This is a genomic window from Nocardia amamiensis NBRC 102102 (assembly GCF_001612745.1).
Taxonomy (GTDB): domain Bacteria; phylum Actinomycetota; class Actinomycetes; order Mycobacteriales; family Mycobacteriaceae; genus Nocardia; species Nocardia amamiensis.
Genome location: NZ_BDBA01000008.1, coordinates 1 through 57,671 on the forward strand (window position 1 = coordinate 1; position 57,671 = coordinate 57,671).

At 67.0% G+C, this 57,671-nt stretch carries 41 protein-coding genes and 2 pseudogenes (1 of these 43 running past the window's edge); 21 read left to right on the forward strand and 22 right to left on the reverse strand.

From position 1 onward, the window contains the following. From NA4_RS02565 to NA4_RS02575, 3 genes and pseudogenes are all read right to left on the reverse strand, one after another. Window positions 1–281, reverse strand: a pseudogene (locus tag NA4_RS02565) (alpha/beta hydrolase); the annotation flags it as partial. Window positions 282–569: 288 nt separating this feature from the next. Continuing rightward, window positions 570–1,121, reverse strand: coding sequence for a dihydrofolate reductase family protein (locus NA4_RS02570; RefSeq protein WP_067463235.1), 552 nt, complete (start codon window positions 1,119–1,121; stop codon window positions 570–572). A 72-nt stretch (window positions 1,122–1,193) separates the two neighbouring features. Further along, the gene (locus NA4_RS02575; RefSeq protein ID WP_157128757.1) at window positions 1,194–2,123 is read right to left on the reverse strand and encodes a hypothetical protein; all 930 of its coding nucleotides are present in this window, start codon (window positions 2,121–2,123) and stop codon (window positions 1,194–1,196) included. 343 nt (window positions 2,124–2,466) lie between these two features. On the opposite strand from NA4_RS02575, the gene NA4_RS02580 reads away from it, so the two are divergent. Further along, window positions 2,467–2,952 (forward strand): hypothetical protein, encoded by a 486-nt coding sequence (locus NA4_RS02580; protein ID WP_245671052.1) that lies wholly within the window; start codon window positions 2,467–2,469, stop codon window positions 2,950–2,952. A gap of 51 nt (window positions 2,953–3,003) precedes the next feature. Here the strand turns inward: NA4_RS02580 and NA4_RS02585 are convergent, their stop codons facing one another. Further along, window positions 3,004–3,636, reverse strand: coding sequence for a TetR/AcrR family transcriptional regulator (locus NA4_RS02585; protein WP_067463242.1), 633 nt, complete (start codon window positions 3,634–3,636; stop codon window positions 3,004–3,006). Between the two features lie 84 nt (window positions 3,637–3,720). On the opposite strand from NA4_RS02585, the gene NA4_RS02590 reads away from it, so the two are divergent. The 6 genes from NA4_RS02590 (at window position 3,721) to NA4_RS02615 (ending at window position 10,302) form a co-directional block, all read left to right on the forward strand. Then, window positions 3,721–4,683, forward strand: a complete 963-nt coding sequence (locus tag NA4_RS02590) for an NAD-dependent epimerase/dehydratase family protein (RefSeq protein ID WP_084496738.1) — start codon at window positions 3,721–3,723, stop codon at window positions 4,681–4,683. A gap of 898 nt (window positions 4,684–5,581) precedes the next feature. Next, complete coding sequence (locus tag NA4_RS02595; RefSeq protein ID WP_067463246.1) at window positions 5,582–6,322, forward strand: ABC transporter ATP-binding protein; 741 nt, start codon at window positions 5,582–5,584, stop codon at window positions 6,320–6,322. A 76-nt stretch (window positions 6,323–6,398) separates the two neighbouring features. Continuing rightward, window positions 6,399–7,121: an ABC transporter ATP-binding protein gene (locus NA4_RS02600; protein ID WP_067463251.1), complete on the forward strand. Its 723-nt coding sequence runs from the start codon at window positions 6,399–6,401 to the stop codon at window positions 7,119–7,121. A gap of 3 nt (window positions 7,122–7,124) precedes the next feature. Next, window positions 7,125–8,006, forward strand: coding sequence for a branched-chain amino acid ABC transporter permease (locus NA4_RS02605; RefSeq protein WP_067463254.1), 882 nt, complete (start codon window positions 7,125–7,127; stop codon window positions 8,004–8,006). A gap of 83 nt (window positions 8,007–8,089) precedes the next feature. Then, entirely contained in the window at window positions 8,090–9,055 is a 966-nt protein-coding gene (locus NA4_RS02610; protein WP_067463256.1) for a branched-chain amino acid ABC transporter permease, read from the forward strand. Further along, entirely contained in the window at window positions 9,052–10,302 is a 1,251-nt protein-coding gene (locus NA4_RS02615; protein ID WP_245671054.1) for an ABC transporter substrate-binding protein, read from the forward strand. The genes NA4_RS02610 and NA4_RS02615 overlap by 4 nt, the downstream gene beginning before the upstream one ends. An 86-nt stretch (window positions 10,303–10,388) precedes the next feature. On the opposite strand, the gene NA4_RS41870 is transcribed toward NA4_RS02615, so the two are convergent. Beyond that, entirely contained in the window at window positions 10,389–10,841 is a 453-nt protein-coding gene (locus NA4_RS41870; RefSeq protein WP_067463265.1) for a three-helix bundle dimerization domain-containing protein, read from the reverse strand. 191 nt (window positions 10,842–11,032) lie between these two features. Next, window positions 11,033–11,812, reverse strand: a complete 780-nt coding sequence (locus tag NA4_RS02625; protein WP_067463269.1) for a GntR family transcriptional regulator — start codon at window positions 11,810–11,812, stop codon at window positions 11,033–11,035. Between the two features lie 97 nt (window positions 11,813–11,909). Here NA4_RS02625 and NA4_RS02630 point away from each other — a divergent pair, with 97 nt between their 5' ends. The 3 genes and pseudogenes from NA4_RS02630 (at window position 11,910) to NA4_RS42040 (ending at window position 13,938) form a co-directional block, all read left to right on the forward strand. Next, entirely contained in the window at window positions 11,910–13,037 is a 1,128-nt protein-coding gene (locus tag NA4_RS02630) for a TIGR03364 family FAD-dependent oxidoreductase (RefSeq protein WP_067463272.1), read from the forward strand. A 9-nt stretch (window positions 13,038–13,046) separates the two neighbouring features. Further along, a pseudogene (locus NA4_RS02635) lies at window positions 13,047–13,463 on the forward strand (HAD family hydrolase); the annotation flags it as partial. 205 nt (window positions 13,464–13,668) lie between these two features. Continuing rightward, window positions 13,669–13,938: a hypothetical protein gene (locus NA4_RS42040; RefSeq protein ID WP_218022235.1), complete on the forward strand. Its 270-nt coding sequence runs from the start codon at window positions 13,669–13,671 to the stop codon at window positions 13,936–13,938. Window positions 13,939–14,204: 266 nt separating this feature from the next. Here the strand turns inward: NA4_RS42040 and NA4_RS02645 are convergent, their stop codons facing one another. Genes NA4_RS02645 through dpgA form a run of 7 tightly spaced genes read right to left on the reverse strand, consistent with a single transcriptional unit; the run spans window position 14,205 to window position 24,952 of the window. Beyond that, a complete protein-coding gene (locus tag NA4_RS02645) occupies window positions 14,205–18,044 on the reverse strand; it encodes a type I polyketide synthase (RefSeq protein WP_067463279.1) in 3,840 nt (1,279 codons plus the stop codon). Between the two features lie 17 nt (window positions 18,045–18,061). Then, window positions 18,062–19,108: a ketoacyl-ACP synthase III family protein gene (locus NA4_RS02650; RefSeq protein WP_067463282.1), complete on the reverse strand. Its 1,047-nt coding sequence runs from the start codon at window positions 19,106–19,108 to the stop codon at window positions 18,062–18,064. A 22-nt stretch (window positions 19,109–19,130) separates the two neighbouring features. Next, on the reverse strand, window positions 19,131–20,942 hold the full coding sequence (locus NA4_RS02655) for a thiamine pyrophosphate-binding protein (RefSeq protein WP_067463283.1): 1,812 nt from the start codon (window positions 20,940–20,942) through the stop codon (window positions 19,131–19,133). A 7-nt stretch (window positions 20,943–20,949) separates the two neighbouring features. Next, window positions 20,950–21,759, reverse strand: a complete 810-nt coding sequence (dpgD, locus tag NA4_RS02660; RefSeq protein WP_084496740.1) for an enoyl-CoA-hydratase DpgD — start codon at window positions 21,757–21,759, stop codon at window positions 20,950–20,952. Then, a complete protein-coding gene (gene dpgC / locus NA4_RS02665) occupies window positions 21,756–23,072 on the reverse strand; it encodes a (3,5-dihydroxyphenyl)acetyl-CoA 1,2-dioxygenase DpgC (protein ID WP_067463290.1) in 1,317 nt (438 codons plus the stop codon). Before dpgC ends, dpgD begins: the two co-directional genes overlap by 4 nt. Further along, window positions 23,069–23,770 (reverse strand): enoyl-CoA-hydratase DpgB, encoded by a 702-nt coding sequence (gene dpgB, locus NA4_RS02670; RefSeq protein ID WP_084496741.1) that lies wholly within the window; start codon window positions 23,768–23,770, stop codon window positions 23,069–23,071. The genes dpgC and dpgB overlap by 4 nt, the downstream gene beginning before the upstream one ends. A gap of 39 nt (window positions 23,771–23,809) precedes the next feature. Next, window positions 23,810–24,952, reverse strand: coding sequence for a 3,5-dihydroxyphenylacetyl-CoA synthase DpgA (gene dpgA / locus NA4_RS02675; protein WP_084496742.1), 1,143 nt, complete (start codon window positions 24,950–24,952; stop codon window positions 23,810–23,812). A 558-nt stretch (window positions 24,953–25,510) separates the two neighbouring features. Between dpgA and NA4_RS02680 the strand changes: the two genes are divergently transcribed. From NA4_RS02680 to NA4_RS02690, 3 genes are read left to right on the forward strand one after another with little or no spacing between them, the layout of a single operon-like run. Beyond that, a complete protein-coding gene (locus NA4_RS02680) occupies window positions 25,511–26,503 on the forward strand; it encodes a hypothetical protein (RefSeq protein WP_067463294.1) in 993 nt (330 codons plus the stop codon). Further along, a complete protein-coding gene (locus tag NA4_RS02685; protein ID WP_084496743.1) occupies window positions 26,500–27,645 on the forward strand; it encodes a sensor histidine kinase in 1,146 nt (381 codons plus the stop codon). The genes NA4_RS02680 and NA4_RS02685 overlap by 4 nt, the downstream gene beginning before the upstream one ends. Continuing rightward, on the forward strand, window positions 27,642–28,247 hold the full coding sequence (locus NA4_RS02690) for a response regulator transcription factor (RefSeq protein WP_067463298.1): 606 nt from the start codon (window positions 27,642–27,644) through the stop codon (window positions 28,245–28,247). The genes NA4_RS02685 and NA4_RS02690 overlap by 4 nt, the downstream gene beginning before the upstream one ends. Window positions 28,248–28,362: 115 nt before the next feature. Here NA4_RS02690 and NA4_RS02695 read toward each other — a convergent pair whose 3' ends face one another. After that, window positions 28,363–29,226: an alpha/beta hydrolase gene (locus NA4_RS02695; RefSeq protein ID WP_245671056.1), complete on the reverse strand. Its 864-nt coding sequence runs from the start codon at window positions 29,224–29,226 to the stop codon at window positions 28,363–28,365. A gap of 220 nt (window positions 29,227–29,446) precedes the next feature. After that, window positions 29,447–30,169 (reverse strand): TetR/AcrR family transcriptional regulator, encoded by a 723-nt coding sequence (locus NA4_RS02700; protein ID WP_067463302.1) that lies wholly within the window; start codon window positions 30,167–30,169, stop codon window positions 29,447–29,449. A 92-nt stretch (window positions 30,170–30,261) separates the two neighbouring features. Here NA4_RS02700 and NA4_RS02705 point away from each other — a divergent pair, with 92 nt between their 5' ends. Together NA4_RS02705 and hsaB are read left to right on the forward strand one after the other, a co-directional pair. Beyond that, a complete protein-coding gene (locus NA4_RS02705) occupies window positions 30,262–31,707 on the forward strand; it encodes an MFS transporter (protein WP_245671058.1) in 1,446 nt (481 codons plus the stop codon). Between the two features lie 103 nt (window positions 31,708–31,810). Continuing rightward, on the forward strand, window positions 31,811–32,401 hold the full coding sequence (gene hsaB / locus NA4_RS02710; protein WP_067463307.1) for a 3-hydroxy-9,10-secoandrosta-1,3,5(10)-triene-9,17-dione monooxygenase reductase subunit: 591 nt from the start codon (window positions 31,811–31,813) through the stop codon (window positions 32,399–32,401). 39 nt (window positions 32,402–32,440) lie between these two features. Here the strand turns inward: hsaB and NA4_RS02715 are convergent, their stop codons facing one another. The 7 genes from NA4_RS02715 to NA4_RS02745 all read right to left on the reverse strand — a co-directional run bounded on the left by NA4_RS02715 (window position 32,441) and on the right by NA4_RS02745 (window position 42,195). Next, window positions 32,441–32,896: a Fur family transcriptional regulator gene (locus NA4_RS02715; RefSeq protein WP_067463310.1), complete on the reverse strand. Its 456-nt coding sequence runs from the start codon at window positions 32,894–32,896 to the stop codon at window positions 32,441–32,443. A gap of 18 nt (window positions 32,897–32,914) precedes the next feature. Next, entirely contained in the window at window positions 32,915–34,534 is a 1,620-nt protein-coding gene (locus tag NA4_RS02720) for a (2,3-dihydroxybenzoyl)adenylate synthase (protein ID WP_067463313.1), read from the reverse strand. A gap of 94 nt (window positions 34,535–34,628) precedes the next feature. Continuing rightward, window positions 34,629–35,984: a salicylate synthase gene (locus NA4_RS02725; RefSeq protein WP_084496744.1), complete on the reverse strand. Its 1,356-nt coding sequence runs from the start codon at window positions 35,982–35,984 to the stop codon at window positions 34,629–34,631. Next, window positions 35,981–37,117: an alpha/beta hydrolase gene (locus NA4_RS02730; protein ID WP_157128758.1), complete on the reverse strand. Its 1,137-nt coding sequence runs from the start codon at window positions 37,115–37,117 to the stop codon at window positions 35,981–35,983. Before NA4_RS02730 ends, NA4_RS02725 begins: the two co-directional genes overlap by 4 nt. Continuing rightward, complete coding sequence (locus NA4_RS02735; RefSeq protein WP_067463318.1) at window positions 37,114–38,700, reverse strand: NAD(P)/FAD-dependent oxidoreductase; 1,587 nt, start codon at window positions 38,698–38,700, stop codon at window positions 37,114–37,116. Before NA4_RS02735 ends, NA4_RS02730 begins: the two co-directional genes overlap by 4 nt. A 13-nt stretch (window positions 38,701–38,713) precedes the next feature. Beyond that, window positions 38,714–40,492, reverse strand: coding sequence for an ABC transporter ATP-binding protein (locus tag NA4_RS02740; RefSeq protein WP_245671060.1), 1,779 nt, complete (start codon window positions 40,490–40,492; stop codon window positions 38,714–38,716). Continuing rightward, window positions 40,489–42,195, reverse strand: a complete 1,707-nt coding sequence (locus NA4_RS02745) for an ABC transporter ATP-binding protein (RefSeq protein WP_067463319.1) — start codon at window positions 42,193–42,195, stop codon at window positions 40,489–40,491. Before NA4_RS02745 ends, NA4_RS02740 begins: the two co-directional genes overlap by 4 nt. 146 nt (window positions 42,196–42,341) lie before the next feature. On the opposite strand from NA4_RS02745, the gene NA4_RS02750 reads away from it, so the two are divergent. The 6 genes in view from NA4_RS02750 to NA4_RS02775 are tightly spaced (each overlapping or abutting the next) and all read left to right on the forward strand, a layout consistent with a single transcriptional unit that may run on beyond the window. Continuing rightward, window positions 42,342–49,436: a non-ribosomal peptide synthetase gene (locus NA4_RS02750; protein ID WP_067463321.1), complete on the forward strand. Its 7,095-nt coding sequence runs from the start codon at window positions 42,342–42,344 to the stop codon at window positions 49,434–49,436. Further along, window positions 49,433–54,430, forward strand: coding sequence for a non-ribosomal peptide synthetase (locus NA4_RS40025; RefSeq protein ID WP_067463324.1), 4,998 nt, complete (start codon window positions 49,433–49,435; stop codon window positions 54,428–54,430). The genes NA4_RS02750 and NA4_RS40025 overlap by 4 nt, the downstream gene beginning before the upstream one ends. Continuing rightward, entirely contained in the window at window positions 54,427–55,287 is an 861-nt protein-coding gene (locus NA4_RS02760; protein ID WP_067463326.1) for a saccharopine dehydrogenase family protein, read from the forward strand. The genes NA4_RS40025 and NA4_RS02760 overlap by 4 nt, the downstream gene beginning before the upstream one ends. Next, window positions 55,284–56,339, forward strand: coding sequence for a Gfo/Idh/MocA family oxidoreductase (locus NA4_RS02765; protein ID WP_067463328.1), 1,056 nt, complete (start codon window positions 55,284–55,286; stop codon window positions 56,337–56,339). Before NA4_RS02760 ends, NA4_RS02765 begins: the two co-directional genes overlap by 4 nt. Further along, window positions 56,336–57,388, forward strand: coding sequence for a cytochrome P450 (locus NA4_RS02770; RefSeq protein WP_067463330.1), 1,053 nt, complete (start codon window positions 56,336–56,338; stop codon window positions 57,386–57,388). The genes NA4_RS02765 and NA4_RS02770 overlap by 4 nt, the downstream gene beginning before the upstream one ends. After that, window positions 57,388–57,671: the 5' end (the start) of a methyltransferase gene (locus NA4_RS02775; RefSeq protein ID WP_067463332.1), read on the forward strand. It continues 679 nt past the right edge of the window; only the first 284 of its 963 coding nucleotides appear in the window; its start codon is at window positions 57,388–57,390; its stop codon lies off the right edge, out of view. Before NA4_RS02770 ends, NA4_RS02775 begins: the two co-directional genes overlap by 1 nt.

Here is a 57,671-nt window from a genome sequence, read left to right on the forward strand (position 1 = left end):
CGCAGGTCGGCGCGGGCCTGTTCGGCGGCGGCCGAACGGGGACGGTCACCGCTCCAGGGGAGCTCGATCGTGGCCGCGGCGAAGCCCTCCGCCACGGAGTGCCGGGCCCGGGCCACCAGTCGGGGGTACATCTGGCGCAGTCCGCCTGGGTGGCCGATCAGGATCAGCGGCGCCGGTGCGGATGCGGATCCAGGCGTCCACAGGATGCCGGGGATCTCGCCGAGGGTGAATTCGCGCTCGAGGATGTCGTCGTCGAGGCGCTGTTCGGTAATGAATTGCACGGTCGTGCCTTTCGGGAGTGCTGTTGAACGGCGCTCCCGGACGACCTATCGCCCGACCGTGACCCCAGAGGGGAGCACCCATGTCGATACTGCGTTCACGGGTACCACCTCCTCGTTCTCTGGCACGGCTTGCGGAAGGCTAGCAGTGGTCGCTGTTCTCCGCCAACGGGTTTTGCGGTGGCTCCGGGTCGATGCCACGGAGCCACTCGCTTACTCGTCCTGACAAAACGATCAACGCCGTGGCGTCGAGCGTGGATGGTAGCGGGGGCTGCTGCGTTTGCACGCACCTCAGTCGGCGATATAGCGCAGCATCACGGCGGTGTTGAAGTGCCTGGTCTCGGCCAATCGGAGTTGGATGCGCTTGTCCAGCGATGGGAACATCGATGTGCCGCCGCCGAGCACCACGGGCAAGCAGAACAGCTGGTACTCGTCGATGAGCCCGTGTGGCATCAGCGACGCCGCGAGGCTCGCGCCTCCGACCTCGATGACGCCATCGCCGCCAGCCTTGAGCCTGCGGACCTCCTCGACCGCGTTCTCGCTGACCAGCGTGCTGTTCCAGTGGACCTCGGTGAGTGTCCGGGAGAAGACGACCTTCGGCTTCTCCGTCCAGAGCCTGCCGAACTCACGCTGGATGCGCGGCGCGTCCTCGGGCACGTGCGGCCAGTACTCGGCCATCAGCTCGTACAGGCGACGGCCGTGCAGCGAGACCTCGATCTCGCGGTAGCGGTCGTTGTGGAACTGGTGCAGTTCCTCGTCCGGGTTGGTCCAGTCGATGCTGCCGTCGCGGTCGTTGATGTAGCCGTCCAGGGACACGCTGAACCCGTAGATCAGTTTCCTCATAACCAGATAGACCTCCTACGCGCTCGAAACTCATCGGCGCTCATCGAGAGGCAGGCTCCCTGGAGAAGTAGGTCATGGGAGGTCGGCGAGCACGGCGCGGGCATCGGGGGTGTCGGCGATGAGGGCGTCGAGTTTGCCGTGGGTGCGGGCGAGCGTGGCGATGCGGGCGAGCGCCGGTGCGTCGTCGGCCCACAGCCACCAGCAGGTGGCGCCGACGATCCAGATCGCAGCGTCCTGGTCGACGAATTGCTCGAGGGTCGAGTCATCGTAGGGCCGGACCTCGTGTTCGGGGAACGTAGCGGCGAGGGCGGCGCGGGCGTCGTCGGAGAGTTGGCCGCGGGCGCGAAGCCACAGGCCGGACTTGAACAGCTGGAGCGGCGCGCTGTCGGCGGAGCGCGCGAGGTCGGCTTCCGGGCCCCAGAACGAGCACGGGGCCCAGTCGTGGGAGACGTAGGCGTCGGCGAACAGGGTGAACAGCCAGGCGGAGAATGGGCGCGGCGGAGTGGCCCAGCCGGACGAGGTGAAGTGTTCGTGGACCGGGGGATCGTCGCTGCCGTCGAGCTCGACGTAGGCGCGACCGTCGCGGGTCTCGTTGGTGAACAGCAGCCGCAGCGATCCGCGCAGCGGCGTGGGGGGAAGCGAAGTGGTCGGCTCGGCAGCGACGTCGATGGCCGCAGCCAGGTCTGCCGCGCCGTCGGTGCGCGCGGCCGGCTCGACGAACGTGGCGAGTGAGGCGACGTCGGCGGCCCAGTAGTCGGCGAGGAGGGCTGGCAGGCCGACGATCCAGTAGTCATCGGTCACCTCGCCGATCAGGGGATGGGCGCTGCGGCCCTCGTTCCACACAGTGCGCGGGAAGCCGTCCTGGCCGAGCGGGATCTCGCCCACGATCGAGAAGAACTCGGCGAGGCTGCGGGGGAGGGTGGCGGTAGCGTCGCGGAGCGGTTCGGGACGCTCGGGATCCATCAGGAGCAAGAACAGCGTGTCTTGGAGGAGTGACGGCACAACCATGAGGGTACGAGCTGGCGGGTTCAGGTAGTCGGACGCCACCACACCTGCGCAGCCGATTCAGCGGATCAGCCCACGTGTCAGATGCCCTCCGCGGCAGCCGATCTATGCCGCAACAGCCGACTCCTTGCGATGTGAGTTCGCCCAGCGACGGGATCTCGGCGGGCTGGAACAGTTGCCGTTGCCGCCGGATCAGCCTTGTAGCTGAGATCTTCAGAGCTGTAACGGCTTTCGGTCCTGGTCGGTGAGATCATCACAACATCTATTCCGGACATTACAGTGATTTCACTAACGCAACTACTGTGGTAACAACGGCTTCTGGCTACTCGACAAACCGGGCATGACTCTCAATCGCAAGCAGCTGCAACAGTTTTCGGCACGCGCCGGTGTCATCGCAGCGGTGACCGCCGCCGGGGTGGTCGGGCTCGCAGCGCCATCTACCGCCATTCCGCATGACCCAGGCTTTCCGTTCTCGCCGACACTGACGCGCCTGGTTCCGACCAGCTGCTCCGCGATCATCGACGCGGTCACCGTGCGGCAGGAGAAGCCTGGCACGTTCGGTGTGCGGGTGAAGGTCACCCAGACCGGGGACAGCTGCTCGGACTGGAAGGTCGCTGTGCGCTTCAAGAACCTGAATACCGGGTACGCGGACGGACAGCAGCACCGCGTCGTGAACGGTGTCGTCCAAGACACGGTGGACGGCGTGATCGTCGGTTTCGGCACGGCGCCGGGCGTCGGCCGGGTGGAGGCCCGGGTCGTCGCGCTGGACTCGAACGACAGGGAGATGGAGCAGATCTCGGGTACGGCGACGTTCACACTGAGCTGAGCACGGGTGCCGTGTCCAGTGATCGCTGGACACGGCACATTCGGCGGTCGGTCACCGTGCAGGATCAGCATCTTCGGTCGCCCTGGACGCTTGGATCGCAGTGGAATCAGTGGCTGCGATCGCGAGAGCGACCAGGTCGTGGCGGATGTCGTCCAGCGGGACGGTGGAGCATTCGGCACGAGCGATGATCATGGCACCCTCGACCGCTGACAGTATGAGTGCCGCGAGACGTTCCGCGCGCGCCGCCGGGATGCCGTACTGCACCAGCGCCTGGGTCAACGCGGTGCGCCATTGCCGATAGGCATCACGGCACGCGACGGTGAGTGCGGTGGAACGGGGAGCGGAATCGAGGGTGACCGTGCTGACCGGGCACCCGCCCAGATAGCCCGATTCGACGAGTCCTCGGCTCAAGTGCAGGGCGAATCGTTCGCAGAACGAGCGCACGTCCGGTGCGTTGGCGGCAGTTTCCCGGATCAACCGGGTGAACTCGTCTGCGGATTCCCCGATCGCTGCGACCGCCAACTCTTGCTTCCCGCCCGGGAACAGGTAGTACAGCGAGCCACGGGGGGCGCCGCTGGCGGCGACGATCTCACTGAGCCCCGTGGCCTGATAGCCCTGGCGTTGCAGTAACTCGCGGGCGGCCGCTACCAGGCGCGGCCGGGAATCGGATGGGGAGCGAGGCATGCCCCCAGAATACTATGCCGGTCGGTCAAGCTACGATGTTACTATGATGACTGGTCAAGTTACTTTCGAGAAGGGTCGACGGGGATGAATGTGCTGCTTACGGGTGCTACCGGGTTTTTGGGGCGACGCGTGGTGCATCGGCTCGTGGCCGACGGACACGATGTATCGGCGCTGGTCCGGGGTGCGGGCAGGCGCATTCCGCATGCGACCGTCGTGCCGGGCAGCCTCGAGGACGTGGAGGCGTGGGAAGATCGGCTGGCCGGTATCGACGTCGTCGTTCATGCGGCGGGGCTGGTGTCGACGTGGGCTCCTCAGCGCGAGTTCGACGAGGCGATCGTGGCGGGCACGCGCGAGGTGCTGGCTGCGGCCGTGCGGCACGGTGTGCGCCGATTCGTCTATATCAGCAGTGAATCGGTGCTGCAGGACGGTCGGCCGCTGCTCGACATCACCGAATCCCAGCCCACCCCGGCCCCGCCCAGCTCGCGCTACGGGCAGGCGAAACTCGCCGCCGAACACCTGATCCACGCCCACGCGGGGGCGATCGAGACGATCGTGCTGCGGCCGACGTTCATCTGGGGTTCGGATTCGGCGCAGCTGGCCGACCTGGCCACGCGCGCCCGCGCCGGCAGGCTGCCCCTGATCGACCAGGGCATGGCGAGTTTCGAACATGTCCACGTCGACAACGTTGCCGCCGCCGTCGCCGCCGCGCTGAGTGAGGGTGCGCCCGGCGGCACGTATCTCATCACCAACGCCGAGCCGATGCCGGTCCGCGAGTTCCTGGCAGGCGTGCTCGCCGCCCAGGGTGCGCCGATGCCGACACGGTCGGTCCCGTCCAGGCCGCTATTCGCCCTCGCCCGTGCCTGCGAGTGGCTCTGGTCCACCCTGGCGCTGCCCGGGCGTCCGCCGCTGACCCGATTCGAGGTCGAATTCCTGGCCCTGCCAAGGCGATACGACATCACCCTTGCCCGCCATGAGCTGAAGTACGAGCCCGCCGTCGGCTTCGCCGAGGGCATCGCAGGTCTCGACGAAACCCACAAGCCCGTTTAACCGCAGCGCCGATGGTTCGGAGCGCCCCCACCACTGATCAAGGTTCATCCGTCGTGGCGCCCCGGGCCGCCTGCAAGTCGGCCGATTGGTACGCCTACCGCCGAACATCCTGAAATCAGCGTAAGGCGTTTTGTGTCAAGCGATTCGGTCGGTGCCCTGGTCGGTCGTCGTCCCTGCATAGCGGTAATGGGGCTGGTAGCCCTGCAGCGTGTAATCGGGATGAGGTGACGAAATGTCGCCGATCGAGCGGTGGCGCGACCCGTTCCGCCACCGCAAGGATGGTCGCTCACGCCCATGCCGTTTCCGAGGTTTGCGCGGTCGTCCATGGCTTTCTCGAGCGCGATGCTCCGGTCGACCGATGCGGAACCAGCCGAAGCGCCGCGAATCACCTTGCCCAGCACGGTGTCCGGATCCAGCCCGGCGGCCGTTGGCCGCACGGCAAGTTTCGGTCTCCGGAATAGCGAGTTTTGTCGAGCGGGCAGGCTTGACAACCCCTGCGAAAGTGTGTGCACTTTAGGCGCCTATTGATTCCTAAGGGGTTTCCATGTCGTCGCAGCGCCGCCACCGAGATGTTGAGCCAGCCTTCCGGAATGCAAGCCGGCGCAGGCGTGATCCGAAAGGCTCATGCGGAACCCGCATCGTCGGCACCATCGCCGTGATCCCTCCCCGCCGCGTGCTGAGTCGGTTACACGATTTCCCGCGCGTAAAACCCGGACATTTGGGAGTTTCACTCGGGCAATTGGGGCTACGTACGGATCCTTCCGGTCAGGCCGGTTATCTGGTCTGATCTGTGCGCGCAATATGCATCCTGACCTGCGAATTCAGGCAGTACAACCCGAACTCGCGTTGACCTGACGCGACCCGGGGACCGGAGGAAGACTTGCTGGAAATACGGAACATGACCGTTCGGTTCGGTGGTGTCACCGCCCTGGACGATGTGGGCTTCGACGTCGGTGAGTCGGAGATGCTCGGGCTGATCGGTCCTAACGGCGCCGGAAAGACCACCCTGTTCAACTGCCTGACCGGTCGCGCCGAACCCGATTCGGGTACGGTCACCTATCGCGACATCGCACTGCTGCGGCGCCGTCCCGATGAGCTGGCCGGACTCGGTATCGCCAGAACATTCCAGAATCTCGGGCTGTTCGAGCACATGTCCGTTCGCGACAACGTGCTGGTCGGCGCGCATCATCGGGCGAGGGCGGGATTCGGCGCCGCGGCGCTTCGGCTGCCCCGCGTCCGGCGTGAGGAAAGAAGACTCGTCGCCGACGTGAGTCAGTTGCTCGAACGCCTGGATTTGGCCGAGGTAGCCGACCATCCGGCTGCCGGGTTACCGTTCGGCACCCTCAAACGCGTCGAACTGGCCAGGGCGCTGGCCTGCCGCCCGCGGCTGCTGATGCTGGACGAGCCGGTCAACGGTCTCAGCCACGGCGAGGTCGCCGAGTTCGCCGAACTCGTCCGTGACTTACGCGCCGAACTGGGACTCACGGTGATCGTGGTCGAACACCACATGGGATTCGTGATGGGCATCTGCGATCGGGTGGTGTGCCTGGACTTCGGCCGGGTGATCGCCGAAGGCACTCCTGCACAGGTGCAACGCCACCCTGATGTGATCGCCGCGTACCTGGGGGCACCGGCATGAGCGAGCGCAGCGAGCGAACAATCAGCACAGCTGGGCAGCCGCTCATGCCGGAACCGAGCGCCAGCGAGGTGGAGGCATGAGTGGGTTTCTCGTCGTCGAGGATCTGCGCGCTGGTTACGGTGCGGCGCAGGTGTTACACGGGGTGAGTCTGTCGGTGGGGCGCGGTGATGTGTGCGCGATCCTCGGACCCAATGGCGCAGGCAAAACCACGTTGTTGCGGACATTGAGCGGGATGGTGCGTGCGCGCGGGGGCAGCGTGCGGGTGGACGACGTGGTCCTGGGCAGCCGGAACCCGGAATTCGTTGCGCGGCTCGGCGTCGCGCACGTGCCGCAGGGGCGTGGCACGTTTGCCCCGCTCAGCGTTGCCGAGAATCTGCGCGTCGGTGCGTTCACCCGACGAGACAACGCCGCGATCCGCGCCGACCTGGACCGGGTCTTCGGCTATTTCCCGATCCTGAAGGACAAACTCCATCAGCAGGCGGGTGCGCTTTCCGGTGGCCAGCAGCAGATGCTCGCGCTCGGGCGCGCACTGATGATGCGGCCGCGGTTGCTGCTGCTCGACGAGCCGTCGCTCGGTCTGTCGCCTCTGGTCACCCAGGAGTTGTTCGCCATCATCGCCACCATCAACAAAGAAGAGAGCACCACCGTGGTGGTCGTCGAGCAGAATGCGCACCTCGCGCTGGCCATCGCCGATCGGGCGCATGTGCTCGAGACGGGCCGGGTGGTGCTGTCGGGCACTCCGGCACAAATCAACGCCGACGAACAGATCGCTCGTTCCTACCTCGGATACCAGGCCTGACCCATGAATCAATTACTCGAGCAAACTCTGGGCGGTCTCACCGTGGGCGCGATCTACGCGAGTCTCGCGCTGGCGCTGGTGCTCATCTACCGATTCACCGGTGTGGCGAACTTCGCCCAGGGTGAACTGGCCATGTTCTCGGCGTTCCTCGCCTGGCAGTTCGGTCAGACCGGAATGCCGTTGTGGCTGGCCATGATTACCGCTCTAGCGGTCTCCTTCGCGGGCGGCATGCTCATCGAGCGGGTGGTGATTCGGCCGGTCGAAGGCGCGCCGGAATTGACCTTGGTAATCGTCACGGTCGGCCTGTACTTCTTCGTCAACGCCGCAGCGGGCTGGATCTGGTCGTTTCAACTCCAGTCGTTTCCCAGTCCATTTCCCGATGGCGCGATCAGTACCGGCGGGGTGAGCGCGAGCTACCAGAGCCTCGGTGTGCTCGTGGTGGTCGCGGTGGTGATGGTGCTGCTGTTCGTGCTGTTCCGCTTCACCAAGATCGGGCTCGCGATGCGGGCGGTTGCCGCGAATGCGGAATCGGTGCGATTGAGCGGTATTCGGGTCGGCGTGGTGCTCGCGCTCGGTTGGGGTTTGGTCGCATTGGTCGGTGCGGTGTCGGGAATCCTCGCCGCGCCGATGCTTTTCCTCGAACCCAGCATGATGGGCGGTGTGCTCATCTACGCGTTCGCGGCAGCGACGCTGGGTGGGTTCGACTCCCCGGTCGGTGCTGTCGCCGGGGGACTGATCGTCGGTGTAACCGAGACGCTGGCGGGCGCCTACATCGACGCGATCGGCACCGAACTCAAGATCGGCGTGCCGCTTCTGATCATTCTCACCGTCCTGCTGGTACGCCCGCAGGGACTCTTCGGTACGACGGCGGTGCAGCGAGTATGAGCGACATCGGAATGCGGCAATCTCTCCCAGCTGCAGAGCCAGTAGGAGCACCGGCCGCCGGGCGTGCGCGCTTCGCCGTTTTCGTGACGAAGAACCGGACCCCGCTGGCTTTCGCCGCACTGTTCGCGGTGGCCTGCGTGGTGCCGTTCCAGCTGGCGCCGTTCTACACCTTTCAGTTGTCGATGGTGCTCGTCTACGCGATCGCGCTGCTCGGGCTGAACCTGCTGGTCGGCTACACCGGGCAGATCTCGCTGGGCCACGGTGCCTTCTTCGGGGTCGGCGCGTATGTGGCTGCCGTAGTGATGCATCGTTGGGACACACCATATTTCGCGGCGCTACCAATGGCGGCCGCGGTGACGTTCCTGCTCGGGGTGGCAGTGGGCATTCCGGCCCTGCGGTTGCGCGGCCTGTATTTGGCCTTGGTGACGCTGGCCATTGCGATTTTCACGGTGCCGCTGCTGAAACGATTCGATTCGATCACCGGCGGATCGATGGGGCTCACCGTGGCCAAGCCGTTCGCTCCTGTCTGGACGGGACTGGCCGAGGACCAGTGGCTGTATTTCCTGGCATTGGCCACGGCGGCACTATGTTTCGTACTGGTGGCGGGTTTGCTGCGGTCGCGCGTCGGGCGGGCGCTGCGGGCGATCCGCGACAACGAGATCGTCGCCGAGATGATGGGTGTGCGCCTGGCGTACTACAAGACCCTCGCCTTTGCGTGGAGCGCCATGCTGGCCGGTGTCGCCGGGTGCGTCTACACCTGGGTGATCGCCTATGTCTCGCCGGATTCGTTTACCGTCGCGCTCTCGATCACCTTGCTCGCGGGCATTGTCGTGGGAGGTCTCGGGTCGCTGTGGGGCGCGGTGCTCGGCGCCGCGTTCGTGATGTATGTGCCGAGTCTGGCCCAGGACGTCAACGACGGCGCACCCGGGGTGATCTTCGGCATTGTCGTCATCGCTCTCATGTACATCGCACCGACCGGTTTGGCCGGACTCACCGGCCGCCGCATACGCCAAATCATCCCCGTGTTTGTTCAGAAAGGCGAAAAATGATGGGATCCAGGGCATTTCGGGTAGTGGGTGTCGCCGCGGCGGCGATGCTCGCGCTCACTGCCTGTGGTGGTCGCGGTGACACCGTGACCACCGCCAATGGCGATTGCCAGGGGCAGCAAACTGTCGGCATCACCGACACCAGCGTGAAACTAGGTGGTGTGTACCCCCTCTCTGGGCCCGCGTCCGCTTACGGCGAGGCTGGAAAGGGTGTACGCGCGTACTTCGACTATCTCAATGCTGAGAAGGGCGGCATCAACGGTCGCAAGGTGGAATACCTGCTTCGCGACGACGGCTACCAGCCGCCCAAGACTGTGGAGGAAACCCGCCGACTGGTCGAACAAGACCAGGTGTTCGCGATCTTCCAGACCCTGGGCACGGCCACCTCGTCCGCGGTTTGGGACTATCTGAACCAGCGCAAAGTCCCGCAGGTGTTCGTCGCCGGTGGCGCCACGAAGTGGGGCGCCGACACCAGCCATCCGTGGACTATCGGCTGGCAGCCCAGCTACAAGTCCGAGGGACGCGCGTTCGCCAGATATGTCCGCCAAGAACGGCCCGACGCGGCCGTGGCGGTGCTCTATCAGAACGACGACTTCGGCAAAGACTTGCTCGACAGCTTCCGCGCGGCGGTCGCAGGCAGCGGGGTGCGGATCGTGGCCGAGCAGAGCTACGAGGTCACCGACCCGACCGTGGAACCGCAGGTGCGCAACGTCGCTGGGTCGAAAGCCGATGTGCTGCTGAACTTCTCGACTCCGAAGTTCGCCGCGCAGACCCTCGCCGCCGACGCGCGCGCCACCGAATGGAATCCACTGCACATCCTCACCACCGTCTCGAACTCGGTGACCACGCTCCAGCCGGTCGGTTTCGAGAACATCCAGGGTGTGGTGTCCGCCGCCTATACCAAGGACCCGGCCGACCCGGCCCGCGACTCCGACCCGGCGATGCGGCAGTACAAGGACAAGCTCGCCCGCTACGGCCAGGGCATCGATCCGACCAGCGGCTACGCGATCCTCGGCTGGGCGGCCGCGGACAGTTTCGCCAAAACCTTGGCCGCGGCCGGCTGCCCCACCCGGGAAGGTCTGCGCGATTCCATGCGCAATCTGAACAATGTGCCGATCGACCTTCTGCTGCCGGGAGTTTCGCTGAAAACCGGCACGGATGACGCGTTCCCCATCGAAGCCCTGCAAATCCAGCGCTTGACCGGTGACCGCTGGAGTCTCGTCGGCGACATCATCGACACCACCAAATAGCGACGATGCCGGGCTCCGCGTGCGGGGCCCGGCCTCCGAAGCAGGGAAGACATGGTGACGGTGCGGTAGCCTCGGCCGCCCGATCGTCAGCGTCCCGCCAATGCCGCAGATGCCCCGGAGGCGACGCCAGGAAATCGGCGGCGGATCTGAGTGATACAGCGGAGGACCTCATGGAGTTCGGTCCGGAGCCGCCGCAACTCCGCGGCACGTTCAGCCGGACTCGGCGAACCTGTCTGCGCCATGACTTCGATGAAAGAGTCCAGCTCGTCCGCCTCTGCGACCAGGAGGCCGAAGAACACTTCGGCTTGAGCCCGGTCGGCATGGTCATTCGAGGTCGGCTCACGCCAGGACATTTCGGACAGTTCTCGACCCGCGTGACGTTCGACGAGCAGCGGAACGAACTCGCGCACCGACGCGTCCCCGAATCGTTCGCAGACTCGTCGCACCACCACGGCGACAGTCTCCGCGGGAAGTTCCGGATGGCGTTGCACCAGCCGTGCGACGACGTGTCTGATCTGCCTAGCGTCGTTGTTGCGCATGGCTCAGCCCCTGTACCACTCGACCGAAACTCGGACGGGCTGGCCACACCGAGATCATCCCAAGCTTCACGCTAAAAAATGTACCGTTAGATAGCGGTACGATCAATGGCGGCAAGCGATTCGGGCTCAGGCGGGCAGACCGGTGGTTCGCATCGCAACTTGCTCAGCGGGCTCGATACCGGCGCAACGTGTCACTGCCCGAGGTTGGCCTCGAAGGCGATCCGGTCGCCGCGGTAGAGCGAGCGGACGCGTTCGATCGGCTCGCCGTGGCCGTCGACGCTGCGCCGGTGCAGCCGCAGCAGCGGCAGCGCCGTGGTGCAGTCGAGCAGGGCCGCCTCACGCGGGGAAGCCAGCACCGTTTCGATCCGCTCGGTAGCGGAGCGGAATTCGACACCCGAGGCGCGGATCGCCGCGTACAGCGACGTGGTCGGATCGTAGTTGTCGCGCAGCCCCGCGAACCGTGACAGCGGCAGGAAGGTGCTCTCCAGGCCGATGCGCTCGCCGTCGGCCAGCAACACGCGCTCCAGATGCATGACGGGGGTGCCGGTCGGCAGGCCGAGATCGCGGCCGGTCTCGGTATCGGCGGGGATGTCCTCCCAACTGACCAGGATGCGGCCGGGTACCCGGCCCAGGCTGAGCGCTCCTTCGGTGTAGGAGCGCAACGACAGCGGCTGCACCATCTTCGGGCGGGACACCACCGTCCCTCGGCCCTGTCGCCTGATCCGCCCCTCCACCAATAGGTCTCGAAGCGCCTGCCGCACGGTTTCGCGGGCGACCCCGAAGCGGACGGCCAGCTCGCGCTCGGAGGGCACCGGATTACCCTCATCGAGGGTGTCGAGAATCGCCTCCAGCTCCGTGCGGACCAGATAGGGCTTGGACGGTCGCTCCGGCAGCGCGGATTCCGCACCGACGGGCGCCCTTTCGCCCCGTTTCCCATCCCGCGCCACCCTGGTCGACTCCGCTGCGTCCATACCTACAGCGTACCGGTAATTGGTCTATACCAATTGTTAACCCGCCGTTGGCACGGGAAACACCAATAGGTCTAGACCATTTGTCAGTATGAGTCCCATGCGATTGGTCATCATCGGAGGCGGAATCCTCGGCACCACACACGCCATGGCCGCGATCCGCCGGGGGCACGAAGTCGTGCAGCTGGAACGGGAGCCGGAAGCACGTGGGGCGACCGTGCGCAACTTCGGCCTGATCTGGGTGTCCGGGCGATCGGCCGCGGAACTCGATCGCGCCCTGCGCTCACGTCTGCTGTGGGAGGAGATCGGTGGCAAGGTGCCCGGGGTCGGATTTCGGCGCACTGGCTCGCTCACCCTGGTGCGTACCCCCGAGGAACTTGCGGTGGCGGAGGCGGCCGCAGCCGGTCCCACCGCCGACGCCCGCGGCTTCGAACTGCTCGACCCCGCGGATGTCCGCGCCGTCAACCCGGTGCTGCGTGGCAAATTCCTTGCCGGACTGCACTGTTCGACCGATGCGGCCGTCGAGTCACGGCAGGCACTGCCCGCGTTGCACGCCTACCTCGCCGCGAGCGGACGCTACACCTTCCACTCCGGGGCCGAAGCGCGTGCCGTCACCGACACCGGCTCCGGCGCGCAGGTGCGTGACGACCAGGGCCGTGGCTTCGACGCCGACTTGGTGCTCGTCTGCCCCGGCGCCGCGCACACCGGTCTCGCCGGAGAACTGGCCGGAACGATCCCGGCGCGGCGCGTCCGGCTGCAAATGATGCAAACCGCCCCGCTCGGCGAGCCGCTCCCCACCGCCGTCGCCGATGGAGACACTTTCCGCTACTACCCCGGTTTCGCGGGCCCTGAGGTGGACGCGCTGAACCGGGAACAGGCGCAGACCGCGACGGCCGCGGAGCACAGGATGCAGCTGCTGTGCGTACAGCGATTGCATGGCGGGTTGACCATCGGCGACACCCACGAGTACACCGAGCCGTTCGCGTTCGACGTCGACGAGGCCCCCTACGAGCACTTGACCTCCATCACCGAGGAGTTGTTCGGCCGCAAACTGCCGCCGATCGTGCGGCGCTGGGCGGGCGCGTACAGCCAGGCCATCGATCCGGACGTTCTCGTCACCCGCGTACAGGCCGACCGCCACATCTGGGTGATCACCGGCCCCGGCGGCCGCGGCATGACCCTCGGACCCGTCATCGGCGAGGAAACCGCCGACCTGCTCAACCTCTGAGAAACAACTATGCCGGACAAAAAGATCGACCTCGCCGTCCTCGACATGGCGGGCACCACCGTCGCCGACAGCGGCCTCGTGCTGCGCGCCTTCGAGGCCGCCGCCACCGAAGCCGGGATCGAACCCGAAGGCCCGCACCGCGACCGTGCCCGCCGATACGTGCTCGACACCATGGGCCAATCGAAGATCGCGGTGTTCCGCGCCCTGCTCGGTGACGAGGACCGCGCACAGTTGGCCAACCGCGCTTTCGAGAACACCTATGACCGCCTGATCGATGAGGTGCGGATCGCCCCGATTCCCGGTGCCGCCGAGGCTATTTCGGCGCTGCGCTCGGTCGGCGTACGAGTCGCGCTCACCACCGGTTTCAGCCGCGCCACCCAGGATCGACTGCTCGCCGCGCTCGGCTGGACCGACCTCGCCGACCTTGCGAGATCGGAGCTACAGCAGCCCGACCATCGAAGGAGAAGTGGATTAAGCTGGATGGGTGAATGCCCTGCAGCGGTTGCTGTTCGGGTCGGGGCGGTTACCAGAGGACCTGCGTGCGTCGCTGAACGCCTCCGACATTGTGTTCTGTGAGGAGGGCCTGACTGGTTCGGTCATCCGTCGCAGTTTCCGGCCATCCGGTCGTCTCGTGGAATGGGAGCGGCGGGCGGTCTCGGGCGCGATCGCGGTGACTGTCGGCGGACGGGTATTGGTATGGGCGGGCCGGTTCAAACACATCGATGTGCCGATGACTCATCCGCTGTGGGCGAACATCGAATTCAGAATCGACCGACCGAACCGAGTCTGCTTCGCCTACGACCCGGCGACGACCGATCCGGGGGAGCCGGAACGGGTCGAAGTGAGACTGAAAACATTGCAGGCGAAGCAACTTGCCGAACTGATGCCACGACCGGCATGAAGCGCACCGATCGGTCGCCTGGTTCACGATCCGGCTGCACGACGCCACCGATACCGCGATGCGGACCGCCGACTCGATGGCACGAACGAACGGCGCGATGAGAAGGAAGCGAACGTCCACGTCCGGTATCCAGTGGGCGGCCGCCCCCGCGCGGCGTGGAGGGTGCTCAGCACGGCCTCGAAGGGCGGTGTCCTGCGCACCGATGCGGAACCAGCTCCGCATCGGTGCAAGCAGGTTCTGGTCAGGCGGCACCGGAGTCGCCTCTCCTACGACTGGCTGCCGGACAGCATTTCCGTCAGGTGGTCGGCGATCGCGACGACAGTCGGCTGCTGCCAGAAGACGGTGGCCTGCAGCTTGTGGCCGAACCGTTTTTCCAGTTTCTTGCGGATCGTCACGGTCATGACGGAGTCGAGGCCCTGTTCCAGCAGCGGTCGGCGCGGATGCAGGTCGCTCGCCGCGGACAACCGCATTTCGGCCGCGATCGTGCCGGTCACTTCCTCCGAGATCACCTCGCGCAAACGCTCCGGCGTCAGGTCGGTGAGCGACAGCCTGGATTCGGTGGCAGCGCCCGACGCGGGATCGTCCTCGACCGGGCGATCGATGACCGGGTACGCCATGCCGGTCACACGAGCCACCACCGTGCCGTCGACGTCGGCGACGAGCCCGTCGGCGATGTCGGCGCGGTCCTTGTCCAACGCGACTTCGATAAGCGCCCGTTGTGGTGGTGTGCCTGCGGTTGTCACGTTGTCGATCCGGACGACCATGCGCAGGGCCGGGTCACCGGCGAAAGCGGCGGGCGCGACCGACATCACGGCGTCGAGCAGCGGCGCCCAGGTGGCTGCACCGCCAGGCGCCACGGTCACCCGCGCCCGCACCACATCGACCCCGTACTGCAGTTCCTCGACCGTCCAGTCGAACCCGGTTTCCGGCACTCCGACAGCGGCCAGCCGCTGGCGGACGAGCTGCGGATCGACCGGCAGTAGTCGTTGCGCCGCAGGGTCGCCCAGACTCGTTTGCAGTGGAGTCCGCGCCTCGTCCGGCACCGTCGCTGCCTGTGCATGGATCAGCCACGAGGGGTCTTCCTCCGGATCCTCGGCGGGCGTTCGCGATGCAATCCGCAGTTCACCCCGATCCGGGTCACCGACGACCTGGATCTCGCGCGTGCCGTCGGTGAGCAACGGGTGCCGCATCTCGACGGCGGTGAGTTCGACCTGTTCCGCGATCAGGCGGCCGGCCTGCCGGAACGTCTCGACAAGCACTGCGGCGGGGACGATTTCGGCGCCGTTGAGCGCGTGGCTGCCGGGGTATGGACGGTTGTCGTCCTGCAGCACCGAGCGCCAGACACGCAGTTCGCTGCCCGCGATGCTGGTCGGCGTGCCGAGCAGGGTGTGCGAGTCGATGTCGTGGCCAGGGCCGGGCACCCGCCCTGCCAGCGAGGGCGCGTGCCACAGCTGGCGTCCTTGCCAGGCATATCCGGGCAGGCCGACCAGCTCGCCGGATGGCTGCAATCTGGTCCAGTCGACCGGAATCCCACGGCAGTGCACGGCGCCGAGGGCTGCCAGGAACGTCTGCCGCTCGGGCAGTTCACGGCGCAGCGTCGTGCCCACGAACGCATCCTCGACATCGCTCTCGCCAATTGTCTCGCGGATCGAATGCGCCACAACCGGGTGCGGCGAGATCTCCAGGAAGTCGCGGAAACCATCCGCCAGCGCGGCCTCGACCGCCCCAGCCAGTCGCACCGGGTTGCGCAGGTTCGCGACCCAGTAGTGTCCGTCCGTCGCCGGTTCGGACCGGGCGTCGGGCAGCGCTGTCGAGTACATCCGCACGGAATGTGGCCGATAGGTCAGCGTTGCGCTGGCCGCGGCCAGGTCGGCGAGCAGTGGATCCATGTGCGGGCTGTGGAAGGCGACATCGGACGCGACCCGGCGGACCCCGACGCCCTCGGCCGGCCAGCGCTCGATCACCTCCTCGATCGCGTCGGGATCTCCGGAAAGTACGCACTGCAGCGGCGAGGACGCGATCGCCGCAACCAGATCTGTTCGGTCGGAGAGCCGCTCGGCCGCCTCGTCCAGCGGCATCGTCGCCATCACCATGGCACCCTGGCCCGCCACGCGGCGCAGCAGGATCGAGCGGCGGCAGATCAGCCGGGCGCCGTCGGCGAGTGACAGCGCTCCGCTGGCGACCGCGGCGGCGATCTCGCCGACCGAGTGGCCGATGACGGCGGAAGGCGTCACGCCGTAGGACCGCCACACCTCGGCCAGGCCGACCTGCATCACGAAGATCATTGTCTGGATCCGGTCCACACCGTCGACTTCGTCGTCGATCAAGACCTTCCGCGGCGAGAACCCGATCTCCTCGCCGAAGATCGGCTCGACCGCGTCGACGACGGCCGCGAACTCCGGTACGGCCAACAGGTCTCGGCCCATGCCACGCCACTGCGAGCCGTGCCCGGAAAAGACCCACACCAGGCCTTTGCCGGGCTCGGCGGCGGAAGCCCCGGTTGCCACGCCCGGATCCGGCCGCTCGGCCGCCAGCTCGCGCAACCGCGCGACCAACTCGTTCTCGTCTCCGGCCACGACGACCGCGTTCCGGTCGAGGCGCGACCGGCGCACGGCCAGGGTGTGCCCGACCGACTCGAGTGACACGTGGCCTGCGCTCTCGGTCAGCCAGTCCGCAAGCCGATCGGCGTATGCCCGCAGGGCGGCATCGGATGCCGCGGAGAGTGGGAACAGCCGGCCGATCTCGCCATCGGACTCGGCGGCGGGTGCATCAGCCGATTCGGGTGCCTGCTCCAGCACCACATGTGCGACGGTGCCGCCGTAACCGAAACCGGACACCCCGGCCCGGCGCGGACCGCTGCGAGCCGGCCACGGCATGTGCTCGGTGACCAGCTGGATCTCACCTCTGTCCCACGGAATTTCCGAGTTGAGCTCGGTCACCAGAGGCGAGCGCGGAATTTCCGCCCGGTGCAAGGCCAGCACGGTCTTGATGACGCTCGCCACTCCGGCGGCCCCTTCGAGATGACCGATGTTCGACTTGACCGAACCGATCAGGCAGGGCTCGCCGGTCGGGCGGCTCGATCCGTACACCGCGGCGAGTGCCTGCGCCTCCATCGGGTCACCGAGCCGAGTGCCGGTACCGTGTGCCTCGACGAAATCGACGGTGGCCGGATCGATACCCGCGTGCGCGCAGGCTCGCCGCATGACATGCGCCTGGGCCTCGCCACACGGCGCCATGATGCCGTTGGTCCGGCCGTCCTGGTTGACCGAACTGCCCCGCACGACCGCGAGCACCTGGTCGCCGTCGTGTTGCGCGTCGGCGAGCCTGCGCAGCACCACGACGCCGCACCCCTCACCGCGCCCGTAGCCATCGGCGGCGGCGTCGAACGCCTTGCTGCGCCCGTCCGGCGCGAGGGCGCCCGCCGCGTGCAGCGTGAGCGTCTGTCCCGGGGTCACAACCAGGTTGACCCCGCCGACGATGGCCACCTCGCACTCCGCATTGCGCAGACTCTGCGTGGCCAGGTGCAGGGCAACCAGCGACGCCGAGCACGCGGTGTCCACCGCGACGCTGGGGCCGCGCAGATCGAACGAGTGCGAGATGCGGTTGGCCACCGCACAGGTCGCCGCCCCGATGCCGGTCCATGCCTCGATGCTCGCGAGATCCTCCAGCATCAGTGCGCCGTAGTCGCCGGTGCAGACACCGACGAACACTCCGGTGTCGCTGCCGGCCAGCTCGCGCGGCGGGAGCCCGGCCTGTTCCAGCGCCTCCCATGTGACCTCGAGCAGCAGCCGCTGCTGCGGGTCCATCAGCGCGGCCTCGCGGGGCGAGATGCCGAAGAACTCCGCGTCGAATCGGTCTATGTCGCGCAAGAAGCTGCCGCGGGTGACGGTGTGCCGCAAGGCGGTCGCGAACTGCGGCGTGTGCTGCCGGTAACGAGCCCAGCGCTCGTCCGGTATCTCACCGTAGGTGTCCTGGCCCGCGGCGAGGAGGCGCCAAAAGTCCTCCGGTGATCCGACATCGCCGGGGAACCGGCAGCCGATGCCGATCACCGCCACGGGCTCGGCGCCTGCACTCTGGAAATCGTTGGCGTTCGGTCGATGCGACATGTCGTTCTCACTCCTCGTCATTCGGTCCACCCCGGCTCGCGCAGCACTTTGATGACGGCGGCGGACAACAGAACTCCTGGCGCCGAGCCGAACAGCAGCAGGTACTGCCCCGCGCCGAGTTGTCCGGTCGTGATCAGGTGCTCGAAGGACAGAATTTGGTCACTGGCCGAGCAGTGGCCGATCATCCGCCCGAAGTCCCAGGTCGACTTCTCCATCGGCAGCCCGAGGGGCACCATGCAGCGCTGCTCGGTGGCTTCGCGCGAGCAATTCAAGAACGCCACCCGGGCGATGTCGTCGAGGCCGATACCGGCCTCGTCGAGCGCCTGGCCGACCACCACCGGGATCTCCGCGCGCACCCTGGCCATGGCCGCTCCCAGTGGCGATTCGGGAGCGGCCGCGACCTTGGCGGTGATTTCCTGCAGGCGGGCGAAGAAATCGGGCGACTGCCCGAGCGAAACACCGGGCGGGAAAAGTGGTTCGCTGGCCCGGTGTATCTCTTCCGCCTCGGGAATCGAGGTGGAGCACACCGACAACAACTGGGCGAACCCGTCCGTCTTGGTGAGCACCACCGCCGAGGCGGCATCGCCCGCGATGAACAGCGCCGACATCCGCCAGCGGTCCATCAGGGGCGTGCCGAAGTTGTCCGCGGCAACCAGCAGTGCGCTGCGCCGCTCCGGATCCGCACGGAGGTATTCGACGGCCATCGACAGTGCGGAGAACATTCCGTTACAGCCCTGTCGGATCTCCAATGCCGGTATCGGGCCGACGAGATGCCGCTGGAGATATGGGTGCGGCAGCCAGCCTTCCGGCCCTTGCAGCCAGGTGCTCGCGTACAGCAGCAGATCGAATTCGTCCGCGGCCAGGCCCGACCGCTTGACCGCGATCTCCGCGGCCCGTAGCGCCATTTCCGGTGCGGGTATCGGGCCGGCAACCGCCGCACCGCCGAGCTCGTGCATCTCGGCGGTTTCGGCCGGGTACAGGCCTTGTGCCACCGCCTGCCCGGCGGTGACCGTCGCGGGCAGGAACGAGCCGAGCGCGGCGATGAAAGTGTCGGGTGTACGCATCAGTGTCTCCTCGGGTTCGCTCTCACGGAGGGCCCATTTGGCGCAGCTTTTCGACGAGATCGAGGTCCACACCGGGCTTTTCGGCCAGAAGTACATCCACGGTGGGCGGTTTGCCGGGCGCGCCGGGATCGGTACGGATATCGATGACATACGGCTTGCCGTTCGCAATCACCTTGAATCCGCGTTCTATGGCTCTGCGCAGTTTGCTCGCATCGGTGACCACATCGCTGCCGATATCGAATGTCTTGGCGATCGCCGCGAAATCCTGTGGGGGATCGCCGAGGCTCAGGTAAGAGGCCGGGTTCGTCGGCTTCCAACCGTAGACCTTCTCGATCAGGCCCAGGCCGATCATCAGGGATGTGTACTGGGAATCGTTCACGACGAGGTACAGCACGGGCAGGTCGAACTTGCTGCTGGTCCACCAGGAGTTGGTGTGGAACAGGGCCGAGCCGTCGCCGACGATGTTGACGACGAAACGCTCCTGCCGCAGAGCCAGGGAAATTCCGATCGAGGCAGGAAGGGAGAATCCCAGTGAGCCGCCCGAGGTGCAGAAGTAGGCATCCGGTGAATCGTAGTTTATCGCCTTCTGGATGAAGCTTCCGATCGAGAATGCCTCGTTCAGAACGGTAATCGGCTTGTCCAGGGTCTTCTGTACTTCCGCGAGGACGAATGCTACCTGATGACCGGGGATCGGGGCTTCGTTCTCGGGGCGACGCAGTTCATAGGCTGTGATCGAGAACGATTCATCGCGTTGCGCGCCGAGCCGCAGGATCTTCTTGTTCCGGGATTCGGCCGAGGTCCTGTCGAAGCGGGCGTGATCGGCGATGCCGGAGATGATCAGCGGCAGCGTCTTCTTGATGTCGCCCAGGACACCGACCTCGGAGTAGTAGTTCTTGCCGATCTGCCACGGATCGTTGTGCAACGCGACCTGGATCAGTTGCGCCGGAATGATCGGGCCCTTCTCCCAGCGGAAGACCGATATCTGCGCGTGTGAATTCACACCGATGAGAAATATGGTGTCGAATCCCTCCAGCTGCATGTGAATGCCGTCCTGGATCGGCAGCAACTCGCCCTGCCAGTGCGGTAGGTCGTTCGGATAGTTCATCCGGCTCGCTTGGAACTCGGAATACACCGCGGAACCGAGCAGATTCGCGAGCCGTTCGATTTCCGGCCAGGCACCGGCCTCGCCGACGCCGTCGCCGACCAGGAGGACCGGATTCTTCGCGTTCGCGAGCGTCTCGACCGCTGCGGAGACGCCTGCAGGGTCGCCGGTGACGGCGTGCGCGATTCGAGTCGTGCGGGCTTTCTCCTGCAAAGTGGGCTGCTCGATCAAGAAGTTCCACGGAATGGAGAGGAAGACGGGGCGGAACGGAGGGGAGAGCAGTTCTTTGAAGGCGCGCTGCATCACGATGGGTATCTCGTCGGCGTCCCGGACTTCGTGCGCCCACTTCGCATACTGCCCGGCGGTGCGTACCAGATCGGAGCCGAGCAGTGGCTCCTGGATCAACAGGTCACTGTGCTGCTGACCGCACAGGACGAGTACCGGAATATTCGACGTGTACGCATTGAAAAGGTTCCCGATGATATTGGCCGCACCCGGTGTGATGTGCACCAGCGCGACACCGGGCCGCCCGGATGCGCGCGCGTACCCCATCGCGGCGCCCATGGCGATGTTTTCGTGCAGACACGGGATATAGTCGACCTCGTTCTCCGGAATCGTGGTTGCGTCGATCAACGGGATTTCTTGCGTGCCGGGGACGCCGAAGACGTATTCGACTCCGGCATCGCGGAGGTAGTCGAATACGACATCGCGGCCGAGCTTTGGTGAATTCATTCTGCTCCTATCGTCCGGTCCAGTTCGGGGCTCGTTTTTCGACGAAGGCTCGGGGGCCCTCCTCGGCGTCGGCGGAGTCGGCGCGGATGCGCTCCCACCGGTACTCGGCAGCAAAGGCAGCGGGTAGCGGCATCGAGATCGACGCCGCGGCGGCCTCCTTGATCGCGCGAATCGACAACGGCGCGCAGGCGAGAACGTCGGCGGCCCAGCGTTCCACACACGAATCGAGGTCGGTCTCGGAGACCACGTCATTGACCAAACCGAGTTCGAAGGCACGCGCGGCAGACATCGTGCGTCCGGTCAGCAGGTGTCCCATCGCGATCCGATAGGGCGCCTGGCGGGGCAGCCGAAAGACGCCACCCGCGCCCGGTATGAGGCCCAATTTGGCCTCGGTGAGACCGAATTGAGCGTCCGTGGAAGCGACGACGATGTCGCAGGCCAGTGCGAGCTCGAAGCCGCCACCGAGCGCGTACCCGGACACTTTCGCGATGATCGGTTTGGCGAATGAGAACCGCTCGGTGATGCGCGGGAATCCCGGCTTTCCGGCGCTGCCGAACGACGACCGGGCCGAGCCGTTGTCGATTCGTCCGACCAGTTCCTTCAGGTCCTGACCGACCGAGAATGCCTTGTTGCCCGCCCCGCTCAGCACGACCAGCCAGATGTTGTCGTCGGTTTCGATGTCGTCCCAGACTCGCGCCAGCTCGGCGTGCATGGCGAGATTCATCGCGTTGAGCACGTGCGGTCGATTCAGCTGCACGGTGGCGATACGTCCGCGCTTGCGGTAGTCGACCGTGCACAGGTCCATGGCGGTCGTCATCGGCTCGCCGACTGCTGGAATCGACCGGTCTTGGCCATCACGTCGGCGGAGTAGAGGCGCATGGCCTGGTGGCGCGAGAACTCCGACATGTAGCGGCGGAAAACATCCTGCGGCTCCTCGGCGCCGACTAGCATATGCTTATTCGCGACAACTGCGGGTGACGCGAGTCTTGTTGCGGCCTGGTCGATCTCGTGATCCATGGCGGTCGGCTCGACCACCGTGTCGAGGACGAAACGGGCGTCCGGGTCGGTCGCCCAGAGCTTGCGGCCCCACAGGATGACGTCCCGGGACAACCGGAAGTTCGACGACCGCCCCAGACGCAGGTTCGCCGCGCCCGGGATGATGCCCTCCTGTGCTGCGGGAAGACTGATATAGCTGTCGGCGCCGGCGATGACACGGTCGAAGACCATGAGCAGCTGTGCCCCGCCACCGATCGCGAAGGAGTCGACGGCCGCTATCCAGGGCTTGCAGGCCGGGCCGCCGGGCCACGCGGCGTCGTCTTCGGCGAGTCCACGCAGAATCTTCGCGATGTAGCCGGTCTCCCGGCGCAGCAGGAAGTCGAGGAACGAGATCTTGCCCTGGTGCAGGTGCGCGAGGTTGATTCCGGCACTGAAGACTCGTCTGCCGCGGTAGCGCGGATGGTCCATGATTCCGCCGCGGACGACGCCGACGTGCGACATGGGATCCAGCAGCACCAGGTCGACCGCGGTTTCCATGTCGGCGACATGCTGGTTGTCCTCGGCGTTGAGGCAAGCCGTGTTGGTGATCGTGATCGTCGACGTGGCACCACTGCGCACCAGGTGCACGGCCGGCAGAATGATCGCACCGGTGGACCGGAACTCGGGCAGCAGGTCGGTGGCACGGGTAGTCGGGGCGCGCATCTCGTCGAGGAGATGGTTGCCGGCCACTGGATCCGCGAACACGGCGTGGAAGAAGATCCCCTGATCGATCTCCCAGCCCTCCTTCTCCGGCTGCGCCACCTCGGCGTCCGCGCCCAACTGCTCCGGATCCGGGAGCAGACCGGGAAACAGCTCGGTCGTGGCCGCACCGAGCTCCGACAGTCGTAGACCACGCCGGAGGTCGTTGGTTGCCGCGCGGTACACCGTGCTCAGATGCTGGCGCAGGAACTCCCGGCGCAGTCGGCGAAGATCCCGGTGCGCCGCGGCGGCACGTGCCGCGGCGACGTCGTCGCGGGCTCCGACCGGGCCGAGCGCGCGTAGCAGTGCGGCGTGTTCACGTGCGACCGTGCGTAACTCGACCCGATCCAGGTCGAGGTCACCGGTGATCGAGCTGGTCTCGGCGGCGGTGGTCATGATGCGGCTCGCTCGCGTCGTAGCGTTCGGTCGGATGCGGCCAGATGCGCGCCGAGCGCATCTTCGAACCGGGTCGTCGCTGCGTCCAGCACGAGACGCCGGCGAATCGCGATCTCGGACCCGACAGAGGATTCGAAAATCGCGAGGCCGGTGGCAACTGCGTCGGCTTCGGCACCGGGTTCGGCCACCGCATCGATCACGCTGCAGGCCCGAGCCAGCTCGGCCGACAGCGCTCTTCCCTGTACTGCCAGCTCACGCGCCCGGCCGATACCGACCTGCGCGGCAAGGCGATACACCCCCATTGCGGGCCAGACTCCGGCGCCCGTCGACGCGAACGAGAAGGTCGTGCCCGCTCGCATGATCCGGTAGTCGGCAACGAGTAGCAGCTCCGCGGCGGGTCCGTAGGCGTCGCCGTCTACGATGGCGATGATCGGCGCAGGCGCTTGCTCGAGACGGCGCAGCACACCTTCCCATTTGCCCACATCACCGACGGTGACCCGACCGGGCCAGGCGAACCGCTGACCGGTCCGCGCCCCGTCGATACGCAGGACGACACAGGTCCCCGGCCTCGCCGAGGCGTCCTCGGCCGCCATCGACGCTGCTACCACCGACGCGGTGAGATCCGGCGACAGTCCGGTATTCGCCGCTACGTCGGTGAAGAATATTCGCAATTCGTCTTCGCGCGGATTGACAGTCACGAGTTGCCTTTCGTCGTGGACGGTTTCACGATTCGCTGCTCAGAACTGCAACAGCGCGGTTTCGATCTGCGATCCAGGGCCCATCGTCATGAAGACGCCGTATTCTCCGCGCGCCACACGACCCTCGGCGAGAAGTCGTTGATACGAGAACAGGAACGATCCACTCGACAGATTTCCGTAGTCACGCATAACGCTCACGGTGTGCCGCAGATCGTGATTCGTCAGACCGAGGTTTATTTTCACCGCGTCGATCACCTTCTTGCCGCCGGAATGCACGATCCAGTGGGTGATCTCCTTGCGCCGCAGCCCGGCCTCGCCGAGCAGCTGGTCGACGACCGTCTCCACGTGCGCACCGACCTCGTAGGGGACCTCTTTGTCGAGGTAGAAGCTGAACTTTCCGGCCTCGTCGTCCCAGTCATAGCGCATGGCATCCACCGCGTGGGTGATCATGTAGCTGTGCAGGCCCAGCAGCCGCGGCGTCGGACACGCCGCAGGCTGTCCGCGACGAACGTGTGCTGGGTCGGTGCTGACCGCCACGGCGGCTGCGCCGTCGCCGAACAGGCTGTTGACCACTGCCGTCCGCATTGTTCCGTCGTATACGTATGCCGCGGAACATGATTCGGCGCAGACGAGGACCGCTAGCTTGCCCGGGTTCGTGGTCGACCACGCGGCTGCGGCGGTCAATCCGTTCAGCCCGGCGTTGCATCCCATTCCGACGACATCCAACCGCGCGGTCCATGGTGACAACCCGAGCTCGTTGATCAACAGCGCACTGAATCCAGGAGTGAGGAATCCTGTCGTCGTCACCGCCACGAGGTAGTCGACATCATGTGGTGACCTGCCGATTTCCTCGAGACACTTGCGAATTGCCGCTGCTCCCGTTGCTACGCCATGGCGCCGGTGCTTCTCCAGCAACTCGCCCTGCGTCTCGGACCTGAAACTTCCTTCGTCGTCAACGGGAGGCAACGTGAGATAACGGCTTTCGATACCGCCGTTGAGGAAGATGCCGCGGATCTTCGGGTCGTCGATTGCCAGCAGGTCGATCAGTTCGCGCTGACTGTACCTCGTCGGCGGGTTGGCGGTCGCCACGCCCAGCAACATCGAGTCCGTCTGTCCCGCAACAGGTTTGGTGTTGTGGCCGTGCGGCCGAGTGAATCTGGCTTGCTCGATGGTGGTCATCATCGAAGTCCGATCTATCGCTGCGGGCACCGCACGCGGAACCATTTACGGCTTACCGCAGTGCAATCGGGCGAAGAACGATATCCTCGTAACATGTCTGCTCCCTCCCAAGAGCAACTTCGAGCCGCACACTGCTGACTGTGCGCCCAGAATGGCTGTTGTGTTGCCTGATTTGTCCACCCGAGGGTCTCCGCTCCGAGAACCGGCACGCGGGAGACCCGAAATCAATTTCAAGCTACGGCCCGAATTTCAAGCTACGGGCTGATCGATGTTTGCGCGAGCCCCCAGTGCAGGGGGCAAGCCGAACCATACGTCCCTCGTTAGACCCACGGAATCGACGATCGCATCCGGTCCGTACGGTCACCAGAGGTGTATGTCGACAGCGTTCGATGATTAATATCATGGATGAACGTAAACATTGGTCACTCGTGGACTATCCGCGATCGGAGAACACTCACGGGGGTGGTTACGGTCACGTTGGAGCGTGCGCCGGCACAGAGCGCGGCCCGACTCGAGGGGGGCGGAGCCGCACCAGGGGCATTGCGGCGTCTGTCTGCACGCATGCCGCGCGACATCGTGGATGTCGCCGCGGCAGGTACAGTCGTGGCCGCACTGGCGCTCGCGCTATTGGCCCTGCTCGCGACCGTGACCAGCACTGGCGCCAACCCGAGGGCCAATGTCGGCGTGACCGCCGTTCTGCTGACCGTATGCCTGCCGATCTATCTGCGGCACATAGTCTTTGCTATGCGTGGCGCCATACCACGTGAAGCGTCGTTGACGTTGGCGGTACTGGCCGCGCTTGTGCTCGGCGCGACGCCCGTGCTCGGGGCTCCCTGGTTGAACACCCTGCACATCGTCGCCGTGGTGGTCGTCCTGACACTGCGGCCGATCCTCGCGTTGCCGATCTCGCTGATCCTCGTCGCTGCCACGGCGCCGTCGGCGCTGCTGCTCGGCGCGTCCGAGCAGGACGCGCTGTGGTTGTCGGTGACGACCGGAATGCGAGTCATCGCGGTATACACGCTGGTCTGGATGGTTGTCGCCCTGCGAAGGCTGCGCGGTGCCGGGGCGGCCCTCGCCGAGCGGGCAGTCGCAAGGGAACGACTGCGCATAGACCGTGAACTTGCGCGGACGGTGCAACGAGCGCTCGTGGAAATCACCGCCTCCTCGAGTCGCGCGGAAGAGTTCACCGCCCGCGGAGATCGCGCATCAGCTCGCACCGAACTCGAAGCTCTGGTCGATGTTTCGCGTCGCGGGCTGTCCGAGGCCCGCCAACTGATCCGCGGTTTCCAGCATCCGGCGTTCCATCATGAGATCGCCTCCGCGTCGGCACTTCTCACCGCTGCGGGGATCCAAGCGCGGGTCGAGCTTCCCGCCACCGGGCCGCCGGAGCAGGCAGACGAATCGCTCCGAGCCACTCTGCGCTCCGTGCTGGCGCGGCTGCTCCGCGACGGGGCGGACGGGTCAGTGGTGCTCACCGTTTGTCAGGTCGACGGCGACTGGGTGCTCGAGTGCCACATCGAGTCGCTCGTACCGAGCTCAGGGAGCAGCGCATGACCGATGCATCGCGACCTCTCGTCGGACCCTGGCTTGTGACGGTGCGGCACGCGCGGGTGCTCCTGATCGGAACCACCTGCGCGACGGGCGCTTTGGCACCGTCGCGGGCGCCCGCGCCGGGCCCCGATCTGTTCGGCGTCGCGGTTCTGTTGTGGGTTGCCGCGGCCGCTGTGGTCCTGGTCCACCTTCGCCATGCGTTCGGCACGATCCCGAACGAACGCCCACGCTTCTGGCCGGCGACGTTCCTGCTGCTGACCGCACTCGTTTACCTTCCGATGACTTGGTTTCCGGTAGCGTGGGGCATCAGCCAGGTGTTCTTCATCGCCTCGGCCGCAATGCTGTTCCGTGGATGGGCCCGGCTCATCCTGGTGACGGTGCCGATCATCGGAACCGCGGTGGGCAATCTGGTCGACTCCGACCGTGCCGACCCGTGGCTGATCACTGCGGATGTCATCGAGGTGGTGGTCGTGTTCACCGTGCTCTCCGCGTGCCTCTTCGGCGTGGCCCTGCTGGTGCGCGCCGTGGACCAGCTCGACCGAACGCGTACCGACCTGGCCGAGCAGGCGGCCGAACGCGAGCGGCTGCGGGTATCCCGAGATCTGCACGACCTGCTCGGTCAAAGCCTCTCGGCGGTGTCGTTGAAAGGTGACCTGGCCGCCGCGTTGCTGGCGAGCGATCCCGGCGCGGCGAGGTCGGAGATTCAAAGCGTCGCCACGCTCGCTCGCGACACCCTTCAGGCCATGCGCCGGGTCACGCTCGGCGAACACACCGTTTCGCTGAAGGCCGAGGCCGAGGGGGCCGCCGCACTCCTATCCGCCGTCGGCATCGACACCCACCACCACATCGACCTGCCACAGCTCACGCCCGAAGTCGATGACGCGCTCGCATGGGGAACCCGCGAAGGCGTCACCAATGTGCTGAGGCACAGTGCCGCGCGCACCTGCTCGATTGTCGCCGGCCGTGCCGACGGCATGGTCTTTCTGGAAATCGTCAACGACGGCGCTCTGAAGAAGACCGGCGCGGGCAATGGCCTGTCCGGTCTCGCGGAGCGTGCCGCAGCGCTGTCGGGTACCTTGTCCGCGCGACAGAGCAGAGACGGCAGATTTCGGCTGCGCATCGAAATACCGGAGGTGACACGATGATTCGTGTGTTGGTCGCCGAAGACATGCACATGATCCGCGGCGCGCTGGTGGCGTTGCTCTCCCGCGAGGACGACATGGACGTGGTCGCCGAACTCGATCGCGGCGATCGTATCGTCGACGAAATCGTGCGCACGCGACCCGATGTCGCACTGCTGGATATCGATATGCCGGGCCTCGACGGCCTCAGCGCCGCCCAACGTGTCCACGAACGGGTTCCCCAGTGCCGGGTGCTCATCTTGACCGGGCTCAGTCAACCGGGGTACCTACTGCGTGCCTTGCAGGCGCATGTGCGCGGCTTCGTCGTCAAAGACGCACCGGCACAGACGCTCGCCGACAGCATCCGTAAGGTCGTCGCCGGTGAGCGAGTGATCGATGCGGACCTGGTCGCCGCGGCGCTCGAAACCGGCACCAGTCCCCTCACCACCCGCGAGGCCGACGTGCTCCGGGCCGCCGAGACCGGGATCAGCACCGACGAAATCGGGCAGTCGCTGTTCCTCTCGTCCGCGACCGTGCGCAACTACCTGTCGAATGCGATCACCAAAATCGGCGGTCGCAATCGTATCGATGCGATCCGTATCGCCCGCAACGCGGGCTGGCTGTAACAGCCGAGCTGCGAACCGTGTCATCTTGGTGAAAGCCGGGACCGGTGCCGGCCCTTCGGGGCCGCCTGCGGAGGTAGGTCTCGATACCGAGCAGGCGGGCCCACTACCAGGAATACTAGGAGCTGGCTGCCGCGGCGGTGATGGTCGCGACGACCTCATCCGGGTGTGACACCGGCGAGGCGTGCGAGGATTTCACTTCGCTGATCCGTGCCTGCATGCGGTCGGCCTGGAACCGTTGCGATGCGGGTGGAAAGGTCAGGTCGTCGGTCGAAATCAGGTACCAGCACGGCACCTTGGCCCACGACGGTTCCCCGCTCGGCTCGGCATTCGCGGCGGCAGAGGTGGGGCGCTGGCTGGCCGCGAGCCGTGCCGCGACATCGGCGCTGACATCCTGCGCGAAAACCGCACCGAACTGCTCCGGGGCCATCGTCACCTCCGCCCCGTTCTCGGTGGGCTGGATGCGCAGCGCTGTTTCGATCCTGCTGCCCGGATAACGAGCGGGATCGCTGAGGGCCAGCACCGATTCCCCTCGCTCCGGTGCGAAGGCCGCCACGAATACCTCGGCCTTGATGTTCGGGCGGTGGATATTGCTGATCACCGCACCGCCATAGGAGTGCCCGACGAGGACGACCGGTCCGGTTATCTCTTCGATAGCTTTGGTGACGGCGGCCGCGTCCGCGGCGGGGCCCCGCAGCGGATTGTCCGGCTGAACCACCTTATAGCCCTGACCGCGCAGGTTTTCCGCGACGGTGTCCCAGCTCGAGCTGTCCGAGAACGAGCCGTGGACCAGCACGATCGCGGGCTTTGCGGCCGCGTTGGTCTCGGCTGGTTTCGAGGTGGACTCGGTGTCGCTGCCGCATCCGGCAGTTGCCAGCACGGCGGTCGCGACGAGAGCCGTGGCGACATTTCGGAGTCGGACGAGCATCTGCATGGCGTTCCAATCTCGTGTAGATGAGCGCTGCCCGGATTCAGTGGGCATGTGAGGTTGATGCCCTTCCACGCGCTGTCGAAGTCCCCCGTGAGCGCCCGATAATCGATGACACTGCCGACTGTCGCAGCCGGGCCGATGGCGTGGTAGATACCGATGTGTGCGGTGGCCGATGGCGAATGTCATTACTGAACGCATTCACCACCGAGTTGAACGCCGCGGCATGGTCGGAGAAACTGGAGCTATACGGACGATCCGCACTGCCATGTCGTCATGGTCGGCACGGTCTTGGATCAGGTCCGGTTTCGGCATGTTGGTCGGGGTCGACGATGGCGAGGGTCAGGCCGTCGATGATGTGGCGTGCTGCGTGGGCGGTGCTGTATCGGGCGGCCGCGGTCGACCATTGCGGCAGTAGGCGGACGACGGCGGGGAAGTCGGCGAGCAGTTCCGGTGTGGCGGTGTCGGTCCAATGTGGTGGCGGCTGTCCCTCGGACGTGGCCTGTCGGCGTTCGTCGGCCGCGCGGCGGGTCATGAGCTCGCCGAGCGCGAATCGCCACATTACGTTGTACATCCACAATGCTTCCGCGTCGCTGGCACCGAGTTCATTTGCGGCACTGATGAATCCATCAAGGATCCAGATCGCCGCGCGGCCGAAGGTCTCGCCCCTGACGAGGATGTCGAGCACCCATGGCAGCTGGTCGAGGGTATCGATGAGATAGACCACGATCGTGACCAAGCGATCTCGCGGATCGTCGGGTAGTTGCGGACGGTCCAATTCGTCGGCGCGAGCGCTGAGGACGGCGAAGAACAGCGCGTTTCTGGTGGGGAAGTGGTGATAGATCGCTGCGGTGCTGACGCCGAGTTCGCCTGCCAGTCGCCGCATGCTGAACCCCCCGAGTCCCTCGGTGATCAACAGTTGGGTCGTCGCAGCGACGACTGCCTCCCGGCTGACCCGGATCGGGCGGCCGCGCTTGCGGGCAGAAGTGGGAGGCACGGTGCTCCATTGTGGGTATCACAGCCCTCGACAACCTGGTAAGGGTGTGCTAACTATATTAAAAAACGCGTTCGTAAATTATGGAGGTTGCGGTGCCCGCACGCACACCTGAACATCCGAAGGCGATCCTGGCGGTGGTCTTCCTGCTGATGTTCTTGGTCTCACTGGATCTGTCGATCGTCAATGTCGCATTGCCGGATATCGACACCGCTCTGGAGTTCAGCCCTACGGCGTTGAGCTGGGTGATCAACGCGTTCATGCTTCCCTACGCAGGCTTGATGTTGCTGGGAGGCAGGCTGGGAGACCTGACCGGTCGCCGAAGGCTGCTGTTCGCGGCTTTGATCGTCTTCGCGGTGGCCAGCGCGTGTGGCGGTGCGGCGCAGGACGGCTGGCAGTTGATCGCGGCCCGGGGAGTGCAGGGCATCGCGGCAGCGGTGTTGTCGCCGATGTCGCTGGCATTGGTGACTTCGGAATTCCCTGAGGGACCGGTGCGCGCGAAAGCGATGGCTGTCTGGGGTGGCGCCGGTGCGGCGGGTGGCGCCTTCGGCGTGGTCATGAGTGGCCTGCTGACCGACAATCTCGGCTGGCGCTGGGTGATGTGGGTCAATCTGGTGTTCGTCGCCGCCGCTCTGGTCGCTGTCTCCCGCGGAGTGCGCGACACGACGGCGGTCCGGCGCGGACCGGTCGACGTGCTCGGAGCAGTGTCGGTCACGATCGGGATGACGGCGCTGGTCTCCGCGGTGATTGCCACCGAGCACCATGCATGGGGTTCCACGACGGTGCTGGGCTGGTTCGCGGGCGGAACCATTGCGCTCGCGGTGTTCGTGTGGGCCGAATCCCGCGCTGCGGATCCGCTGATTCCGCTGGGCTTCCTGCGGCGACGTTCCCTGGTCGGCGCGACCGTGTTCGGCTTCATGCTGGTGTCCGCCCAGATTGCCAGTTTCTACTTCGTCTCGCAGTTCCTGCAGCGCGTCCTCGGCTACAGCTCCACCGAAACCGGGCTGGCGTTCCTGCCGTTCTGTGTGGGGGTGGTCGTCGGCCTGCGGATCGCGCAAGGTGTGATGGTTCGAGTCGGTCCGCGGCAGGTGATGGTTGTCGGTGGCCTGCTCGGCGCACTGGGGCTGGTGTGGTTCGGTCGCGCGACAGTGGACAGCGGTTTCTTCACTGCAGTGCTGGGACCGTCGCTGGTATGCAGCGTCGGAATCGGCGCCGCCATGGTGGCAATGGGCGTCGCCGGGGTCTCCGGCGTGACAGCCGAACAAGCCGGATTGGCATCGGGCGTTCTCAACAGCTCGCGCCAGCTCGGCGGATCGCTGGGGTTGGCAGTGCTGGTGACGATCGCAGGAAACGTGATCGGCGATTCGACCGCGCGTTCCGATCTGGCACACGGATACACCACCGCGCTCACCATCGCCGCCGCTCTGCTCGCGGCGGGATCTGCCGCTGCGGCGGTGATCCTTCCCGGTCGCCGTGCGGTGTCTTACGCGGCGGACACACAGGCGCTGCCAACCGCACCCGCACTGGCCGACAACGACTGAGACCGCGGATCGGCTGGCCACTGGGCCGCGCATGAGATCCGTTGCTCCGCGTCCCGCAAACAAGTTCGATCGCAGACACCGACAAGCGGAAAGGCGGCAACTCATGACAACCACCAGCGAATATCCAAAGATCGACAGTCGCCGGTTCCGGAACGTGCTGGGGCAGTTCTGCACCGGTATCACGGTGATTACCACATTCCGGCCTGGCAGCGACGAAAATCCGGCTGTACCAGTCGGTTTTGCCTGTCAGTCCTTCGCAGCCCTGTCTCTCGATCCACCCTTCGTGCTGTTCTGTCCCACCAAGGGGTCGCGCGCCCTGTCCGCGATCGAACAGTCCGGACGATTCTGTGTGAACGTACTCACCGAGCAGCAGCAGCGGGTGTGCGACCGCTTCGGCTCTCGTGAACCGGACAAGTTCGCGGGAATAGAGTGGAGCACTTCGGCATTGGGACTTCCGGTCCTGAAGGACGTGCTGGCCACGATCCAGTGCACGGTGGACAGCGTCCTCGACGGCGGTGATCACCACATCGTGGTGGGCCGAGTCCTTGCGCTGTCGGAGCAGACGAACTCCGGTGGGCCGCTGTTGTTCTACCGAGGTCGATACACCGCCATCGAACCGGGGAAATCGGGCGCGGCGCCGTGGCGTATGGACTTGGAGCGCTTCTTGACCACGACCCCCCTCGACTCCTGGTAGTAGGGAGCCAGTCGCGTCGGGACTTCGGTGCGTGAGGGTTCACCTGGTGCCGGGTGCACAGTGTGGACAGACGCCATAGAGGTTGATGCTGTGGCTGATGTCGCTGTATCGGGACTCGGCCGCGACGTGGGCGACGTAGTCTTCCACGTCGTCGACGGCCAGCTCTTCAGCGCGGCCGCAAATGCGGCACAGCAAGTAGTGACGATGCCCGTACGTGTTGTTGTTGCGCCGATACAGTAGCTCACCGTGTTCGGAGCGCTGGGTTTCGACCAGCTGATCGTCGGCCAGCAGTCGGAGGGCTCGGTACACGGTGGTGAGCCCGATACGGACATCGGAGGTCCGGCGTAGGTAGGCGTGGAGCTGTTGGGTGCTGAGGAATCGGTCGGAGTGGCGCAGCGCGTCCAGGACCGCCATCCGTTGTGCGGTCGTTCGCTGCCGCTTGACCGCCGTGGCGGGGTGCGTGTGCTGTGGCGTGGGTCGGTCCGGTTGGCGCATCTGTGAGTCCCGATAGGGTTATGGATCCAGCGTGCGTAGGGCTTTCTTGTCGATCTTGCCGACCGCGGTCACCGGCAGCGTGTCGACCTGACGCAGCACATCGGGGAGTTTGTAGGTGGCCAGGCCGCGGTCGGTGAGGAACTGCTTGATCTCGGCCAGAGTGGGCAGGTCGCCGTCGACCACCAGGACTGCGCAGACCTTCTCGCCGAGCGCGGGGTGGGGCAGGCCGACGGCCGCCGCGTGGCGGATCGCCGGGTGGGCGAGCAGATGCTGCTCGAGCTCGTCACATGAGACGTTCTCGCCGCCGCGATTGATCACGTCCTTGATCCGGCCCGAGACGACGAGGTGACCGCTGGGAAGCACGCGGACCAGGTCGCCGCTGCGGTAGTAGCCGTCGGGTGTGAAGGCGCGGGAGTTATGTTCTGGCGCACGGTAATAGCCGCGAATGGTGTACGGGCCGCGAGTGAGCAGCTCACCCTCTTCACCCGGGGGCACGTCGTTGCCCTCGCCGTCGACGACGCGGATCTCGTCGGCGGGCGACAGCGGACGGCCTTGGGTGGTGCAGATCAGCTCGCTGCTGTCGTCGAGGCGGGTGTAGTTGAGCAGTCCCTCGGCCATGCCGAACACCTGCTGCAGCCGGGTCCCGAGTGCAGGCTCCACGTCGCGGGCGTTGACCTCCGCCAGCTTGGCGCCGCCGACCTGCAGCAGGCGCAGCGACGAAAGGTCAGCCGACTCCCATTCCGTTGCGGCACACCACAGTTGCGCCAGCGGCGGCACCACGGCGGTCACCGTCACCCGGTACCGCTCGATCGCGGCGAAGGCGCTTTCCGGACTCGGATCGATGCTGAACGCGATCGAGCCGCCGGTGGCGATGGTGCCGAGAATGCCGGGGCAGGCCAGCGGGAAGTTGTGCGCTGCGGGCAAACTCGCCAGGTAGACGTCGTCGGGACCGAAATGGCAGATCTCGGCCGATGCGCGGGCGTTGTGTTCGTAGTCGTTGTGGGTGCGCGCGATCAGCTTGGGCAGCCCGGTGGTACCGCCGGACACCAGCATTACGGCGATATCGGCCGGATCCACCTCCGGCAGCGAACCGCTTTCGCGCGGAATCGAATTCAGCTCGGTGAACGGTCCGGCAGACCCGAGCACCAGGACATGGCGCAACGTCGGGACCCGCTCGGTGACCTCGGCCGCCAGTTCCCGGTAGTCGAAGTCGGCCGCCTGGTCGGCGACGATGTACGCCACGGCGCCCGAGAGCTCAGCGAGATGCTCGATCTCGGCGCGGCGGTGCGCGGGCAGGGTCAGCACCGGGATGGCGCCGGCCCGGAGCAGGCCGAACAGCACCGAGGCGAATTCGGGCACGTTGGGCAGTTGCACGATCACCCGGTCGCCGGGCGCGATGCCCAGCGCCGCAAAGCCGTACGCCATCCGGTCCGCGTCGGTGTCCAGCTCGGCGTAGGTGCGGGGGCCTGCCTCGGTGTGCAGCGCGGGGCGCTGTGGCCATTGGCGCGCCGCGTCCCGCAACAGTTCGCCCAGCGTACGGCTCGTCCAGTACCCGGCGGCGCGGTAGGCATCGGCGAACTCGGCTGGGATCGGCACGAAGCCGTCGCGGTCGTTTCGAGTGGCGGGTGTCGCTGTCATGGGTGCTGCCTGCTTCGGCTGTGCGGGTGTCGCGCGTGCGGATCAGCGTCAGTGCCAGTACCGACAGAGCGCGGCTCGGTCACGGCTTGCTCGCTCATGGCCGGGTTGCGTCCTTTCTGTTGTCTCGGATGCCGTCATTGTGCCGACGGGGCACCACGTAGGGGGCGATGCTGGTGAGCTTCTCGCGGGTTTCCTCGTGCTCACGGGCGGGTGTCGATGCTGCGACCACGCCTGCGCCGGCACGCAGCCAGGCCTGCCCGTTGCGCTGATAGACCCCGCGCAGAATCAGCGCGGCGTCGAGCGCGCCGGTGTGCTCGGCCATGAGCACGGCACCGGCGTAAAGGCCGCGGGGGCCGTCCTCGAGTTCGCCGATCACCTGGCATGCCGCGCTTTTCGGGATGCCGGAGGCAGTGATTGCGGGAAAAACGGCCGTGAGTGCGTCCCATGACGTGTACGCGTGGCCCAACAGCGTTGCGACCCGGGAGCCGAGGTGCTGCACGCTGCCGCGGTCTTTCACCTCGAGGAACTCGCTGATCCGTGTCGTGCCGGGCCGACCGATCGCGGCCAGTTCGTCGAAGGCCAGTTTCACCGAGGCGGCGTGCTCGAAGACTTCCTTCGGGTCGGCGATCAATTCCGCGCGGAGCGATTGATCGGTGTCGGAATGTCCGGTGCGGGCACGGGTTCCGGCCAGCGGCTGGGTGGCCACCAGCCCGGCGGGGTCGGCCTCCAGCACGGTCTCGGGACTGAATCCGGCGGCCTGCCAGCCGCCGAGGTCGAGCAGGAACGACCGGGCTGGAGTGTTGGCCCGCCGCCCTGCGACATAGGTGGCGGGCATGTCCACCTCGAAGGGGACTTCCACGCGCCGCGACAGGATCACCTTCTGCAGTTCACCGGCGTGGATCCGGCCGATGGCTTCTTCGACGCGGTGCAGGTAGGTGGCGTCGAGTCGGTCGACTCGCACCGGTGCCGTGCTGCCGGACGTCGAATTGGTTAGGGCGGCAAGGAGATCTGTGCCCAGCGGGGATCGACAGCTGCGGACGGTCACCGCGTCTTCGGTGATTTCCAGCTCGATGCCGGGAACCATCAGGTGCGCGAGCACCTCGCTCGAATCCGCGGTGGCCGGGTGGGCGAGTTCGAAGCACGCCCACCCGTAGGCCCGCCATCCCGTGACCGGGGTTCGCTGCAGCGCCGCTCGCACCCGGGGCCAGGGTGTGCCGGTCCACGTTTCCTCGATGTATCCGCCGAGAGTCGAACGCAGCCAGCCCGCTCCGACAGTCACCTCTCCGACCGGGTCGCCCGCCAAGTACCACGTGCGATCACGCTCGTAGACCACGTAGCTGGTGAGCAGCCGCGAGTCGGCTAACGCAGCGACCATCGCGACGGGATCGAACCGGCCATGGAGCACAGTGTGCTCGTAGCACGTCCCCGGTGCTTCGGCGATATCGGTCATCGCACACCGCCGGGGCCGAGCTGATCGTTGAGGAACGACAGGATCGCCGCCGTCGTGGCGGGAGCGGTGCGTTCGAGCGCGAGGTTGTGCCCGGCATGCGGCACCACGTGCGCGGTCACAGGTGTGTGCGGTCCGAATATCTCGCGCACCGACGCGGTCAGGGCTGCCGAGGATGAACAATCGTAGGCGAGAAATCCACAGGTGAAGCGGTCGTCGCCGCCGTCGACCGCGAGCACCGGACTCTCGACCGTGCGCGCGGCATCGGCGATCTCGCCCGGTGACACCGTCGCCTGTAAGGGCAGCGGCGCGACGTCTTTCAACGTCTCGTCGGCGGCGATCACGGCCGGATCGGTGTCGGCGGTGTTGTAGAGGATCCCGCGCGAGCCCGCCGCGGTGGTCACATACCCGACGTCGGCTCCTGCACTGGAGAATTCAGGGTCCAGCGCGGCGGGGACGAGGTTCGGAAGCAGACCGGTGGCGAAATCGTCGACGTTGTAGCGGTGGGTGAAAGCGGTGAGGACCAGAGCGTCGACATCGTGGTACCGGCCGGCCTCGAGCAGCCCGGCCAGTGCACCGCTACTGTGGCCGACGACGGCCACAGTGTTGAATGGTGCGGCGCCGAGGTCACCGTGCCGCAAGGCGGCCACCATCTGATGGACCGCTGCCGCCAGCCCGGCGTAGGTCACCGCGCTGCTGGGCGGACGCGAGGAGCGGCCGGTGCCGGGCAGGTCGATGCGCAGTGTCGCGTATCTCGCGGTATGTGCGGCATGGGTGTAGGAGTAGTCGGGCCAGTGGTACGGGAAATCCCAGTAGCCGCGGTTGGCGGTGAAGCCGTGGAGCAGAAGTTGCACCGCGCGAGCACCCGGCGGCGAGCACAGGGTGCCCGCGACTCGCTCCGCCGTCTCCGCAACGGTGATGGCGACGTCATGACAGGGTGTCGATTGTGCCTGTGCCCGAGGGCTTTCCGTCGTGACGGCGGCCAGCATCGCGGCACCCACGGCCACGGCACCGGCCGCGCGGGCCACCCGCACTGCCCGCGGTACCGGCCTTGCCTGGAACGCGGTGGGACGATGCCGGGTGCGGCCAAGTCCGGGATACGGACAAGCACCGGGCGGCGCTACCGACCGCGTCACGCGAACGACTCCCTGATCCGCTGCGGTGCATCGGTGCGTGACCACTGCCCGACTCGCATCGCCAGATCACGATTCATGTCGAAGAATTTGATGTCGGGTTTCCCGTGTGGCATGTAGTCGGGCCAGAATCGCTCCCGGTCGAGGTAGCCGATGAGCGCATCGGCGGCTGCTGCGGGGTCGAGCTCTCCGCGCTCGACGGCGTGACAGGTGGTCCGGGCGTGGGCGAGAAGTTCTCGCAACGCCTTGGCAAGCTCGGAATCACCGGCTTCCCTGTCACGGAACACCTTGTCGTCCCGGCTGATCAGGTATTTGGCGAGAGTATGTTCCAGCGTGGCGGCGGTATAGAAACTGAATGTGTCCCACACCCTGAACATTGCGTTCCACAATGAGTAGTCGCGGAATGCGACGTAGGAGCAATAGGCGAGAGCATCGTGCGCGTCGAAGAGCCGCTGCTGGAGCACGTCGACGAACGCGAATCGACTCGTGGACCAGTCGTCGTCGCGTGTCGCCTCGATGATCCGGTAGGCGAGTGCGTTGACGATCTCGAAGGAGTTGCCCAGTCCGCGGGAGAACAAGGCGTCGATGGCTCCTGCGGACTGCGCTGTCAGCGTGAATCGGTCACCGACGGTGCTCGTCGCGGAGTATTGCAACCGTCCGGTACTGATCCAGGGACGGACTGCCTTGGCGGATTTGAATTGCCCGGCCACGGCAGGGAATCGGCGCAGGAAGTCCTCGAACTCCTGTTCCGGCGCGTCACGGTCGTCGAACACTGCGGATCCGGTCAGGGTGAGGCCGACACTGCACACCGGATTCGTCGACCGTTCGTGGTTGTCGAACGGGATGACCCACAGCCAGCCACCGTCGAAGATGTGATGCAGTGTGCCGTTGTGCCATCGGCACGGCTGACCGTAGTCAACGGGTGCCGCGTCGTCGTAGGGCGTGACACCGACCATGTGCGTGAACAGCGAACGCGAGTGTGTGTCCGCACGGGTCGGTTGCTCGCGGAGCCCGAATCGGTCGGCGAGGGCGGAACGGAAGCCGGTGGCGTCGACGAGATATTCGGCATCGAAGTGCTCGCCGGTCGCGGTCCGCAGTCGGGCACCGCGACCGGGATCGATGTCGATCTCGCTGATGCGGGTGTTCAGCCGAGGAGTTGCCCCGTATCGGACGGCGAGGTTGAACACGTACGTGTCGATGTCCTGCCGGAACCAGTGTGATTCGGCGCGAAACCAGATCGGCAGCACAAGCTGATTGGCCTGCGCCGGATCGGAGGGTTCGCCTTCGGTGTGATAGACGAACCCGAAGTTCTGCTTCTGCCCGCACGTCGTAGCCACCTGGTCGGTGGTGTCCTTGAAGTTCGACAATGGCGCGAGTTCGGGCACGTCGTAGCGCTCGGCCATGATCTGCATCGTGGAGGTCGCGAAGGGAATCGTGGATTCGCCCACCGCGAAGCGCGGGTGCACGCCAGCATCGATCAGCAACACCCGCACGTCGTGCCGGGCCAGGATCGTGGCGAGTGTGCTGCCGGCTATTCCGGCGCCGAGGATGGCGACGTCATACCGAGTTTCGGTCGACGATGTCATGGATAGCTCCTTGTCAGACTGTCGGGTGATCGGTGGTCGCCGCCACCGCGGGCCGGGACTGCGGCCGGTCGGTGGCGAGGCGCCAGCCTCGGGCGCGTTCGCGCGTGTGCCAGAAGCGCGCGTACCTGCCGCCTGCCGCGATGAGGTCGGCATGCCGCCCGTGCTCGGCGATCGTCCCGTCCGCGAGGAACAGCACCTGGTCGGCGTTGACGAGAGTGGCCGGACGGTGGGCGATGACGAGAACGGTCCGGTCGGCGGCAAGCGTGGCGAGACCGTCGCGGATGGCTGCCTCGTTCTCCGGGTCGAGCGCGGAGGTCGGTTCGTCGGCGAGCACGATCGGAGCGTCCTTGAGCATCGCTCGCGCGATTGATACTCGCTGGCGCTCACCGCCGGACAGGATGGCGCCGCCCTCGCCGACGCGGGTGTCCCAGCCTTGGGGCAGGCGAGCGACGATCTCGTCGACACGGGCAGCCGCTGCGGCGGCTAGCACCTGCTCGTCGGTGGCGTCCGGGCGGGCCAGGCGGATGTTGTCGGCGATGGTGCCGTCGAACAGGTATACATCCTGGAACACCAGCGACAGCTGCGACATCAGGACCTCGGTGGAGATGTCCCGCACGTCGCATCCACCGAGCCGAACGGTTCCCGCGTCGGTGTCGAAGAAGCGCGCGATCAGCCGGGTGACGGTGGTCTTTCCCGAACCGGAGTGACCGGCGAGCGCGGTGAGTTTCCCGGCTGGGATGGTGAACGAGACATCCTCGAGCACAGGCGTTGCCGGCGCGCCGGTGTCGCTGGGGTAGCCGAAGCTGACGTGATCGAACTCGATCTCGGCGCCGTGCGGGCGCGCCGGTGCCGCGGGCTCGGGCAGCGGCGGTGTGGCGAGGATGTCGTGTATCCGCTGGAGGTGGTTGCGGGCGACTTTCAGCGCACCGCCGAGCTCTCCCGCGGCCAGCAACGGCTCCACGAACCGGACAGCAAGCACGAGTAGCGCCAGCAGTGTCGCGGTGTCCAGCGAACCGCCCGCCGCGAGATACGTACCGTACCAAAGGGTTACGGTAAATGCGGCCTGCACGACGAAGGTGAACGACACCAGGCCCGGCACAGCGGCGGTGATGAGCCGTCGGCCCGCATTACGTTGTGCGACCAGGGCGTCGTCAAGAGCGGCGAATCCGCGCGTGATCTGTCCGGACGACCGCAGAACACGTTGCGACTGAGCATATTCCACCACTCGGCTGCCCGCCGCGGCTGTCGCTGCATGCGAGCCCCGCTCGGCATGCTGGACCAACCGGCCGGTCCACCAGAACGCGGCGGCGATGAACGGTGTCGTGACGAGGACTGCCACAGCGATGCGCCAGTCGAACACGAACATCAGCAGCACCACGGTGGCCGGTGTGACGACAGCCGAAACGATCGGCCGCAGCAGATTGGCCACCGTGTTGGCCACCGCCATCACACCTTCACCGGCGAGGGTGCCCAGTTCGCCGACTCGCTGGGTACCGAACCAGCCCAGCGGCAGAGTGGAGACGTGGTCGCCGAGGCGATGGTGCAATTGGCGTAACACCGATCCACCGAGTTCATACCCGGCCTTGGCAGTACGCAAGAACAGCGCCCCGTACCCGGCCGCCACCACGGCGAGGATCGCTATCCACGGCCAGGCATCGGCGGGATCGGAACTGAACAGCGCCTGCAGCACGGGCACGAGCAGGGCGAACACCACCCCCTGCAGCACAGCGGTCAGTAGCGTCAAGATCGCGACGGCGCGGAGATTGGTCATGGTCGCCAGTAGCCGGATCACGCGTCGGCTCCCTTCCACGCCGCCCACATGGCCGCGTACCGGCCACGGCGGTCGAGTAGTTCGTTGTGGGTGCCTCGTTCGGCGATCACGCCGCGGTCGAGGATGACGATCTGGTCGGCGTCCACGATGGTGCTGAGCCGGTGGGCGACAACCAGCACCGTGCGACCGGCGGCCAGTCGTGACAGTCCTTCCTGGATCTCCGCTTCCGACTCGGGATCGACGGCGGCGGTTGCCTCGTCGAGCACGAGCACCGGCGCGTCGGCCAGCAGCGCCCGTGCGATGGATACCCGCTGTGCTTCTCCGCCGGACAGCGGAGCATCGACGGTGTCGTAGCCTGCGGGCAGAGCGCGGATGCGGTCATCGATGGCAGCGGCAGCGGCAGCGGCGGCGACCTCGCCGAAATCGGCCTGGGGACGCGGTAGCGCGATGTTGTCGCGCAGGCTCATGCGCAGCAGCCGCACATCTTGGAACACGAAACCAACGGTGCGATAGAGGGATTCCTCGGAGAGGTCACGAACGTCGGTTCCCCCGATAGTTATTCGTCCTTCGTCAGGGTCGTGGAAGCGTGGGATCAACGAGGCGAGCGTGCTCTTCCCCGAGCCCGATGGCCCCACGATCGCGGTCACCGTACCCGGCCGTAGCTCGAGATCGATCCCGGCGAGGGCGTCGGTCTCGCCGTCGTAGCTGAACCGGACCTGGTCGAACCGCACCGGCAGGCCCGCTATGCCGTTGCCCGTGCTCGCGTCGGACGCCGCCGCGGCTCCGTACGCCAGGGTGGGCGTAGCGAGCAGTTCGCCGACATCGCCGGCGGCCTGGATTCCCGCCTGCATCGCTTGGCCGCTCTGCGACAGCGCCAGCACCGGCGCAGACAGCGCGAGCCCCAGCAATGCGAACGGCAGCAGATCGACAGCATCGAGCCGTCCGGTGGTCACCAGCGCAGCGCCGCCGACCAGAATGACCACCAGCATGCCCACCGGGGACAGGGCCAGCCCGGCCGCGGCCGAGACACCGATGACGCGGCGGATCCAGCCGATGAAGAAGTCACTGAAGTCGTCGGCGGCCCGTCGATAACGCTGATGGGCGCGGCCGGTCTGGCCGAACATCTTGACCACCGCGATGCCCTGCACGAATTCGACGGCGCTCTTGCTGATTGCCGTCAGCGCGTCGTTGTAGGCCCGCATGCCCTCGCTGTAGCCGGCCATCGAGCGCCGGTACAGCTCGATTCCGATCGCGAGCGGGATCAGGGTGATGAGCGTCATCTGCCAGTCCACCCAGAACAGGTAGACCAGGCACACCACCGGCGTCACGACAGCATTGACGATCTCGAGCGACGAATGCGCGATGAGATGGTGCATCGCGGTCACGTCGTCGCCGACCGACTTCCGCAGCGCACCAGATCCGCGATCGTCGAACCAGCCGAGCCGCACCCGGCCCACGTGCCCGGCGATGGCGCGGCGCACCGACAACTGGATGTCGTTGTCGGCGTAATGCGTCAGCGAGGCCGCGACCAATGACAACGCCAACCGCGCCGCAAGAGCTACCACGGCCGCGACGACCGGCGGCCACGGATCACCGCCGCTGAGCAGTCTGTGGCCCAACTCGGCGACCGCCGCGAACGGCACAACGCCCGCGGCCGCGGCCAGGACCTGACAGAGCACTGCCGCCAGGAGTCTGCCGCGCGCGGGCCGGAGGAGTTCACGCATCGCCGATCTCCTGCCGTCCGCCCGGATCCGGGATCTCGTGCGCGATTCGAGATCGACTCAAAACATCCTCCAAACATCCGATGATGAAAATCATTATCGTTTACTGTAGGCTCCATCGCAAGACTTCTCGATCAGGAGGGCTGCCGATGTCGATCGCGGCATCCGATGTAATCGCCGCAGTCGCAAGCATTCTCGGTGTCGATCCGACCGAACTGGATCCGCACGAAGATCTGTTGCTGCACGGCTTGGACTCGATCAGCGCGATGACGCTCGCGGGACAGTGGCGCCGCGCCGGCTCCGGCGTGCGCTTCGTCGACCTGCTCGACCGGCCTCGCCTAGCGGAGTGGGTTGTGATGGTCGCCGACGACCGCACACGATCCAGGGGCAACGGTGAGATCGCCGCAGGGGGGGAGCCGATCAGCGCCGAAAACACGGACGGCAGTGAGCCATTCGACCTGGCGACGATGCAGCATGCGTACTGGGCGGGCCGCCAGCCCGGCCAGCGCCTCGGCGGTGTCGCAGCGCATTTCTACAACGAGTTCGACGGCACCGGTGTCGAGCCCGCCCGATTGGAAGCGGCGGTGGCGGCGCTGCTGGCACGCCACGACATGCTTCGTGTGGCCGTCGGATCCGACGGCCGGCAGCAGATCCTGCCTGACAGCCGGTGGAAAGGATTGCGGGTAAACGACTTCCGTGGCGATCCTGCGGGATTGGCCAGGCTGCGTGAGGACCTGTCCCATCGCAGGCTGGAGGTGTCGCGAGGTGAGGTGTTCGATGTTCAGCTGTCGCTGACCCCGGACGGCACGCGCGTACACGTGAACCTCGACATGCTGGCCGCAGACGCGCAGAGCCTGCGGATTCTGTTCGCGGATCTGGCTGCGCTGTATCGGGATCCGCAGGCCCGGATACCGGAACTGCGTTACAGCTATGCCCGCTACCTCGCAGAGCACGCACGGCGGCGGGACTCACCCGATGCCGCGGCCGCGCGCCGGTACTGGCGTGACCGGGTGCCGACTCTGCCCGGCGCGCCAGCACTGCCGGAGTCCGCTGGTGTGACCGGGTCACGCGTGGTCCGAAAGCACCACTGGCTCAATGCCGATGCGCGAACCGGACTGGAAGACCGAGCAAGGCGGCGCGGGCTGACACCGGCGCTCGCGATCGCCACCGTCTTCGCCGAGGTGATCGCAGCCTGGAGTAGCCAGGACAGGTTTCTGCTCAACCTGCCTCTATTCGATCGCGATCCGCTGCACCCCGATGTGGGCGCGCTGGTGGGCGATTTCACCTCGTCGGTGCTGCTGGCGGTCGACGCGGCCGAGGCGGGCACCTTCGCGCAGCGGGCCGCCATGCTGCAGACACAGTTCCGTGCCGACGCCGCGCACGCCGCCTATCCCGGGGTCGAAGTGCTGCGCGATCTGGGGCGGCATCACGGCGAGCCCGTACTGGCGCCGGTCGTCTACACGAGCGCGCTCGGACTGGGGGAGCTGTTCGATCCCGTGGTGCGGGAATGCTTCGGCGATCCGGTGTGGATCATCTCGCAGGGACCGCAGGTCACCCTGGATGCCCAGGTCACCGAGTTCGACGGTGGGCTGCTGGTCAACTGGGACGCGCGACGCGACGCGTTCGCGCCGGGGGTGCTCGACACCATGTTCGACGCCTACACCGGGCTGCTCGACAGCCTTGCGAACGGCGAGACGGCATGGGACCGGCCGGTACCCGATCTGCTGCCCGCCGAGCAGCGCGCGATCCGCGCCGCCGCGAATGCCACCGACGAGCACCATGCGGTTCCGGCACCACATGTGCGGCCGGGCGCGCACGCGGCAGCCGGGGTGCGCCGTGCAGGGCATCGCACCGGCCCGGCGACGCTGCACGAGCGGTTCTTCGCACTCGCCGACGTCCGATGCGACGCGCCTGCGGTGTTATGGGGCCGTGACGGGTGTCTGACCTACGGTGAACTTGCGCGGCAGGCGCGGGAACTTGCCGCGACACTTCCGGCGGGACAGCTGATTCCGGTACATCTGCCGAAAGGACCGGAGCAGATCGTCCGGGTGCTGGGCATTCTTGCGGCCGGATCGGCGTACCTGCCGGTGGGCATCGATCAGCCGCCGCATCGCCGCGACCGTATCCTCGCCAACGCCGGTCCACTGCCCGAGGCCGGGGACCTGGCCTACGTGATCTACACGTCGGGCTCCACCGGGGAGCCGAAGGGCGTGCAGATTCCGCATGCGGCGGCACTCAACACCATCGACGACCTCACCGACCGATTCGTGCTCTCGCCGAACGACCGGACCCTGGCGGTATCGGCGCTGGACTTCGACCTGTCGGTCTTCGACATCTTCGCGCCGCTGACCACCGGCGGCGCGGTCGTACTGGTGGGTGAGAACGAGCGGCACGACCCGACTGCCTGGGCGGATCTGATCACCCGCCACGGCGTGACAGTGCTCAACTGTGTTCCGGCCGTGCTGGACATGCTGGTGACGAGCAGCCCGTCGCTACCGCTGCGACTGGTGCTACTCGGCGGTGACCGGGTCGGTGTGGATCTTCCCGGCCGCTTGGGTGCCGTCGCACCGGGATGCGTATTCGCCGCTTTGGGCGGCACCACCGAGACCGCCATTCACTCGACCATCCAGATCGTGGAAGACGTGCCCGCGGACTGGACGTCGGTCCCCTACGGTGTTCCGCTGCGCGGTGTGCGGTGCCGGGTCGTCGACACGCTGGGACGCGATCGCCCGGATTGGGTGCCCGGCGAACTGTGGATCGGCGGCGCCGGGGTGGGACATGGCTACCTCGGCGATCCGGAACGAACCCGGGCGCGGTTCGTCGACGGCTGGTACCGCACCGGCGACCTGGTCCGATACCGGCCCGACGGCACCCTGGAGTTCCTCGGCCGCGCCGACCATCAAGTCAAGCTGCGCGGGTACCGAATCGAGCTCGGTGAGATCGACGCGGCGCTGACAGCGCATCCCACGGTGGGCAAGGCGGCTACGGTGATGGCCGGGGGACGGCTGGTCGCGGCCGTGACACCAGCGATCGACGCGGCCCGACCGGCGACCCGACAGCCTGCCGTCCGGTCGGCGGACGAGCAGATTCCGGTGACGCGTGCCACGGTGGAGCGGCTGCTCGACGCGCTGGAATCCGGTACACCGGCCCTCGACCAGTTCCAGCCGCTGCTCGAACGGTGGCGGACCTGGTTGCAAGACAACGGCTCTCGCGATACCACTGGACAATCACCGCTCGACACCGAGCCGTTGCTCAGCGTGCTGCGCGGCGACCGTGATCGGCTCACCCTGCTCGACCACCCTGTTCTCGCGCCCCGCGCGTTGTTGTGGTCGCTGCCGGAGACCGCGGCGGCGCTCGCCGTTGTACTCGAGGTGATCCGGAGCACCTGTGCCGAACTCGGCCGTCCCGTCGAGGTGGTCGAACTCGGCGGCAACGCCGGTGACCGGCTGCTCGAGGCGGTGCGTGACGACCCGTCGCTGCCGGTCGGCGCGGTCCGATACCGCGAAATCCGCCATGGCAGCGCCATACCGGAATCGTGGCACGGGCAGTGCGATATCGTGCTGGCCTTCGCGACCTTGCACACCTATCCCGATCCCTCGGCGGGTCTGGCCACGGCGGCCTTCCTGCTCCGCCCCAGCGGCCGATTCCTCCTGGTGGAGCAGCCGGAACTCCCGCCACTGGGGTTGCTCACCGCCGCGGTACTCGAAAACGGATTCCCACACGGCGATTCGATGCTGAGCCCCGCACGCTGGCAGCGCCTGCTGGCCGGAGCCGGATTCGAGATCGAACACGTCGCCGGCCACGACACTCTGTTCACTGTCGCGGCACGCGCAACGGGCACGCCGGTCGACGTCGACGACCTGGCGCGATTCGTGGTCGACCGGCTGCCCGAGGCCATGCGCCCCGACTGCATCCGAGTGCTCCCACAGTTCCCGTTGTCGCGCAACGGGAAAGTCGATCGCGCGGCACTCACCGAACTACTGGACGTCCCAGGGGAGGCGGCCGCCGTGAGTGCGCCGTCGACGCCCGCGGAGCAACGTGTCGCCGCCGTATGGTCGGAGATCCTCGGCGTCGACGAGATCGGCCGTGAACACGACTTCTTCCGCCTCGGCGGAGACTCCCTGCTCGCGACACGAATGGTGAGCCGCTTTCCCGGCCGCAAGCTCGCCGACCTGTACGCGCACCGCACCCTGGCGGCCTTCACAGCGGTGCTCGTCGACAGCGAACCGATGACCGGACAGACCATCACACCAGATCCCGGTGCCCGGCACGAACCGTTCCCGGCCACCGACATCCAACGCGCGTACTGGATCGGGCGCGGCGGTGGTGCCGCGCTCGGCGGTGTGGGCACCCACTATTACAGCGAATTCCATTGCCCCGGCCTGGATGTCGACCGGTTCGAACAGGCGTGGCGTACGCTGATCGCCCGCCACGAGATGCTGCGCGCCGTATTCGACACCGACGGTAACCAGCGCATCCTGCGCGTCGACGAACTGCCGCCATGGCGGATACGCCGAGTCGACGGCGACGTACGCGAACAGATGTCGCACCAGGTGCTCGACCCAGGCATATGGCCGCTGTTCGACGTCCGGCTCGGCGCTGGCGACCGGGTGGGCATCAGCCTCGACAACATCGTGCTCGACGGGCTGAGCATGATGATCCTGTTCTCCGAACTGGATCTGCTCTACCGCGATCCGGACGCCGCACTGCCATCGATCGATGTGTCGTTCCGGGACTATCTGACCCAAATCAGTCCGGTGAACCCCGAACCGGCCCAGCGCTATTGGCTCGATCGGATACCGCAGCTGCCGCCCGCCCCACGACCACCACTGCGGATCGACCCGGCCACCGCCGAAACGCCGCGTTTCGTCCGCCGCGCCGGGCAGCTCACAGCCGCGCGCTGGGACGAACTGCGCGCCATCGCCCGTGGCTGCGGTGTCACTCCGACCGCATTGCTGCTGGCCTGCTATGGCGAGGTCCTGACGGCGTGGTCCGGGCGAGGGGAGGTCACCATCAACGTCACCCTGTTCGACCGGGCCGACGTGCATCCGCACATCGACCGGGTGCTGGGCGACTTCACCTCGCTCCTGTTCACCGAATACCGCAGCGAGAACTCGCTCACCGAGTCCGCCCGCGGGCTGCACCAGCGGATGTGGTCTGATCTGGACCACCGCGACGCCTCGCCGATGTGGATTCTGCGCGAGCTGGCCAAATACCACGGGGAGCAGGTCGGGTTCCCGATCGTGTTCACCAGCGCGCTCGGCGTCGCGGGGGAGGGGCCATCGCTGGATCCGACATCGTTCGGCGAGAAGATCTGGGCGATCTCGCAGACCCCGCAGGTATGGATGGATCTGCAGGTCCACGAATCCGATGGTGGTGGGCTGAACTACGCGCTGGACACCGTCGACGACCTGTTCTGCGAAGGCGTCACCGACGCGCTGTTCGCCGCCTTCGAAAGCTTGCTCGAGACGGTCGCCGACGATAAGCCACCGACCGCTCGGACAGCCCCGGGACGCGGCATCGGGCCGGGCACAGCGCAGCACGGTCTGCTGCACACCGATTTCTTCACCCAGCCGCCGGAATCCGTAGCGCTCATCCACGACGGCCGCGCTATCACCTACGGCGCCTTGGCGCAGCAGGCGCTGCGTATCGCCGCCGGACTGCCACGTGGTGAGCTGATCGCGGTCAGCTTGCCGAAGGGCCCCGAGCAGATCGCCGCGGTACTCGGTGTCCTCGCCGCCGGATCGGCGTACCTGCCGATCGGCATCGACCAACCCGCCGCCCGCCGCGAGCGCGTTCTCACCGCAGCCGGAGCCCGGCTGGTCATCGACGACATCGAGCCGTTCCGTGACGCCACGCCACTGGCGGAGCCGGTGCCGACGACACCGGATGCCCTCGCCTACGTCATCTACACCTCGGGCTCGACCGGCGATCCGAAAGGCGTGGAGATCACCCACGCCGCGGCCTACAACACCATCACCGACATCAACGACCGCTACGGCGTCGACGCCACCGACAGCGCACTCGCGGTATCCGCGCTGGACTTCGACCTGTCGGTGTACGACCTGTTCGGTCTGCTCTCCGTCGGCGGCACGGTCGTAGTGATCGACGAGGACGAACGTCGCGATGCCGCCGCCTGGGCACGGCTGGTGACCGACCACGGCGTCACCGTGTGGAACACAGTGCCGACCCTGCTCGACATGCTGCTCACTGCCTGCGGTGCCGACACCGAGTCCGTTGCGGCGCTGCCGCTTCGCCTTGCACTACTGTCCGGTGACTGGGTGGGCCTGGATCTGCCGCACCGGTTGCGCACCGCTGCGCCCGGCTGCCGATTCGTCGCCCTCGGCGGCGCCACCGAGGCCGCGATCTGGTCGAATGCCTGTGCGGTGGAGCAGGTTCTGGCGCACTGGACGTCGATTCCCTACGGCCACGCGCTGCGCGGACAACGCTACCGGGTCGTCGACGACCGCGGCCGCGACTGTCCGGACTGGGTGCCCGGCGAATTGTGGATCGGCGGCGCCGGCCTGGCCCGCGGCTATCGCGGCGACCCCGCCCTGACCGACGCGAAATTCGTGACCGCCGACGGTGAGCGCTGGTATCGCACCGGCGACCAGGGCCGGTTCTGGCCCGACGGCACCCTGGAATTCCTCGGACGCACCGACCATCAGGTCAAAGTCCGTGGCCACCGGGTGGAACTGGGCGAGATCGAGTCGGCGCTGACCGCCTTTCCCGATGTGGCCGACGGTATCGCGATCGCGGTCGGGGAACGCGCCGAGCGCCGACTCGCAGCCTTCGTGGTGCCGCGGGCGGAACGCGGTGTCGACACCGACCGGTTCGACGTCGACGCGCTGCGCAGCCATCTGCGGACTCATCTTCCGTCCTACGCGGTGCCCGCGTCGCTGGTGTGCCTCGACGCGCTCCCGCTGACCGCCAACGGGAAAGTCGACCGGCGCGCCTTGGCCGAACGCGCCGCGTACGCCGACCAGGTCGTCGTGGCGCCGCCGACCGGCCCCACCGAGCAGCTGCTGGCCGGGTTGCTGGGCGAATTGCTGGAGGTCACGGTGGGCCGCGACGACAACTTCTTCGTCCTCGGCTGCGACAGTCTCGTGGTCACCCGCCTGACCGAGCGTCTGCGCCGAGAACACCGTCTGCACGTCACGTTGCGCGAAGTATTCGCCGCACCAACCATTGCCGACCTCGCCGAAATCATCGACGGCCGGCAGTTCGAGGAAGGGGAGCTGTGACCAGTTCAACCGAGACCAGCCAGGCCGACATAGCACCGGCCGAGATCATCCGAACACTGCGGGAACTCGGTGTCGAACTGTGGACCGAGGACGCGGCACTGCGTTTCCGCGCGCCCGCCGGTGTACTCACCGATTCGCACAAGAACACTCTGCGCCGCGTGCGCGAAGAGGTCATCGCCCTGCTGTCGGCGGAGCACTCGCTGGTATCGCGGCCGCACGAGAGATACGAGCCGTTCCCGCTGACCGATGTGCAATCGGCGTACCTGGTCGGCCAGAGCGACGCCTTCGATTTCGGGGGCGTGTCCTGCCACGGCTACCTGGAGGTGTGGCTCGGCGACGTCGACCCGGATGCGGTCGAACGGGCGTGGACGACGCTCATCGAGCGTCACGACATGCTGCGCGCGGTGGTCGATCCCGCCACCAACACCCAGCGGGTGCTGCCGGAGGTGCCGCCGTTCCGGCTGCGGCGCGGCGAGTCGGCCGAGCAGGTGCGCGCCGAACTGAGCCATGCCCGCTACGAGCCGAACCGGTGGCCGCTGCATTCGCTGTGGCTGACCCCGGGGTGGCTGCTGCACGTGTCGGTCGATCTGCTCATCGCCGACTTCGCCAGCGTGCAGCTGCTGGTCGGGGAGTTACTGGCAGTTCTGCGCGGTGAAACGCTGCCCGAGATCGATATTTCCTTCCGCGACTATGTGATCGCCGAACGCGCCATCCGCGACACACCCAAATACGCCGAGGACCGCGACTATTGGCTGCGGCGCGCCGACACACTCCCCGCGGCGCCGGACCTGCCGGTCACCGGATCGGCGGCCGCGCCACGCTTCCACCGTCTGCAGCAGCGGATTCCGTCCCTGCGAGAGACCGCATCGGCCCACGGCATCACGACATCGGCGCTGGTCTTGGCCGCCTACGCCGAAACCATCGGCCGATTCAGCCGCACGAAACACTTCGCGATCAACATGCCGCTGCAGAACCGGCTGGCTCTGCACGAGCAAGTGTGTGCGCTCGCGGGTGACTTCACCTCGGTGAACCTGCTCGAGGTCGATCTCACCGTGCCGGAACCGCTGGTGGACCGGGCCCGCCGACTGGGTGCGCAACTGCTGTCGGACCTGGACCACCGCCTGTACTCCGGCGTGGAACTGCTGCGCGAACTCGGCCGCCGTGACACCAGGACGGCGGCATCGGCCGAGACGGGCGACCGGGCAGCCGGGCTGATGCCGGTGGTGTTCACCGGTGTGCTCGACGGCTCGGCCGCCGACGTCCGTTACGGGATCAGCCAGACCCCGCAGGTGTGGATCGACTGCCAAGCGGTCGAACAGGCCGACACCATGCTGGTCAGCTGGGACGTGCGCGAGGGCGTCCTTCCCGCCGGGCTGGCCGAGGCGGCCTTCGAGATGTTCCTCGCCCTGCTCACCGGACCGGCCGACGCCCGGCCGCCGTACCCACTGCCCGCCGCCCAACAGCGAACCCGTCAGACCGCCAACGACACTCGTCAGCCGCTGCCGTCCGGATTGCTGCACCAGCCGTGGCTCGAAGCGGCGCAGCGGCACGGTGAACGTCCCGCCGTGATCGCGGGCGGCCACACGGTGACGCACGCCGAACTGCTGTCGCGGGCGTCCGCTGTGGCTCACGCACTCGCTGGAGATGCCGCAACGACCGCACCCGGTGCGCTGGTGGCGATCACGATGGACAAGGGCATCGACCAGATTGCTGCGGTGCTCGGCGTGCTGATGGCCGGATGCGCCTACGTCCCCATCGACACCACCCAGCCCCCGGCACGGCGCGACGCGATGCTCGCCGGTGTCGACCACGTCCTCACCGAAGTCCCCGCGCCCGCCGCGGCGTCCGCACAGGTGCCGCTGTCGGCAGCCCAATCCACCGATCTCGCCTACGTGATCTACACGTCCGGTTCCACCGGCACCCCGAAGGGTGTGATGATCACCCACGCCGCTGCCCGCAACACCATCGAGGACATCAACTCCCGGTTCGATGTCACCTGCGATGACCGCGTCCTCGGGTTGGCGCAACTCGGCTTCGACTTGTCGGTATACGACATCTTCGGGGTGCTCGGCGCCGGTGGCTGCCTGGTGCTGCCAGACCCCGATCGGCAGCGGGACCCATCACACTGGGCGGAACTCGTTGCCGCTCACGGCATCACGATCTGGGATTCGGTTCCGGCCCAGGCGCAGATGCTGGCCGATCATCCCGGTGGCACGCTCGATTCGGTGCGGCTGGCCCTGCTGTCCGGGGACTGGATCCCGGTCACGCTGCCGCAGCAGCTACGGACCCGGCTGCCGCAGGTGCGGCTGATCAGCCTGGGGGGCGCCACGGAGGCCTCGATCTGGTCGATCTTCCACGAAATCGGCGATGTCTTTCCGGACGCCACCCGCATCCGCTATGGGAAGCCGCTGGCCAATCAGCAGTTCCGCGTCGTCGACGCCCTCGGCCAGGACTGCCCGGACTGGGTGCCCGGCGAACTATTGATCGGTGGTAGCGGAGTGGCGCGCGGCTACCGCGGCGACGCCACCTTGACCGCAGCGAAATTCCGGGACGGCTGGTACCACACCGGAGACCTGGGCCGGTACCTGCCCGACGGTGACATCGACTTCCTCGGCCGGGCCGACGACCAGGTGAAGATCCGCGGTCACCGCATCGAACCGGCCGAGGTGGAGGCCGCGCTCGCCGGGCACCCGGACGTCGCGGCCGCCGCTGCGGTGGTGCACGGTTCGGGCACCGCCCGGCACCTGGTGGCCTTCGTCGAATCACGACTGCGGCACGCCGGTGAGACCGTATCGGTCGACACCGGCCGGGTCGCCGACTTCGCACGGTCCCTCGATGCTGCGGTGCTCGCCGCTGCCCGCATCGCGATCGAGACCGTCGGCGAAACCGACGTCGCGCCACGGCACCGGGGGCTGTACCGGCGGTGGCAGCGGGTACTGGAGAACACCGCCGCACCCGATGTCGAACTCGCCGCGGCCTGGGAGCAGGTGCGTCACCTCGCCGTCCCGGCACTGTGCGACGAGCGTTTGATCGGCTATCTGCAGCACAGTGCCGAGAACATGGCCGCGCTGCTGCGCGGCACCGAAGACCCGGTCGCGCTGATGTTCCCCGGCGGCGGGACACAGATCGCCGAGGCGGCCTACCGGTCCAACATCATGGTCGCCTACCTGAACAAGGTGGTGGCCGAAGCGGTTCGGCACCGCCACCCGCGCCGCGTACTCGAAGTCGGAGCCGGTGTGGGCGCGACGACAGCCGAAGTGCTCGCCGCCTGCCCGAATATCGGCAATGGCACCGCCGGCGCCTACACCTACACCGATGTGTCGCCGTTCCTGCTCGACTACGGGCGATCCCGGTTCCCTGCATTGTCGTTCGCCACCTACGACATCGACCGCGACCCCCAGGAGCAAGGGTTCGCCGCGGGATCGTTCGATCTCATCCTGTGCGCCGGCGTGCTCAACAACGCCCGCCACACCGGCCGCACACTCGCGTGGCTGCGTGAGCTGCTTGCTCCCGGAGGCACATTGGTGGTCACCGAACCTACCCGTGAGCACTACGAAGTGATGGCGTCACAAGCGTTCATGATGACCGCACCCGAGGATCAGCGGGCCGAGACCGGATGCACGTTCCTCACCCGCGACGAGTGGCTGACCGAACTGGCGCCGTTCGGCGAGGTGACCTGCCTGCCCGAACCCGGCCATCCCCTCGAGCCGCTCGGTCAGCACGTCCTCGTTGCCGGGCCTTCGATCACCGACCATCTGCGCGAAGTCCTGCCCGAGTACATGATTCCGCAGCTGATCGAGACCGTGCCCGCGCTGCCGTTGACCGGCAACGGAAAGATCGACCGCCGCACCTTGGCGGAGATGGCCGCAGCCCTGACCATGGCACCCGAACCGTCTGCCGAGGATGACAGCCCTCGTGACGAGCTCGAACGTCGGCTCGCGACGATCATCGGGGACGTGCTGCGCCGCGACGACGTGCCGCGTACGGCCAGCTTCTTCGCACTCGGCGCGGATTCGGTGCTGCTGAGCCAGATCGCCGGGCGACTGCAGCAGGAGGTCGAGGTCGTGCGCACCCGGTATTTCGACAGCGTGCTGCGGCAACTGCTGCACCAGCCGACCCTCGCGCAGCTGGCCGACTACCTGCGCGCCACGGAGGAAGACGGGCCGGGTGAGGGCCCGTCCCCGCTGGTCGATCTCGGCGGCCCGCCCAGCGACTCGAACCCGGTGCTCGTCCTGGTGCACGAGGGACTGGGCACGATGGCGCCCTATCAGCGGCTCGCCGCTCGCCTGTCGGCGACGCGGCGGGTGGTCGGCCTGGCGGTACCGAACGCAAGGTCCTTCACCGCGATTCCGACGGAGGTGTTGATCGAGCGCTTGGCCGCCGACTACGCCGACGCTCTGCTGGCCGCCGGGCATCGCACCGTCCATGTGGTCGGCTACTGCCTGGGCGGCCTGCTGGCGACGGAGCTGGCGCGTACGGTCACCGAGCGCGGCGGCACTGTCGCCGGGCTCACCGTGATCAGCAGCTACCCACTGGAATTCGAGGTCGACGAGCCGATGGTGATCGAAGGCACCTTCGCACATGCCCTCGGCACCGACCCCGCGACGCTGGGGTATCCCGGCGACACCGAGGAACTGGGCCGGAATCTGGAGCGCGTGCTGGCCGATACCCCAGGCCGGATCCCTTCCGGCGCACTGGATTTCGGGCCGCTCGCGCAGCTGACCGGCGACGAGCGCGTGGCGCGAATCACCACGAACCGCGATCAGTTCGCGGTGTTCAGCCACAGCTTCCACGCGGCGAGCAAGCATGTCGCCCAGCCGTACGCCGGCGACATCACCTTCTTGCGGCCGAACGAGGGCCTGCAGCTGCTCGCGGGCATGTCCGGCGATCCCACCGACTACTGGGCCAGGGTATGCCTGGGTCGCCTCGACATCGTCGACATCCCCGGCAACCACTTCACCTGCCTCGCCCACGACCTCACCGGCACGCTGTGATCGGTGTACTCGGATCCACCGGCGCCGTGGGCCGCGCTGTTCTCGGCTTTCTCGCTGAGCACGACGTGCGCCCCGGTACCCGCGCAGACGTCGGAAACCTGCAGCAGTGGTGCGACGGGTGCACCGTCGTGATCAACTGCACCGGCTTGCCCCTATGCGAGAACATCGTGGCCGCAGGCGCGGATTACGTCGACCCGTCCGCCCGACCGGACGACATACCCACGCGGCCAGCCAGCGGCAGCGGCCGTGACTCCGCCGAATCCGGGAATCGTCACCTCAGCAAGCATCCCACCGACGCCGACCGGCCCGGGCGGATTGCGGTATTCGACGCCGGTGCGATGCCGGGATGTATCGGCCTGCTACCGCGGTACCTGGCCGCGCAGTTGAATGAAGCGCCTGCGCGGCTGGTAGTGGAAGCTGGTGGACTGTACCGGTTCACGCCTGCCTCGGCTGCCGAGTTCCTGCACACCCCGCACGGGTGGCGAGATCAGGCGGCACGGGTCGATCAAGCACTCGGGCTGACCGCCTCGGCGTGGACCACACGGTTCGACGGAGACTGTGTGCGCCGCCTGCTCCGTCACGGCACACCGACCGCAGACCAACTCACCGCGGCGTCGGCCGCCGACGCCGCGGGACGCAGTGAGTACCTGACCTTCGACGCCGAGCTGACCGGCCACCACGGCACGGTGCGCTCGGCACAGGTACGCACGGCGCCCGACCTGACCGCCAGGATCGCGGTCGCCACCGCACTCGCCGTGCTGCACGGCGAAATTCCGACCGGGACCCATTCGGCCGACGACGTGCTCGACCCGATACGAGTGGTCCCCGCGCTGCTCTCTGACGAAGGAACGCTGTGAAAGTCATCGTGTGCGGAACCGGTTTCGGCCGGGTGTACCTGCGCGCACTGGAACGTCCACCTTTCGAACTCGCCGGGATTCTCGCCCGGGGCAGCGAACGCTCCCGGGCCTGCGCGCGGCAATACGGTGTGCCGCTGTACACCGACGCCGAGAACGTGCCCGACGTGGACCTGGTGTGTGTCGCCGTGCCGAGCGGTGTCGGCGGAGGCCCGGGCGCCGAGCTCGCTCAAGCGTTCCTGTCCCGCCGCATTCCGGTCCTACTCGAACACCCCGTCCGCGCCGACGAACTCGCCGAGTGTCTGCGCGTCGCCGCACGGGAACGAACAATGTTCGCGGTCAACACCTTCTACGTGCACCTGGCACCGGTGCGCCGGTTCCTCACCGCCGCGCGTCGATTGCTGGCACAGCAACCACCGCTGTTCGTGGACGCGAGCTGCGCGGTCCAAGTCTCCTATGACCTGCTCGACATCGTCGGGCAAGCCCTGGGCGGGCTGAGCCCATGGGCGCTCGGCGAACCGCTCGAGCCGTCGCCGCAGCTGACCGGACTGGCGCGGTCTCCATTCGGTGACCGGTCTCTGCACGCGGTGATGTCCGGGGTGCCGGTCACCCTGCGCGTGCACAACCAGGTCGTCCCGGACGACCCGGATCATCCCACCCACCTTCGGCATCAGGTGTCGCTCGGGACGGAAGCAGGCACACTGGTGCTGACCGCGACACACGGACCGGTGCTGTGGTGCCCGTCCATCCACGTGCCGAAGGACAACGGCACCTTCTCGCTCGTCGGCGTGGACGACACACCGACGGTGTCCGCCCTGGGACCGGCAGCGGGCCCGAGCGTCCGCGAGGTCTTCGACGAGGTGTGGCCCGACGGTGTGCGGCATTCGCTGCTGGCGATGCGGCAGTCGATCGCCGACGCCACCGATCCGCTCGCGGCCGGTCAGTATCACCTCACTCTGTCGCGTCTGTGGTCCGACCTCACCCGTCGGCTCGGTTACCCGGAATCGGTGCCACGCGATCCAGCGGCCCCGATTCGCGCCGAGGATCTGCTATGACGTTCAATCCCCTCGACCCGCAGCACATTCGGGACCCGTATCCGCTGCTGACGGGCATGCCACCGGTGACGCAGCCACTTCCCGGTTTCCACGTCGTCGTCTCCGACGCCGACGCCCGCGCCGTGCTGCGTGACTCGGCCACCTTCTCCAGTCGCGCCAACAACACCGCCGTCGACACGGCGTGCAAGACGCTCGCGCTGTCCCAGCTCGACCCGCCCGAGCACACCCAGCTGCGGCAGATCGTGCAGGCGCAGTTCACCCCCCGGGCACTAGCGGATCTGGAACCAGCGTTGACCACCCACGCCAGGACACACGCCGCACATGTGCGCGATCTGGTGCGCGACTTCACCGCGCCGCTGCCTGCCCTCGCTCTCGCCGAATTCCTCGAATTGCCAGGTGATCTCGTACAACGCTGGGTGTCGCAGTTCGGCACGCTCGTCGGGTACGAAGCGGCGCCCGGCTGGCCGGAATTCTGCGCGGTGATCGACGGGGTGAACCTGCGCCGCTTCCCCGATCTGTCTATTCCGCAGCGGCGAATGCTCGTGCACTTCCTCGTCGTCGCGGGCGTCCGAAACGTGACGCACCTTCTCGGCAATCTGCTGCACCGGCTGCTGGTGACGGACAGCTGGCCGCTCGCGCCGGAACACATCGATGCGGCCGTCGAGGAGTCGCTGCGTCACGAACCGCCCGCACTGTGGAGTATGCGTACCGCGACCCGGCCGTGCACCGTGGGCGGTGTCGCTGTCGCGGCGGGGGAGCGGATCTTCATCGTGACCGCCGGCGCCAACCGGGATTCGGCTCGCTGGCCCACGCCTGAGCAATTCCAATTGGACCGCCCCGGCGCAGCCGGCCACCTCAGCTTCGGCGCAGGTCCGCATGCCTGCCTCGGCGCGGCGCTCACCCGCCTGCAGGCGCGGATCTACCTGCGTGTCCTCGCCGAGTCTGCGCCGGATCTTCATCTGCCGCACGACTTTACCTACCAGCCGACAGGCGACCTGATGAGCCGGGGCCCCGCCACGCTACCGATACGGAGGACGCCGTGTCCCTGATGTCCCAATCCGATCTGGTCACCCCGATGGCGATCCGTGTGGTCGCGACACTGCGCATCGCCGACCTGATCGCTGACGGAATACACGCCGTCGACGATCTGGCCCACCGGACCAGCGCCGACACCGATGCCCTGCACCGGCTGCTGCGGTACCTGGCCTGCCGCGGCCTGTTCACCGAAACCGCCCCCGGCCGGTTCGACTTGACCGACACGGCGGCGCCGCTGCGATCGGACCACCCGCTGGCCATGCGCGACTGGTTCGACCTCGACGGTGCCGGCGGCCG

Coding starts and splice junctions, on each gene's coding strand:
- NA4_RS02570 (WP_067463235.1), bottom strand. CDS start 1,121: ATGAGGAAACTGATCTACGGGTTCAGCGTGTCCCTGGACGGCTACATC.
- NA4_RS02580 (WP_245671052.1), top strand. CDS start 2,467: ATGACTCTCAATCGCAAGCAGCTGCAACAGTTTTCGGCACGCGCCGGT.
- NA4_RS02585 (WP_067463242.1), bottom strand. CDS start 3,636: ATGCCTCGCTCCCCATCCGATTCCCGGCCGCGCCTGGTAGCGGCCGCC.
- NA4_RS02590 (WP_084496738.1), top strand. CDS start 3,721: ATGAATGTGCTGCTTACGGGTGCTACCGGGTTTTTGGGGCGACGCGTG.
- NA4_RS02595 (WP_067463246.1), top strand. CDS start 5,582: ATGACCGTTCGGTTCGGTGGTGTCACCGCCCTGGACGATGTGGGCTTC.
- NA4_RS02600 (WP_067463251.1), top strand. CDS start 6,399: ATGAGTGGGTTTCTCGTCGTCGAGGATCTGCGCGCTGGTTACGGTGCG.
- NA4_RS02605 (WP_067463254.1), top strand. CDS start 7,125: ATGAATCAATTACTCGAGCAAACTCTGGGCGGTCTCACCGTGGGCGCG.
- NA4_RS02615 (WP_245671054.1), top strand. CDS start 9,052: ATGATGGGATCCAGGGCATTTCGGGTAGTGGGTGTCGCCGCGGCGGCG.
- NA4_RS41870 (WP_067463265.1), bottom strand. CDS start 10,841: ATGCGCAACAACGACGCTAGGCAGATCAGACACGTCGTCGCACGGCTG.
- NA4_RS02625 (WP_067463269.1), bottom strand. CDS start 11,812: ATGGACGCAGCGGAGTCGACCAGGGTGGCGCGGGATGGGAAACGGGGC.
- NA4_RS02630 (WP_067463272.1), top strand. CDS start 11,910: ATGCGATTGGTCATCATCGGAGGCGGAATCCTCGGCACCACACACGCC.
- NA4_RS02645 (WP_067463279.1), bottom strand. CDS start 18,044: ATGTCGCATCGACCGAACGCCAACGATTTCCAGAGTGCAGGCGCCGAG.
- NA4_RS02650 (WP_067463282.1), bottom strand. CDS start 19,108: ATGCGTACACCCGACACTTTCATCGCCGCGCTCGGCTCGTTCCTGCCC.
- NA4_RS02655 (WP_067463283.1), bottom strand. CDS start 20,942: ATGAATTCACCAAAGCTCGGCCGCGATGTCGTATTCGACTACCTCCGC.
- dpgD (WP_084496740.1), bottom strand. CDS start 21,759: ATGACGACCGCCATGGACCTGTGCACGGTCGACTACCGCAAGCGCGGA.
- dpgC (WP_067463290.1), bottom strand. CDS start 23,072: ATGACCACCGCCGCCGAGACCAGCTCGATCACCGGTGACCTCGACCTG.
- dpgA (WP_084496742.1), bottom strand. CDS start 24,952: ATGATGACCACCATCGAGCAAGCCAGATTCACTCGGCCGCACGGCCAC.
- NA4_RS02680 (WP_067463294.1), top strand. CDS start 25,511: ATGCCGCGCGACATCGTGGATGTCGCCGCGGCAGGTACAGTCGTGGCC.
- NA4_RS02685 (WP_084496743.1), top strand. CDS start 26,500: ATGACCGATGCATCGCGACCTCTCGTCGGACCCTGGCTTGTGACGGTG.
- NA4_RS02690 (WP_067463298.1), top strand. CDS start 27,642: ATGATTCGTGTGTTGGTCGCCGAAGACATGCACATGATCCGCGGCGCG.
- NA4_RS02695 (WP_245671056.1), bottom strand. CDS start 29,226: ATGCCCACTGAATCCGGGCAGCGCTCATCTACACGAGATTGGAACGCC.
- hsaB (WP_067463307.1), top strand. CDS start 31,811: ATGACAACCACCAGCGAATATCCAAAGATCGACAGTCGCCGGTTCCGG.
- NA4_RS02715 (WP_067463310.1), bottom strand. CDS start 32,896: ATGCGCCAACCGGACCGACCCACGCCACAGCACACGCACCCCGCCACG.
- NA4_RS02720 (WP_067463313.1), bottom strand. CDS start 34,534: ATGACAGCGACACCCGCCACTCGAAACGACCGCGACGGCTTCGTGCCG.
- NA4_RS02725 (WP_084496744.1), bottom strand. CDS start 35,984: ATGACCGATATCGCCGAAGCACCGGGGACGTGCTACGAGCACACTGTG.
- NA4_RS02735 (WP_067463318.1), bottom strand. CDS start 38,700: ATGACATCGTCGACCGAAACTCGGTATGACGTCGCCATCCTCGGCGCC.
- NA4_RS02745 (WP_067463319.1), bottom strand. CDS start 42,195: ATGCGTGAACTCCTCCGGCCCGCGCGCGGCAGACTCCTGGCGGCAGTG.
- NA4_RS02750 (WP_067463321.1), top strand. CDS start 42,342: ATGTCGATCGCGGCATCCGATGTAATCGCCGCAGTCGCAAGCATTCTC.
- NA4_RS02770 (WP_067463330.1), top strand. CDS start 56,336: ATGACGTTCAATCCCCTCGACCCGCAGCACATTCGGGACCCGTATCCG.